Origin of the sequence: Klebsiella sp. D5A (assembly GCF_001620885.1) — a bacterium.
Taxonomy (GTDB): Bacteria; Pseudomonadota; Gammaproteobacteria; order Enterobacterales; family Enterobacteriaceae; genus Klebsiella; species Klebsiella variicola.
On record NZ_LOAR01000007.1, the window covers coordinates 1 to 57,671 of the forward strand.

Annotated in this window: 47 protein-coding genes, 1 tRNA gene, 6 pseudogenes and 1 other annotated feature (1 of these 55 running past the window's edge); of the genes and pseudogenes, 32 read left to right on the forward strand and 22 right to left on the reverse strand. The window is 54.2% G+C overall.

What is annotated here, in order from left to right; translation table 11 throughout:
* Positions 1-48: 48 nt before the first annotated feature.
* Positions 49-303 (reverse strand): annotated as a pseudogene (locus tag AS136_RS11310) (IS110 family transposase); the annotation flags it as partial.
* Positions 304-575: 272 nt separating this feature from the next.
* A pseudogene (locus tag AS136_RS27885) lies at positions 576-1,444 on the reverse strand (IS3 family transposase); the annotation flags it as partial.
* 72 nt (positions 1,445-1,516) lie between these two features.
* Between AS136_RS27885 and AS136_RS11325 the strand changes: the two are divergent.
* Positions 1,517-2,278, forward strand: a pseudogene (locus tag AS136_RS11325) (IS5 family transposase); the annotation flags it as partial.
* A 258-nt stretch (positions 2,279-2,536) separates the two neighbouring features.
* On the opposite strand, the gene AS136_RS11330 reads toward AS136_RS11325, so the two are convergent.
* The 5 genes from AS136_RS11330 to AS136_RS11350 form a co-directional block, all read right to left on the reverse strand.
* Complete coding sequence (locus AS136_RS11330; RefSeq protein WP_049593812.1) at positions 2,537-4,504, reverse strand: alpha-amylase family glycosyl hydrolase; 1,968 nt, start codon at positions 4,502-4,504, stop codon at positions 2,537-2,539.
* Positions 4,505-4,734: 230 nt separating this feature from the next.
* A complete protein-coding gene (locus AS136_RS11335; protein WP_004136079.1) occupies positions 4,735-5,865 on the reverse strand; it encodes an ABC transporter ATP-binding protein in 1,131 nt (376 codons plus the stop codon).
* 107 nt (positions 5,866-5,972) lie between these two features.
* Positions 5,973-6,452, reverse strand: a complete 480-nt coding sequence (locus tag AS136_RS11340) for an early set domain-containing protein (protein ID WP_004136080.1) — start codon at positions 6,450-6,452, stop codon at positions 5,973-5,975.
* A 92-nt stretch (positions 6,453-6,544) separates the two neighbouring features.
* On the reverse strand, positions 6,545-7,552 hold the full coding sequence (locus AS136_RS11345; protein WP_049593811.1) for a UDP-3-O-(3-hydroxymyristoyl)glucosamine N-acyltransferase: 1,008 nt from the start codon (positions 7,550-7,552) through the stop codon (positions 6,545-6,547).
* 20 nt (positions 7,553-7,572) lie between these two features.
* A complete protein-coding gene (locus AS136_RS11350) occupies positions 7,573-8,613 on the reverse strand; it encodes a hypothetical protein (RefSeq protein ID WP_049593810.1) in 1,041 nt (346 codons plus the stop codon).
* Positions 8,614-9,032: 419 nt separating this feature from the next.
* Here AS136_RS11350 and AS136_RS11355 point away from each other — a divergent pair, with 419 nt between their 5' ends.
* The 7 genes and pseudogenes from AS136_RS11355 to AS136_RS11385 all read left to right on the forward strand — a co-directional run.
* Positions 9,033-10,262, forward strand: coding sequence for a sugar ABC transporter substrate-binding protein (locus tag AS136_RS11355; RefSeq protein ID WP_049593809.1), 1,230 nt, complete (start codon positions 9,033-9,035; stop codon positions 10,260-10,262).
* Between the two features lie 2 nt (positions 10,263-10,264).
* On the forward strand, positions 10,265-11,548 hold the full coding sequence (locus AS136_RS11360; RefSeq protein ID WP_004136084.1) for a carbohydrate ABC transporter permease: 1,284 nt from the start codon (positions 10,265-10,267) through the stop codon (positions 11,546-11,548).
* Complete coding sequence (locus AS136_RS11365; protein WP_004136085.1) at positions 11,549-12,382, forward strand: sugar ABC transporter permease; 834 nt, start codon at positions 11,549-11,551, stop codon at positions 12,380-12,382.
* A gap of 14 nt (positions 12,383-12,396) precedes the next feature.
* On the forward strand, positions 12,397-14,193 hold the full coding sequence (locus AS136_RS11370) for a glycoside hydrolase family 13 protein (protein ID WP_026055970.1): 1,797 nt from the start codon (positions 12,397-12,399) through the stop codon (positions 14,191-14,193).
* Entirely contained in the window at positions 14,190-15,095 is a 906-nt protein-coding gene (locus AS136_RS11375; RefSeq protein ID WP_004136089.1) for an ROK family protein, read from the forward strand. Before AS136_RS11370 ends, AS136_RS11375 begins: the two co-directional genes overlap by 4 nt.
* A 48-nt stretch (positions 15,096-15,143) precedes the next feature.
* Positions 15,144-15,950 carry a TrmB family transcriptional regulator gene (locus AS136_RS11380; protein ID WP_049593808.1) on the forward strand — a complete coding sequence of 269 codons (807 nt, stop codon included), beginning with the start codon at positions 15,144-15,146 and terminating at the stop codon, positions 15,948-15,950.
* Positions 15,951-16,359: 409 nt separating this feature from the next.
* A pseudogene (locus tag AS136_RS11385) lies at positions 16,360-16,904 on the forward strand (Tn3 family transposase); the annotation flags it as partial.
* A 79-nt stretch (positions 16,905-16,983) separates the two neighbouring features.
* Here the strand turns inward: AS136_RS11385 and AS136_RS11390 are convergent.
* Positions 16,984-18,084 (reverse strand): protein kinase family protein, encoded by a 1,101-nt coding sequence (locus AS136_RS11390; RefSeq protein ID WP_049593807.1) that lies wholly within the window; start codon positions 18,082-18,084, stop codon positions 16,984-16,986.
* A gap of 258 nt (positions 18,085-18,342) precedes the next feature.
* Positions 18,343-18,498 (reverse strand): annotated as a pseudogene (locus tag AS136_RS26715) (integrase core domain-containing protein); the annotation flags it as partial.
* Positions 18,499-18,561: 63 nt separating this feature from the next.
* On the opposite strand from AS136_RS26715, the pseudogene AS136_RS11400 reads away from it, so the two are divergent.
* Positions 18,562-19,802: pseudogene (locus AS136_RS11400) on the forward strand (IS3 family transposase).
* Positions 18,870-18,986 (forward strand) — a sequence feature (AL1L pseudoknot). It overlaps the preceding pseudogene by 117 nt.
* Before the next feature lie 304 nt (positions 19,803-20,106).
* Here the strand turns inward: AS136_RS11400 and AS136_RS11405 are convergent.
* A tRNA-Leu gene (locus AS136_RS11405) sits at positions 20,107-20,191 on the reverse strand.
* A 595-nt stretch (positions 20,192-20,786) separates the two neighbouring features.
* On the opposite strand from AS136_RS11405, the gene AS136_RS11410 reads away from it, so the two are divergent.
* From AS136_RS11410 to AS136_RS11445, 8 genes are all read left to right on the forward strand, one after another.
* Complete coding sequence (locus AS136_RS11410) at positions 20,787-21,455, forward strand: carbonic anhydrase (protein WP_063266780.1); 669 nt, start codon at positions 20,787-20,789, stop codon at positions 21,453-21,455.
* The gene (locus AS136_RS11415) at positions 21,452-22,921 is read left to right on the forward strand and encodes a SulP family inorganic anion transporter (RefSeq protein ID WP_063266781.1); all 1,470 of its coding nucleotides are present in this window, start codon (positions 21,452-21,454) and stop codon (positions 22,919-22,921) included. The genes AS136_RS11410 and AS136_RS11415 overlap by 4 nt, the downstream gene beginning before the upstream one ends.
* 111 nt (positions 22,922-23,032) lie before the next feature.
* The gene (gene ahr / locus AS136_RS11420) at positions 23,033-24,052 is read left to right on the forward strand and encodes an NADPH-dependent aldehyde reductase Ahr (RefSeq protein ID WP_004178400.1); all 1,020 of its coding nucleotides are present in this window, start codon (positions 23,033-23,035) and stop codon (positions 24,050-24,052) included.
* 130 nt (positions 24,053-24,182) lie between these two features.
* A complete protein-coding gene (locus AS136_RS11425; protein WP_004146807.1) occupies positions 24,183-25,067 on the forward strand; it encodes a carbohydrate ABC transporter permease in 885 nt (294 codons plus the stop codon).
* Positions 25,057-25,944, forward strand: coding sequence for a carbohydrate ABC transporter permease (locus tag AS136_RS11430; protein WP_063266782.1), 888 nt, complete (start codon positions 25,057-25,059; stop codon positions 25,942-25,944). The genes AS136_RS11425 and AS136_RS11430 overlap by 11 nt, the downstream gene beginning before the upstream one ends.
* A gap of 10 nt (positions 25,945-25,954) precedes the next feature.
* Complete coding sequence (locus tag AS136_RS11435; RefSeq protein ID WP_063266783.1) at positions 25,955-26,779, forward strand: phosphodiesterase; 825 nt, start codon at positions 25,955-25,957, stop codon at positions 26,777-26,779.
* Positions 26,780-26,784: 5 nt separating this feature from the next.
* Positions 26,785-27,858: an ABC transporter ATP-binding protein gene (locus tag AS136_RS11440; protein ID WP_063266784.1), complete on the forward strand. Its 1,074-nt coding sequence runs from the start codon at positions 26,785-26,787 to the stop codon at positions 27,856-27,858.
* On the forward strand, positions 27,851-29,161 hold the full coding sequence (locus tag AS136_RS11445) for an ABC transporter substrate-binding protein (RefSeq protein ID WP_063266785.1): 1,311 nt from the start codon (positions 27,851-27,853) through the stop codon (positions 29,159-29,161). Before AS136_RS11440 ends, AS136_RS11445 begins: the two co-directional genes overlap by 8 nt.
* Before the next feature lie 228 nt (positions 29,162-29,389).
* On the opposite strand, the gene iolE is transcribed toward AS136_RS11445, so the two are convergent.
* The 4 genes from iolE to iolD are packed head-to-tail and all read right to left on the reverse strand — an operon-like array spanning position 29,390 to position 34,239.
* Positions 29,390-30,289 carry a myo-inosose-2 dehydratase gene (gene iolE, locus AS136_RS11450; protein WP_002886970.1) on the reverse strand — a complete coding sequence of 300 codons (900 nt, stop codon included), beginning with the start codon at positions 30,287-30,289 and terminating at the stop codon, positions 29,390-29,392.
* 23 nt (positions 30,290-30,312) lie between these two features.
* Positions 30,313-31,197 (reverse strand): sugar phosphate isomerase/epimerase family protein, encoded by an 885-nt coding sequence (locus tag AS136_RS11455; RefSeq protein WP_004152193.1) that lies wholly within the window; start codon positions 31,195-31,197, stop codon positions 30,313-30,315.
* A gap of 41 nt (positions 31,198-31,238) precedes the next feature.
* On the reverse strand, positions 31,239-32,252 hold the full coding sequence (gene iolG, locus AS136_RS11460) for a bifunctional inositol 2-dehydrogenase/D-chiro-inositol 1-dehydrogenase (RefSeq protein WP_004152192.1): 1,014 nt from the start codon (positions 32,250-32,252) through the stop codon (positions 31,239-31,241).
* Between the two features lie 46 nt (positions 32,253-32,298).
* Positions 32,299-34,239: a 3D-(3,5/4)-trihydroxycyclohexane-1,2-dione acylhydrolase (decyclizing) gene (gene iolD / locus AS136_RS11465; protein WP_063266786.1), complete on the reverse strand. Its 1,941-nt coding sequence runs from the start codon at positions 34,237-34,239 to the stop codon at positions 32,299-32,301.
* 505 nt (positions 34,240-34,744) lie between these two features.
* On the opposite strand from iolD, the gene AS136_RS11470 reads away from it, so the two are divergent.
* Both AS136_RS11470 and AS136_RS11475 read left to right on the forward strand, forming a co-directional pair.
* The gene (locus AS136_RS11470; protein WP_055323501.1) at positions 34,745-36,658 is read left to right on the forward strand and encodes a bifunctional 5-dehydro-2-deoxygluconokinase/5-dehydro-2-deoxyphosphogluconate aldolase; all 1,914 of its coding nucleotides are present in this window, start codon (positions 34,745-34,747) and stop codon (positions 36,656-36,658) included.
* A 151-nt stretch (positions 36,659-36,809) separates the two neighbouring features.
* Complete coding sequence (locus tag AS136_RS11475; RefSeq protein WP_004206536.1) at positions 36,810-37,667, forward strand: MurR/RpiR family transcriptional regulator; 858 nt, start codon at positions 36,810-36,812, stop codon at positions 37,665-37,667.
* A 993-nt stretch (positions 37,668-38,660) separates the two neighbouring features.
* Here AS136_RS11475 and iolB read toward each other — a convergent pair.
* Positions 38,661-39,470, reverse strand: coding sequence for a 5-deoxy-glucuronate isomerase (iolB, locus tag AS136_RS11480; RefSeq protein ID WP_022065407.1), 810 nt, complete (start codon positions 39,468-39,470; stop codon positions 38,661-38,663).
* Between the two features lie 18 nt (positions 39,471-39,488).
* Entirely contained in the window at positions 39,489-40,994 is a 1,506-nt protein-coding gene (locus AS136_RS11485) for a CoA-acylating methylmalonate-semialdehyde dehydrogenase (protein ID WP_004146794.1), read from the reverse strand.
* A gap of 352 nt (positions 40,995-41,346) precedes the next feature.
* Between AS136_RS11485 and AS136_RS11490 the strand changes: the two genes are divergently transcribed.
* Together AS136_RS11490 and AS136_RS11495 are read left to right on the forward strand one after the other, a co-directional pair.
* The gene (locus AS136_RS11490) at positions 41,347-42,168 is read left to right on the forward strand and encodes a TIM barrel protein (RefSeq protein WP_063266787.1); all 822 of its coding nucleotides are present in this window, start codon (positions 41,347-41,349) and stop codon (positions 42,166-42,168) included.
* 98 nt (positions 42,169-42,266) lie between these two features.
* A complete protein-coding gene (locus tag AS136_RS11495; protein ID WP_008807119.1) occupies positions 42,267-43,769 on the forward strand; it encodes a helicase HerA-like C-terminal domain-containing protein in 1,503 nt (500 codons plus the stop codon).
* Positions 43,770-43,819: 50 nt separating this feature from the next.
* Here the strand turns inward: AS136_RS11495 and lptG are convergent, their stop codons facing one another.
* Together lptG and lptF are read right to left on the reverse strand one after the other, a co-directional pair.
* A complete protein-coding gene (gene lptG, locus AS136_RS11500; protein ID WP_008807120.1) occupies positions 43,820-44,902 on the reverse strand; it encodes an LPS export ABC transporter permease LptG in 1,083 nt (360 codons plus the stop codon).
* The gene (lptF, locus tag AS136_RS11505; protein WP_012969078.1) at positions 44,902-45,999 is read right to left on the reverse strand and encodes an LPS export ABC transporter permease LptF; all 1,098 of its coding nucleotides are present in this window, start codon (positions 45,997-45,999) and stop codon (positions 44,902-44,904) included. The genes lptG and lptF overlap by 1 nt, the downstream gene beginning before the upstream one ends.
* A 389-nt stretch (positions 46,000-46,388) precedes the next feature.
* Here lptF and pepA point away from each other — a divergent pair, with 389 nt between their 5' ends.
* The 4 genes from pepA (at position 46,389) to AS136_RS11525 (ending at position 51,945) form a co-directional block, all read left to right on the forward strand.
* Positions 46,389-47,900: a leucyl aminopeptidase gene (gene pepA / locus AS136_RS11510; protein ID WP_008807121.1), complete on the forward strand. Its 1,512-nt coding sequence runs from the start codon at positions 46,389-46,391 to the stop codon at positions 47,898-47,900.
* A gap of 121 nt (positions 47,901-48,021) precedes the next feature.
* Positions 48,022-48,465, forward strand: a complete 444-nt coding sequence (holC, locus tag AS136_RS11515) for a DNA polymerase III subunit chi (protein ID WP_008807122.1) — start codon at positions 48,022-48,024, stop codon at positions 48,463-48,465.
* On the forward strand, positions 48,465-51,320 hold the full coding sequence (locus AS136_RS11520; RefSeq protein WP_049139586.1) for a valine--tRNA ligase: 2,856 nt from the start codon (positions 48,465-48,467) through the stop codon (positions 51,318-51,320). Before holC ends, AS136_RS11520 begins: the two co-directional genes overlap by 1 nt.
* 121 nt (positions 51,321-51,441) lie before the next feature.
* Entirely contained in the window at positions 51,442-51,945 is a 504-nt protein-coding gene (locus AS136_RS11525) for a GNAT family N-acetyltransferase (protein WP_008807124.1), read from the forward strand.
* A gap of 283 nt (positions 51,946-52,228) precedes the next feature.
* Here the strand turns inward: AS136_RS11525 and miaE are convergent, their stop codons facing one another.
* Together miaE and rraB are read right to left on the reverse strand one after the other, a co-directional pair.
* Positions 52,229-52,993 carry a tRNA isopentenyl-2-thiomethyl-A-37 hydroxylase MiaE gene (gene miaE / locus AS136_RS11530; protein WP_008807125.1) on the reverse strand — a complete coding sequence of 255 codons (765 nt, stop codon included), beginning with the start codon at positions 52,991-52,993 and terminating at the stop codon, positions 52,229-52,231.
* Positions 52,994-53,042: 49 nt separating this feature from the next.
* Positions 53,043-53,465 carry a ribonuclease E inhibitor RraB gene (gene rraB, locus AS136_RS11535; RefSeq protein WP_008807126.1) on the reverse strand — a complete coding sequence of 141 codons (423 nt, stop codon included), beginning with the start codon at positions 53,463-53,465 and terminating at the stop codon, positions 53,043-53,045.
* Between the two features lie 98 nt (positions 53,466-53,563).
* Here rraB and argL point away from each other — a divergent pair, with 98 nt between their 5' ends.
* Positions 53,564-53,659, forward strand: a complete 96-nt coding sequence (gene argL / locus AS136_RS29340) for a putative translational regulatory protein ArgL (protein WP_370736902.1) — start codon at positions 53,564-53,566, stop codon at positions 53,657-53,659.
* Complete coding sequence (gene argF, locus AS136_RS11540; RefSeq protein WP_016160171.1) at positions 53,629-54,633, forward strand: ornithine carbamoyltransferase; 1,005 nt, start codon at positions 53,629-53,631, stop codon at positions 54,631-54,633. The genes argL and argF overlap by 31 nt, the downstream gene beginning before the upstream one ends.
* Positions 54,634-54,694: 61 nt before the next feature.
* Here the strand turns inward: argF and AS136_RS11545 are convergent, their stop codons facing one another.
* The gene (locus AS136_RS11545; protein WP_008807128.1) at positions 54,695-55,147 is read right to left on the reverse strand and encodes a YhcH/YjgK/YiaL family protein; all 453 of its coding nucleotides are present in this window, start codon (positions 55,145-55,147) and stop codon (positions 54,695-54,697) included.
* A 194-nt stretch (positions 55,148-55,341) separates the two neighbouring features.
* On the opposite strand from AS136_RS11545, the gene AS136_RS26745 reads away from it, so the two are divergent.
* From AS136_RS26745 to ridA, 5 genes are all read left to right on the forward strand, one after another.
* Entirely contained in the window at positions 55,342-55,446 is a 105-nt protein-coding gene (locus AS136_RS26745) for a pyrBI operon leader peptide (protein WP_012969080.1), read from the forward strand.
* Positions 55,421-55,480: a pyrBI operon leader peptide gene (locus AS136_RS29215; protein WP_227650304.1), complete on the forward strand. Its 60-nt coding sequence runs from the start codon at positions 55,421-55,423 to the stop codon at positions 55,478-55,480. The genes AS136_RS26745 and AS136_RS29215 overlap by 26 nt, the downstream gene beginning before the upstream one ends.
* Positions 55,481-55,482: 2 nt before the next feature.
* Positions 55,483-56,418, forward strand: a complete 936-nt coding sequence (gene pyrB, locus AS136_RS11550; RefSeq protein ID WP_004206522.1) for an aspartate carbamoyltransferase — start codon at positions 55,483-55,485, stop codon at positions 56,416-56,418.
* A gap of 13 nt (positions 56,419-56,431) precedes the next feature.
* Entirely contained in the window at positions 56,432-56,893 is a 462-nt protein-coding gene (pyrI, locus tag AS136_RS11555) for an aspartate carbamoyltransferase regulatory subunit (protein ID WP_002886927.1), read from the forward strand.
* Between the two features lie 152 nt (positions 56,894-57,045).
* Positions 57,046-57,432: a 2-iminobutanoate/2-iminopropanoate deaminase gene (gene ridA / locus AS136_RS11560; RefSeq protein ID WP_002886926.1), complete on the forward strand. Its 387-nt coding sequence runs from the start codon at positions 57,046-57,048 to the stop codon at positions 57,430-57,432.
* Positions 57,433-57,504: 72 nt separating this feature from the next.
* Here ridA and mgtA read toward each other — a convergent pair whose 3' ends face one another.
* Positions 57,505-57,671: the 3' end of a magnesium-translocating P-type ATPase gene (gene mgtA, locus AS136_RS11565; RefSeq protein ID WP_008807129.1), read on the reverse strand. It continues 2,542 nt past the right edge of the window; only the last 167 of its 2,709 coding nucleotides appear in the window; its start codon lies off the right edge, out of view; its stop codon occupies positions 57,505-57,507.

The following is a 57,671-nucleotide window of genomic DNA, read 5'->3' on the forward strand; positions in this document are numbered from 1 at the left end:
TTGTCGGATGCTTCAGATTATGACCAGACGGTTCATGCTGTACGCTTACAGAACTTCTAACCCGGCGTTCTGAAAATAACGAAGCAAACCGGAACCATAGGTACCTGTGCACTCAACACCAATTCGCTTTAATGTCCCAAACGAGGTCATCCATGCCAGCATCTGCCGGTAACCTTGTCGTGTTGTGGAGAAATACTGAGTCCCAAGGACTTTATTGTTCTGATCTACGACAGCGGCAACGTGCAAATCTTTATGTGTATCCACGCCACCCACAACGGCAGCTTCGGTAACTTTATCAACCATGACAGAGCTCCTGTGAGGAAACAGAGTTGAATCTCCAGACAGATAACCCGGACAGGACAGTAACGAGACAAGCCGTCAGGCCCTTCTTGAGTCACGCGCATCGGTGAGGAGATGCCTCGCATGAAGGCGCTTCCGGCAACCGACGGGTCCAGGGCAGGACACAAAAGGTCGATCGCTGTGTGAGTCAGGATGCGGGAAGGTCTTCACTGCATCAGTAATCACACCAATCTGGTTAAACGGCAAACTAAGTGGTGGTAAAGACTGACATCGGCATTATTACTATCGCTGTGGAACATCACCCCGACGGGCTTCCCACGGGTTTCCCATGCCATTTCCAGTGCTTTCATGGTGAGCCTGCTGTCCGGCGAGAACGACATGGCCCAGCCCACTGGTTTTCTTGCGAACAGGTCGAGAACAACGGCGAGGTACGCCCAGCGCTTACCCGTCCAGATATAGGTCACATCACCGCACCACACCTGATTTGGTTCCGTTACGGCGAACTGTCGCTCAAGATGATTCGGGATAGCAACGTGCTCATGACCGCCACGCTTATACCGGTGAGTCGGCTGCTGGCAACTGACCAGCCCCAGCTCTTTTATGAGTCTGCCAGCAAGCCAGCGCCCCATCTGGTAACCTCTCTGGGTTGCCATTGTGGCGATGCTTCTTGCTCCGGCAGAGCCGTGGCTGATGCCATGCAGTTCAAGTACCTGACTGCGTAATACAGCCCGTCTGCCGTCTGGCTTTTCAGGACGGTTTTTCCAGTATTTGTAGCTGCTGCGATGAACCCCGAACACATGGCAGAGAGTGGCCACAGGATAACGCGCCCTGAGTTTCCCGATTATCGAGAACTGTTCAGGGAGTCTGACATCAAGAGCGCGGTAGCCTTTTTAAATATTTCATTTTCCATTTCAATACGTTGTAGCTTTTTCCTGAGCTCACGGATTTCAATTTGTTCCGGGGTAATGGGGGAGGCTTTTGGTGTTTTGCCCTGCCGTTCATCACGTAATTGTTTCACCCATCGCGTCATTGTGGAAAGGCCGACATCCATAGCGCTGGCTGCATCTGCCACGGTGTAGTTCTGGTCAACGACCAGTTGAGCGGATTCGCGTTTAAACTCTGCGCTGAAATTTCTTTTTTTCATTATGACACCTGTGTTGTTCTGAGGTGAGCATATCACCTCTGTTCAGGTGGCCAAATTCAGTAAACCACTTCAGCCATCACCACCGTTCTGGTCATTAAACGCGTGTTCAGGTTGACCCTGCGGGCTGCACAGGGTTTTATTGATTCCATTTTTACACTGATGAATGTTCCGTTGCGCTGCCCGGATTACACCAGTGTCAGCAAGCGCGCAAAGTCGGTTAATGTCAGTTTCAAAACGTTCACCCGGGGTGAAATCGCGCATCTGGTGATTGATTCCACCGGGCTGAAGGTCTTCGGTGAAGGCGAGTGGAAAGTCAAAAAACACGGCAAAGAACGCCGTCGTATATGGCGAAAGTTGCATCTGGCAGTTGACAGCAACACACATGAAATCATCTGTGCAGACCTGTCGCTGAACAATGTGACGGACTCAGAAGCCTTCCCGGGTCTTATCCGGCAGACTCACAGAAAAATCAGGGCAGCATCGGCAGACGGCGCTTACGACACCCGGCTCTGTCACGATGAACTGCGGCGTAAGAAAATCAGCGCGCTTATCCCGCCCCGAAAAGGCGCGCGTTACTGGCCCGGTGAATATGCAGACCGTAACCGTGCAGTGGCTAATCAGCGAATGACCGGGAGTAATGCGCGGTGGAAATGGACAACAGATTACAACCGTCGCTCGATAGCGGAAACGGCGATGTACCGGGTAAAACAGCTGTTGGGGGGTTCACTGACGCTGCGTGACTACGATGGTCAGGTTGCGGAGGCTATGGCCCTGGTACGAGCGCTGAACAAAATGACGAAAGCAGGTATGCCTGAAAGCGTGCGTATTGCCTGAAAACACAACCCGCTACGGGGGAGACTTACCCGAAATCTGATTTATTCAACAAAGCCGCAGCTATTTAGTATTTCGTGAGGGTGAAATGGATATACATCTTCACTCTAAATAGACGCAGACGACCAGGTCCGCGTACAGCAAAAATATGTAGTCACATCAGCCTAGGTTGAAAATTTGTAAGAGTATTAGTCAAAAATAATTATGGCCGGAGTACGAATAGTGGACCATCGATTGGAACGCTGGTCCACTAAATTTTAATTAAAACGAGCCATTCGTTGTTTGTGTGTCATTGCTATTGAACTGGTTATTTGCACCAGACTGCCACTCAACATTAGCCGTCGGATTGGTTTCATTACGTTTCACACACTTCCATTCAACATTTAAGTCAGAAGGAAGCTCTAAGCTCGCACTCCATTGTGGATATTGTGTCGGTGATATTTTTACCGCTTTAGTTAAGTCCCAACCACCTAACTGGGGTATATTACCAATAATATAAACACTTTGACCTGAAATCGTATAACCGTTATTACATGTGAAGTTTATGCTTTGTACTGTAGGGTTCTCCGCATCATCTGATTGTGAGCGAATGACAACAGCTTCATTTTGCATAAGTGTTAGTGTTGCCTGTTTATTTGCTACTGAAACACTATTATTCCCAATCAAACTCTGATATACCCCATTAGGAACCGCTATATTTTTAACATTAATTGTGTTAGCCTCACCACGATTAAGTGCAACAATAACAATATCGTTCCCAGAACGCCGCTCAAATACTAATATATCATCATTAACCCATAGTTCAGTATAAGTTCCATTTTGAATTGCCGGGCTACTTTTCCTTAGGTCACCCAGTGTTTTAATAATGGAGAAAGCCTCACTTTCCGTATCAAATCCTGGCATTTTCTCTCGGTTGTAAGGATCACTGCCAACTTGACCAAAACTGTTAGAGGTAAAGTTAGCGGCATAATGTTCAGTACCATAATAAATGGCAGGAATACCACGTACAGTCATTGTCGCAACCAGACCGAGGTCTATACGTTTCTGAGCAAAAGCTTCACTCTGACTTCCACCGGTTTCATTGTTTCCAGGACCAAAAGTAGTGGCGTTTGAACGCAGAGCGGTACCAATGCGTGCCATATCATGGTTATCCATAAAAACAACCTGCCAGTCATCACTGGTAAAGACTGTTTGTCTTTTTATCAGATAACTATTTAACGTTTTCATTGTATTTCCGCTACGTCCTACCAAAACTCTTTCTAAAGTATCGCGGAATCCAAAATCCAGCAACGCTGACCCGGAAGTGTTGGCGTAATCGATAGCATTACCATCAACACCTGTTGTAGTATTCGCACTGGCACCAAACCATTCACCGAAGAAAAAAAATCCTTCCCGGCCGATAGACTTACTGTAATCATAAATATCGCTGGTCCATTTCTGTATAAAAGACTTGTCCATATGCTTGATGGCATCAATCCTGATAGCATCCACACCAGCATCGATCCAAAATTTAGAACCATCCAACAAGTACTGGTAGACATCAGTATTGGATTGATTGAGGTCTGATAGATTGAATAGATTATGATTCTTCACTTGGAAGAAATCATTCCAGTTCGTTACCCCACCATTGTGATGATACCAGCCCGTATTGGCGGCAACATCTGTAGGATAATCAGTAATAAACACACCATCACGATATAGTGCACCAAATTCATTTTCATCATTAGCATTCGAATGATTAGGGGCATAATCAAGAACCAGTTTCATATTATAATCAGGACTATGCATCAAACTAGTCAGTTCTTTGAAATCATCGAGATTGCCAAAATGTTCATCTATACGAAAATAATCTCTTCCCCAATAACCATGATATCCAGTATTGCCAGCAGCATCAGTATTATTCACATTATCGATTGGGGGAGTAATCCAGATTGAAGTAACACCAAGTGATTTTAAATAGGGTAGTTTATTAATCAACCCCCGGAGATCTCCTCCAGTATATTTTTTTAAATTATTAGGATCGTAGGTTGCAGAATTAAACCCTGCATTATTACTTGGATCTCCATCGCTGAAACGATCAAGGAATAGAAAATATATCGTCTCCTTACGAAAATCAAGATAAGTTTCTTCTGGTTCAGCAGCAATCGTCTGCATGCTACAAAAAAAAGTATTTAATGCAATCGAAATGGCAATAGCAGCCGAGGTATTAAAAAAACGGTTTCTTTTCATTATCTAGTCCTAATAAAGTTAGTGAAAATATTAGTTTTACTTTATATTAACTCCACTTAAATTGAAAAATAACTACAACTACAACTACAACTACAACTACAACGCGAGATGAAAATAATCGAAGCGTCAATAAAAGCGATTTCATAAGGATCGTGAATTCAGGAACCACTACACACGTATATTTCGCAGTGCAGTGGTGATATATTGTGATGAGGTGAGCTAAGAAAAAATCACACTCTTACATTTGTCAGATTGTTCTCATTATAGAAATCAAAAACATGACAAAAGGCAGTATTAAGATTAAATCTTAAAGTTTTCCCTATATGAAATGGATTAATATCTTGTGTATCAACTCTGGCAATAAGTTCCTTCCCACCAACGATAAAATATAAAAATTTTTCGCTCCCCATATTTTCAACCACCGTTAAAACTCCCTCAAAGGTATTAAGGTCATCATCATCGCTAGCAAGAGAGATATGCTCTGGTCTAATACCAAAACACACAGGCTTATTAATATAACCTTCAAGCAACACTTGCTTACTATGTGGAATTAATATTTCAACGCCAGGAGCAATTTCAACATACAACCTCTCATTATTCTTACGGATAGCAGTATCTATCAAATTAATTGATGGTGAACCGATAAAACTGGCAACGAACTTATTATTAGGATAATTATAAAGATCAGTAGGTGTATCAACCTGCATGATATTCCCATGGTTAAGAACACAAATGCGATCTCCTAGAGTTAACGCTTCAGTCTGATCGTGAGTAACATAAATCATTGTAGCAGGATGCCCCTCCTCTTTCAGAGAACGATGTAGTTGGGCAATTTTCATCCGCATCGATACCCTGAGCTTGGCATCAAGGTTTGATAAAGGCTCATCGAATAAAAAAACATCAGGTTTACGTACAATCGCCCGGCCAACAGCGACACGCTGGCGCTGTCCGCCCGACATTTCTTTCGGCTTACGATAAAGCAGTTCGGTAATTTCAAGTTTTTCGGCCGCGTCTTCAACCCGGCGTTTAATCTCATCCTTAGGTCGTTTCTGCATTTTGAGACCAAAAGCCATGTTGTCGAAAACGGTTTTATGCGGATAAAGTGCATAGTTTTGGAAAACCATGGCAATACCACGGTCTTTGGGCGGAAGGTCATTAACCTTTCTATTTCCGATATAAATTTCGCCTCCGCTAATATCTTCAAGACCGGCAATCATTCTCAAAGTTGTTGATTTCGCACAACCGGAAGGCCCGACAAAAACCATAAATTCACCGTCATGGATTTCGAGATCGATACCATGGACAGCCTTAAAGCCATTTTCATATCTTTTTTCAATTTTCCGCAAACTAACCGTTGCCATGATTTACCCCATAAGAAGAAAGACATCTGTGGCTAACAAGACTATACTTACCATCGTCCCAATATTAGCCACGACGTATGTTTACTATTCTGCTGGAAGCAGCTTAATTATTTACATTGTGCAACGGCAACCTGAAGTGGCTTTTTATCTTCAGCAATTTTGACCGTCCAGACGTAGCGGCCAGCAACTGGTAACGTTACTGCTGTATTTTTTGCAAAACCTGCTCGTTTCAGATCCTTAACCTGTCCAACTGTTAACTCCAGACCCGCTGCAGTGAATTGCGGATTCCAGCTCATCGTAGCGAACTGAACGCTAAGATTACCGGCTTTTTCATCTATAACTAACTGATATATACCATTGCCTTTATAGAGCATTTTACGGTTTTCTTGCTGAATCCATTGTCCTTCAGGAAAGGTACCAACAACATATAAAGAAGGCCGAATCGGTCCACGCTCGTCAACGGAAGGCAGAGCACAATTATAGAAAGGATTATCAGCGGAACCCTGTGCGTTAACTGAGGTACTAAAAACAGCAGAGGCATAAAGCATAGTGAATACGGCAGCAATAATTAAATTTAAACGTTTCATAACAAATACCATCCTTCAAAAATTTAGTGGACAATGACGAAAAACGTCAGTGACTAAGTACTGGCACGATAAAAATCTATTCTCTTCAAAATTTAGGAGTTTAAAAAATTAAAAAAACGATTCCTCCATGTGTCCGATATAGATCGATTTTTTTTAAATTGATGATTTTTTGTTAAAATGTTAAGAACGGCAATGTTTTTGTAATAAGCACGGGTATCTTTTGCCGGGTAACCAAATATGTCGCTATTCTCAGGGAAGGAGTGACTTACACCTGATTTTGCCTTGATAATAGAATGGCTACCAATCGCTATATGGCCGGAGGTCCCAACCTGTCCCTGTACGATAACATGGTCACCAAGAGTTGTATGACCGGCAAACCCAGCCTGTGATACTATTAAGCAGTTTTCACCAATATGACAGTCATGTCCAATCTGAATCTGATTATCTATTTTAGTTCCCCGACCAATCGTCGTGTTACCTAATGTTCCACGATCTATTGTATTGTTGCTCCCGATCTCTACATCATCGTAAATAATGACTCGCCCCACACTTTCTACTCGTTGATACTTACCATTTCTTGAAGCCATATACTCAAAACTGTAGTTACCAATCGAATTGTTTGAGTCGATAGTTACATTATTTCCGATGATAGTTCCTTCTTTAATAACAGTGTTGCAGTGGATAGCAACATTATCCCCAATAATAACCCCATTCATGATCTTCACACCAGGCATAAAAATGCAGCCATCACCAATTTGGCAATGTTTTCCAATATAAACATCTGAGAGTGCCGACGTATTCCCTTGATCATTGAGATGAAACCTTTTTACTTTATAAGAACGAAGAAAAAGATTAAGGCGCTCAACATCCAAATGTGAGATAACAATATGTGCCTTCGCTGGGCTATCCAGTATTTCATCAGGTCCTATCAGCACGTCAGCATGTGAGCCAGATAAGAATTGCAAGTCTTGTTTGGCGAAAACAATAGCCAGGCCGCCGACATCAGGACTGCGAATTGGCCGTATAAAGTTAACCCGAATTGCTCCATCACCGGTATAGCTCCCGGATAACAGAGTGGCGATTTCCATAACACTGAACATAAACGCCCCTTACGTTAAGACTAAAAGCGATATAGTGCCTGAGCATAGAAGGTATGTTGTGTTAACTCGCTCTTATTTCTAGCTTCCCATCCTGATAATCGACTTTTTTTCTCAACTTCATTAGCATACTCGTACTCAGCTTTGGCTACCCAACTTTCACCTATTGATTGTTCATAACCAACGGTAGCTTTTCTAATGTCTTTGAAGTAGTTAATGCCAGCATTACCGCCACCACTACGATCAGTATTTTTAGTTTCATTTTTCCCGACACGTACCCGCGTGTACAGCGTACCGGCATCATCAAAGCTATATTGAACAATAGGCTCTATATATCTTTCATTAAAATCACTTTTCTCATTAATGGTTCCATCTGGTTGCTTCTCATCATTAGTTTTAATTTGGTAATAGAATTCAACACCGACCTCCCAGTTACCAAAACGCTTGTAGGGTTTAAACAATGCACTATATCCCTGCTCTTGCCTTTTCCCCCATGCATTGCGATCTTCTTTACTCAAAAGGTATTCAAGATTAGAATAGAATCCCATATTATAATCATTATTCCAGTAGGTTAAATATGGTCTAATGCTGTGCTCGGCAAGGTTTTTACGTAGACCACTAACATCCGGAGAATAAACTTTACTTCTTGTATATTCTAGCTCATAAATTAAACCAGTAGCCCAACCGTTACCAAGATCATGACCTTTATTCAATGAAACAAGCTGCTTAATACCATCTTCATTCTCATAATAACCAGGCTCCTTTTGCTCTCTATTTTCTATTTTAAAAGAATAAAAACCCATAAAATTCCATTGTGGATTGTTATAAAAAAAGTTGAAAACCTCATTGGTAATCGTCTTCTCCTTTTTATCCGTGTTATTGAAACCACGAGTTACCTTATCTTCATATTCAACAGAAGTCCCTACATGGCCACCAAACGAAAAAAAACTTTCATCAAAAGCGACGTCTTCAGGTTTGTACCCACGCTGATCGCTGGCTGCAAATGAATGTACGGGCGCTGTGAGAGCAAGAGCAATAGAGGCAGAGAGTAATTTTTTTTTCATAGTGCTTCCTTATTCAGCTATCACAACATCGGAAGAGAATGCTGAGGGATAGCGTTAAATTTTATCATGATTAGTAGTTCCTCATGGACGCCTATTAAATTTCTCTCATTTAATTTTTTTTTCCTCATGGCAATAACGTAAACGAGATTCAAGTCACTAATCTTTCGATAAAATTGTGACCAAAATCACGTTTTATGTTTTTTTTAAATTCAGGATATCATTTTTAGCCTATTTTTTGCTGCCAATAAGGGACTGGATTCATACCTAAAAAATGGAAAACAGAATCACAAAAATTGTTCAAACATCTGATGTTTTTTGACAAACATCACAAATAAACCTATCTGGGTAGACCGCATGTTGACATAAAAAAGGACGCATGCATCATAGTGGTACACTACGTACTACTAAAATGAGTAACTATGAAAATAAAATTGCTAGACGCTGTTCTGCTCTTCGGTCTGACGGCCCTTGTTCCCGCAGCTTGGGGAGAGAGTATTGCACCTGAAAAACAAGCAAATCTTCTAATATGGACGGATATTTCTACGCTAGATTATATGAAATATGCTGCTGAAAAATTTAATAAAACATATAACAGCCAGGTAAGATTTACGTTTAGGGGATTGGCGCCAATAGATGCCGCCTCGCGAATGATACAGGATGGTGGATCCACGCGCGTTGCTGACGTTGCCGAAATCGAGCACGATCTTTTAGGCCGACTGGTTGTTGCCGGTGGCGTAATGGAAAATCTGATCTCGGCAGAACGTATAAATAAAAAATTTATGTCTAATGCAATAAATGCTTCACGCTATGAAGGAAATAATTATGGTTTTCCAGTAAGTTATGCAACCGTCGCATTATTTTATAACAAGGATATCCTTCGGTTGCCGCCAGATAAATTTGAAGAGTTGATCCAGCTAAGTGCTGAATTTAATAATGTTAAGGAAAATAAATATACCTTGTTATGGGATGTACAAAACTATTATGAGTCAAGAATGTTTCTAACCCTGTATGGTGCTTACGAATTTGGTCAGGAAGGGACAAACGTCAAGGACCTAGGAATCAACTCCGAATTAGCCCAAAAAGGGCTTGCAGCGATGAAACGACTTAAAACTGCAAACCCATCTAATCCGGTAGATATGCGTAATCCACAGGTGCGTCGAGGCTTATTTTCTGAAGGCAAAGTAGCTGCCATCATCGACGGTCCATGGGCAATCCAGGGATATAACAACAGTAAAATTAATTTTGGCGTTGTTCCCATACCTACTCTTGAAGGAAAACAGCCACGTTCGTTTTCTACGGTTCGCCTGGCGGTCGTCTCTTCTTATAGTAAATCGCCTAAGGCGGCACAACTTTTCGCTGACTATCTCTCATCTGATGAAATGTTAATGAAACGCTATGAGATGACAGAATCTATACCTCCGGTACCGAATCTGATGAACAAAATCCTACCAACTGCAAATGAAGCGACGAGCGCAATTATTAAACAAGGGCTTCACTCTGATGCCATGCCATCTATTCCGGAAATGGGTTATTTATGGTCCCCACTGGCAAATGCGATTACCGATATGTGGATCAATGACCAAACGCCAAAAGCAGCACTTGACCGTGCTCGTAATATCATTGATGAGCAAATCAAATTTCAGGAGTAACTATGTTATTGTCTGAGGGAAAAAGCATGCGTATATTTCCGGCATCTTTTCTTATTATGGGCGCTACGCAGCTCATTTCTGGTCATTGGATAAAAGGCTCCGTTTTTTTATTATTCCAGATTGTAGTTATTAGCAACATCAATTTATTACTCAATGCAACGCAGGGACTCATCACTTTAGGCACCGTGGCCCAAACACGTAGTGGGTTTGATATTGTAGCTGGTGACAATTCAATTTTTATGTTGGTTGAAGGTGTTGTTGCATTCATTTTTTTATTTTTTTCAATTTTTGTTTATTGGTTAAATATTAAGGATGCGCAGGTATGTGAAAAGTGCCATCAGAGCTTTACGGAACAGTTACGAACGATTTACGATAATCGTTTTGCTACTATCATGTTGGCTCCGGCATTTATTGCCTGCATTGCCTTTATTATTATGCCGATGATCATCACCGTTTTGGTATCACTAACAAACTACTCGGCTCCTCATCATATCCCACCTAAAAATCTTGTTGATTGGGTCGGATTGAAGAATTTCATTACCCTCTTTGAGCTTCGGATCTGGTCTAAAACGTTCGTTGGTATTGGTGTGTGGACTGTGCTATGGGCTTTTTTTGCAACTCTATGCACTTGTAGCTTTGGATTTCTGTTAGCCCTCGCGTTAGAAAACAAAAAAATTATAGCGAAGAAAGCCTGGCGAGTCGTATTCATCTTACCCTATGCGATCCCGGCGTTCGTTACCCTGCTTATTTTCCGTCTGCTTCTGAATGGAATTGGTCCAGTAAATAGTACATTAAATAGCTGGGGTATTGATTCAATTGGTTTTCTTTCCGATCCATTAATAGCTAAAATGACTGTAATTGCGGTAAGTGTATGGGTTGGCGCTCCCTACTTTATGCTGCTAATCACCGGAGCAATGACCAATATTCCCCGTGACCTATACGAAGCAAGTGAGGTGGATGGTGCTAGTAAATTCCAACAGTTCCGTGAAATCACGTTACCGATGGTTCTGCACCAGGTCGCCCCTTCATTGGTTATGACCTTTGCACATAATTTCAATAACTTTGGTGCAATATACCTGCTAACAGAAGGTGGGCCGATAAACCCGGAATATCGCTTTGCCGGACATACTGATATTTTGATTACGTGGATCTATAAATTAACCCTTGATTTTCAGCAATATCAAATTGCTTCTGTCATCTCAATCATTATTTTCCTGTTCTTATCGATATTTGCGATCTGGCAATTTAGGCGAATGAAATCATTCAAAGAAGATGTGGGGATGTAAATGAGAAACATTATTAGCAAGATAATGACGATTTTAGTCTATCTTTTCTTATTATTAAATGCACTTGTTGTCCTTGGGCCAGTAATATGGACAGTTATGTCATCGCTAAAGCCTGGGAACAATCTTTTTAGTTCTGGTTTTACTGAAATATCATTTACATTAGAACATTACCATAATCTACTTACGGGAACGCCTTATTTAAAATGGTACAAAAACACCTTTATACTCGCAACCTGTAACATGCTTATTTCTTTGGTAGTAGTAACAATAACGGCATTTATTTTTTCAAGATATCGTTTCAAAGCCAAAAAAAAAATACTCATGAGCATTTTAGTGTTACAGATGTTCCCGGCATTTCTTTCCATGACCGCAATTTATATCTTATTGTCAAAGATGAATCTAATTGATACATACATTGGTTTGCTATTAGTCTACGTTACTGGTTCCCTACCTTTTATGACATGGCTGGTTAAAGGTTATTTTGATGCAATCCCTACGTCATTGGATGAAGCAGCAAAAATTGATGGTGCAGGGCATCTAACTATATTTTTTGAAATTATATTACCGCTTGCTAAACCTATTCTCGTATTTGTGGCATTGGTTTCATTCACCGGCCCATGGATGGACTTTATTTTACCAACTCTAATTTTACGCAGTGAAGATAAAATGACTCTGGCAATTGGTATCTTTAGCTGGATATCCTCCAACTCAGCTGAAAACTTTACGCTATTTGCTGCTGGTGCATTATTAGTTGCTGTACCAATAACGTTACTTTTCATTGTTACACAGAAACATATTACTACCGGACTGGTTAGCGGTGCGGTAAAAGAATAAGATCAGGATAAGATATGATTACAATTAGTTCATTAAGCCACTCCGCAAAGAGTGCCGATAGCTACGCTTATAATAAAGAAACCCTACATATTAGATTTCGCACAGTCAAAGGCGAGGTCGCGAAAGTCTCTCTGTGGATCGGCGATCCCTATCAATGGGAGGAAGGTGGCCTAGATGGTGGAAACCTTGGCGGCAGCGACGCGCATGGATGGAGCGGCGGCAACGAAGTTCACATGGAAAAAGAGGGACAAAGCGAGAGCTATGACCACTGGTTTGCCGCATTTACTCCGTGCAAACGACGTAGCCGCTATGGTTTTATATTATACGGAAATAACGGGGAAAAATTATTATTTGGTGAACGACGCTGTGTTGATATAAGTAAACCACCTGTAGCAGAGACAGAACTGAGTAACTTGTCCAACTTTTTTTGCTTCCCTTATATCAATCCAGGTGATGTACTTTCTACGCCAGAATGGGTTAAAAAAACAATATGGTATCAGATCTTTCCTGAACGATTTTGCAATGGCGATCCATCGATATCGCCAGAAAACGTACAACCGTGGGGAACGCCTCCAGATTCAAAAAACTTTATGGGCGGTGATTTGCAGGGCATTATTAACAAACTTGATTATTTGCAAGATCTTGGCGTTAACGGTTTATACCTTTGTCCCATATTTACGGCTAACGCTAGCCATAAATATGATACCGTAGATTATTTTAACGTTGATCCCCATTTCGGTGGCAACGATCGGTTTAAAGAATTGGTGCAAAAAGCTCACCAACGAGGAATGAAGGTCATGCTGGATGCAGTGTTTAATCATATTGGTAATCAATCACCATTATGGTTAGATGTTGTAAAAAATGGTGATAAATCACCTTACGCAGACTGGTTCTGGATTAAAAAATTCCCGGTATACCCATCTGGTGATAAAAATGAGTGGGATTTCCGTAATTTCAATTACGAAACCTTTGGTAATGTTATTGAAATGCCTAAACTTAATACTGAAAACCCCGCTTGTCGTGATTATCTGCTGCAGGTGGCGAGATATTGGATTGAAGAATTTGATATTGATGGCTGGCGCCTTGATGTTGCCAATGAAGTCGACCACGAATTTTGGCGAGCTTTCCGTAGAACGGTAAAAAGCATAAAACCTGATTGTTATATTCTCGGTGAAATTTGGCATGAAGGCATGCCATGGCTGCGCGGAGACCAGTTTGACTCCTTGATGAACTATCCTCTAATGCAAGCAACTACTGACTATTTCGCTTTACAAGCATATGACAAAAAAACATTTATAGATATTGTTACCCATGCCTATCTTTGCTATCCACGTAACGTTAATGAAGTTATGTTTAATCTTCTTGAAAGCCATGATACTTCACGTTTATTAAGTCTGTGTGGTAATGATAAACGTAAAGCCCGGTTAGCCTATCTCTTTATGTTTAGTCAGGTGGGTTCTCCTTGTATTTATTACGGTAGCGAAGTTGGTATGAATGGCAGCAGAGCAATGGGATCGGAAGATAATCGTAAATGTATGATATGGGATGAACAAAAGCAGGATTTAGAGTTTAAGTCATTTATTAAAGATCTTATTCTATGGAGGAAAAAACATTCCGAATGGAATGATCCTAAAATACACTGGAATAATGTCGACCATCCGGCAGTTGTCGCTTTTAGCAGAGGAGAAGTACATTTCCTCCTTAATAATAGTGATGAATCTTTAGCTATTAATTATCAGGGCAGAACACTATCTCTGACACCTTTTGGGTTTTATATTATCGGTCTGGACCATAAGGACATCATATCATGAAACTCGGTATCTCACTTGCGATTGACTGGATACGTGGCGTGTTAATAGACGATGGTGAAGTTTGTTATCGTACTCAGGTATTAACACCAATAGACTGCCAGCAAAGTGTAGATACCGTATTACATATGATTTTTAGTATCCAGCGGACCTATGGAAATATTGACTTTGTCGGTATCAGCATTATGCAAAGCAACGTGTCCCGCTGGGGGCCGTTAGATAGAATAACCAATTTTTTCGAAATGGCTATAGATAAGAAGACTGGTATTCATTGCCAGTCTTTCGGCCCAGCACTTGTTGTTTTACAAAACCTAGATACGTCCTTATTATCAGGGCTAAAAGGTAATATTATGAGTATTGTCGTTGATTTTGGCTGTGAACTTTGTGTAGTCGATAAATACAACGATGATAGCGTATTTGACCATGCAATAAATGTTTCCTGGGCTCATCTCCCATTGAAAAATTATCAGCCACTCATTGATGGTATATCTCCGGTTTGCGAATGCTGCGGGATAGGATGCGTTCATCAATTCATTTCGACATCCGGGATCGAAAGACAGTATTTTCAGTTCTCTCTTCAGCGGAAGAGTGCCTTAGAAATAATTCAGGGAGTTGATGGCAGTGATGCATGGGCGCAAAAAGTCTACCGAATGTGGATGGATCAACTAGCCAGAGCCTTACTTGATCCAATAATGGTTTTTAAACCTAGATTGTTAGTGCTCAGTGGATTAGCAACAATACACTCAGACTTTCCGTTAAGTCTAAAAAGTGTATTAAGCCGACACTGTCCAAATAATTATCTACCAGAAATAATTCGCTTAAATTATGAAGAATATCGTTTTGCCTATGATGCGGCGATGGCTAATAAGGAAAAGGCGCAATACACCTCTACCCTTGCGTTGTAAGTAATGATAAACTAACAGACGGGCTATGTTGCATGTGAGGTTATGTTAATGAACGAACTGGTAAAAAAACTTATGGGTTTTGGCTTTACAAAGACAGATGCCAATGTATACATTAACTTGCTAAAAAACGGTCGTTCTAGCGGCTATAAGATAGCAAAAGAAATATCATTATCACGTTCTAGCGTCTACTCATCAATTGATAGTCTATATAAAAATGGCTTCATTTTTATGGCCGATGGCAATACTAAAGAGTATCAAGCAAAATCTCCCGAGCTTATTTTCAGCAACATAGAAAAGCAAACCATTGAAAACATCAATGTATTAAAAAAAGAACTCTCACGTATGATGCTACAGGAAGAGAAAGAGTTCATATATAACGTCTCTGGTTTTGATAATTCACTACAAAAAGCCAGAGAAATGCTCGAACTGGCTCAAATCGAAGTTTACCTGAACACTGACTTCCATCTTGAACTCATTGCTCAAGAACTCATTAATGCCGTTGAGCGCGGGGTTCGGATTATCGTGTTCTCATTTAACCGACTCGCGCTACCACATGAATCTATCGAATTGTACTCTCGATTTGAAATAGATGAAAAGATTTATCCATCACATCGTTTCATGCTAGTGATTGATATGAAAAATGCTCTAATGCTTTCCCATCGGGAAGAAACACATGGCTTATATACCAATAACAAATTACTAGTTAAAATCATGGCTGAACATATTCATAGTGATATTTATCTAACTGAATACGAAAAAATGGCACCGGAAAGAAAATGCCGGATATTAACCGTTCATGAGCTTGAAAATGATATGGTCAATGATGAACTATCGATATCATCAAAAAAAATGTAAGAATATGATGCAGTATATTTATATCCTGCGAGTATTGATTACAACTGTTTTATTGGCTACGTTCTGGTGACAGGCCTGCCAACTAAGTTGATGAACTCCTGCAGTGGACGTTGGCTTTTCCGATAAATAACTAGCAATATGGCACCCACTAAAGGCTTACGATTGCCTTCAAGTTAAGCAATACTGTATAAGCTAGGGGACTATGTAGCTTACTTATCCGGCGAAGATAGGCACTCATGAGATTGAATTATGAATACCGTTGAAGACTTCAACCAGATTTATACTGATGCAGGGTGTAACCTTGAGCAAACATTAGCTGATATTACAAGGCTTCATGTCGAGAATTAAGATAGCAAAAATCAGCTTAATGCGATGGCTGCGCAACTCCAGATTCTGCAGGTGTAGTGGCGAAGACCTTATCACCCGTGAAAAAAGCAATCTCGAGCGTATCGTCGCCACGCTCGAGATGAAGGAAATGACTCAGGGAACGCTGATCCGTAAATTGTGCACATATACAACGGCGTATCCGACAAGACAGGCGGTATTTGAATATGACCGGCTGGTACGCAACACCTATACGCTAAGATATTTGCGCGATCCGCAGCTGGAACGCAACATCCGGCGTTCCTTGAACTGGATTGAATCTTATCACCAGCTACGTGCCGCCATCGCTAAAGTCGGTGGAAAGAAAGAGTTAACAGTGAAAAATGACATTGAAGCAGACATCAGTAATCGGTGCGGGCGGCTGATTTCCAACGAGATCGTTTATTACATCTCAGCGATCCTGTCACGATTGCAGGATGGTCTGGAAGCCGAAAACAGTGACAAGGGTATTGAGGCACTAACCCGGATATTACCGGTGGCTTGGGAGCACATTTTGTTAAACTGACATTATACCTTCAGAGCAGTCGTGAAATTATTGGCTTGGATGCATTGCTCGCCAGTTCAAAATAGCAGTATTCTAAATCGATTTTGACAGGAGCCAGTCTCAAAATGACTAGAGCACGAAGCAGAAGCAGGGGCGCGAGCGTAGCTAACCTGCCGTGGAGGCGTTCAGCAGGTACCGCTGCGCCTGTTGCCGCTTCTGCGCATAGTTGCTGAGCAGCACTTGCTTTGATTTCCCTTCGTTGTCGTAAAACAGGCCGCCTTTATCGGCGATAAAGCGATAATGGTGTTCAATCTGGTTTATAACCCAGTCAATGCGTTGCAAGGTGAGCAAGGTACAAGACTGGCCATGCAGATCATCTTCGATATCCAGTACGTGGGAGCGGAAGGCCTCCAGGAAAAATAACTGGCTCAGCGCGGCAGAGTCCGCCAGCGCTGATTCCCAGCGTGCCGTTATCTGCTGTAAATGAGCCTGCACCTGCGGGGCAGCCCACCGGGCGCGTAGCCAGGCGAGCTTACGCCGGTAGCTTTCAACCGCTAGTCGCTTCAAATCGCGATAGTGCGCCAGCTGCTGCTCCGCGCCGGGGACCTGGGTCATCAGCCAGTTAAAAAAGAAGCGGGTCTCAAAGCGCTCGACAAAGTGAAAAAGGGGATCGGCCAGACCGTTGCTGTTGAATTCCCTGAGCGGATCGAAGGGATACATATAGCCAAAATCGAATAGCCACAGATGCTCCTCCCGGTCCACCAACAGATTTCCATTACAAAGATCCCACTCCATCAACCCCTGTTCTTCGCAAGCTTCCAGGGTAGTAAATAGCTGGGCGATCAGCGACGGGGTCAGTTGGTGAATCAGCTCGCCATCGATCCACGGAGAGAGAAGAATGCCGAGACGATAATCAGCATACAGCGTTGGGACGATGTGGGCGAAGCTCGGGGCGGTGACAGGGTTATCCTTCAGCCGCAGCAATGCCTGCCGGCTCTGCACTTCATTTAAAAACGACAGCTGGCCGTTAAGGTTGGCAACGCCAGCGACAGCGCGTCGTTTTTTTAAATTATACTCCTCGCAGCCGATGCGCAACCGGTAAACCTCACCGGTCAGGCCAGAACCGTATACCTGCACCACATACGGTGAATCGGGGCCCAGCGCGGCGAGGGTCTCCGGTGGCAGCGGGCAGTGGCTGACGTCGCCTACAATAAGGGCTTCTCCGCTGCGGTCAAACGCCTGCTGTTGCTGTTGTCTGAGGTTCATGGTGTCTCCGGGAATCTTTCGGCATCGAGAACGTACCGCGCTATAACACCTGAAAGCGGTAGTAAAAACATCCTACCTCCGACTGCCTTTTCAGGCTGAGCGGTGGCGCACCAGCGGAGGAAGCCAGGGGCATAGGGAAGTGGTCGGGACAGATGTTGTCAGCCTCGGTGGGTTTTAGCAGCCTGTTTATTCGCCTCATAGCGCTTCACTGCTCTTGACCCTTTTTTTACTCTAGCTCGTAATGTAAGCACACCTGTTTTAGTTCCACGCACTTTTTGAGAGTTCCGGTTTTTCAGCCATCAGCCGGTACTCTTCCGGCGTCAGATTATTCAGAGATTCATGAGGTCGCTCGCCGTTATATTCCATCAGCCAGCGCTCGGTAATTTCCCGTGCTTCATTCAGTGTTCTGAACAGGCATGATCTATGAACCGTACCGGGTTTCTTGGAGACTAAACTCTCAGTGAAAGGAGACCCAAAATGAAATCACAATCCGCCAAACGCTATCCCCCTGAACTGCGTGAGCGCGCTGTCAGAATGTTGTTGGAACACCGTGATGAGTATGACTCTGAGCCGGATGCCATTCGTGCCATATCGTCAAAAATCGGGTGCCATTACGACACCCTACGAGCCTGGTTGCGTCAGCATAAAAATGATGTCCGTGGTGGTGTCAGCCCCGTCAGCACTGATGATGGTGGACTGAGCACCAATGAGCGCCAGCGTTTAAAAGAACTGGAGCGTGAAAATCGGGAGCTACGCCGCAGCAATGATATATTGCGCCAGGCCTCAGCTTATTTTGCTCAGGCGGAGCTCGACCGCCACTGGAAAAAATAATGCCACTTATGCAGCGTCTGAGTGGTACACACGGGGTCGGGCCGGTATGTCGCGAACTGGATATTGCCCCGTCGACATATTACTGGCATCAGCAACGCCAGCTACATCCTGAGAAATGTAGCCAACGAGAAAAGTGCGATGCTCAAATCATCCAGGAGATAAAACGCGTTTACGGAGAAAATTACAGTGTCTATGGGGCACGATAAGTCTGGCGTCAGTTGCTCCGCGAGGGCTTTAGCGTCGCCCGGTGTACTGTTGAACGCCTGATGAAAATAATAGGTCTTCGGGGCGTACTCCGTGGCAAAGTCATCAAGACCACGATCGGTCGTAAAACAGCGGCAGCAGCGGATCTGGTAAACCGCCAGTTTGTGGCAGAACGTCCCAATCAGCTTTGGTGTGCAGATTTTACGTACGTTAGCACCTGGCATGGCTTCGCCTATGTGGCGTTCATCATCGATGTGTTCGCAGGCACGATCGTTGGCTGGCGGGTCTCATCGTCGATGGAAGCAAGGTTCGTGCTGGATGCTCTGGAACAAGCTCTGTGGGCACGTCGCCCCTCAGGTACAATCCATCACTCGAACAAGGGCTCCCAATATGTGTCACTGGCGTACACCCAGCGGCTGCAGGAGGCGGAGCTGTTGGCGTCGACAGGCAGTACAGGCGACTCTTACGATAATGCCCTGGCCGAGAGTATCAATGGCCTTTACAAAGCGGAAGTGATCCACCGTAAAAGCTGGAAAAACCACACGGAAGTGGAGCTTGCGACACTGGCGTGGGTGGACTGGTTCAACAATCGAAGGTTACTGGAACGGCTAGGACACATACCGCCGGTAGAAGCCGAAAAAGCTTATTATGCTACCAGTACAAATAATGATCTGGCAGCCTGAGCTTCCGGACTAAACACTCTCCAAAAAAACCGGGGCGGTTCAGTGCGGACTTAACAGCGCCCCTCTTGGCACATCCCTGACGTCCCCACCTTCCAGGCTTTTACCTCTTTCAACCGCTCACATTGCTCAAAACCGTATACCACTTAAAATCGAACTTCCGATATACGGATCGGTATCCTGTATCATGCGATATGCCAACAGATACCATCAGATATTATGAGAACAAGAAACGAACAGAATTTAGAGTATCTAGCTGATTTCAGAAATAAAAAAAGCCGCCCTTAGGCGACTTAATTGCATCGTATGGTGCCGAAGGCCGGACTCGAACCGGCACGTATTTCTACGGTTGATTTTGAATCAACTGCGTCTACCGATTTCGCCACTTCGGCACTGAAGGGGATGCGGAAACGTTCTGGATTATACCTGTCGGCGGCGGTCATGCAAGCGACAGCGTGTCGTCATTGCGCTAAGTGTTGAAAAAAACAGCGCTATCCTGCGCAGCGTCACCTTTTGCTGCCGTTCCACAGCGCGACTGCCACCAGCAACCCTCCTCTCACAACCCCCCACAACCCCAACTCCACCTGCCAGCCACTCCCCTTTCCCCTTGATCCCCCCAAACTCCACTCAAACTTATCTCAAATTTTTCTCACATCAATCTCACCCACATACCTCAACACAACCCAACGCTCCCCCACCTATCCCCAATATCCAAACCTCCAATATTCCCCCCAACCCCGCCCGCCACCATTCCCATATATTCCAGAAAGTTTTAGCCAATGCCTTTTTGTTATTCAACCACCCCGCAGCCAAATATTAATTTCATCAATATTTTTATAACTTTACATTAATGAAAAGTTTTCTTTTTGCCGTTTATTCCAGGATTTTCCTCAGGCGTGAAGGGTTCCGGTAAACACTATTTTTACTAGTCGCTGTACGAGTCTTGATGGACATATTCACTCGATGAATTAACTCAGGAGAATACTTGTGACGACGTTAAAACCTTTGCTGGCCCGCAACCGCAGCTGGGCGCTGCAGAAATGTCAGCATGATCCGGACTATTTCGAAAAATGGATCGACGGGCAGCGGCCCCACTCGCTGTGGATCGGCTGCTCCGACAGCCGCGTGCCCGCCGAGGTGCTCACCGGCAGCCAGCCCGGCGAGCTCTTTGTCCACCGCAATATCGCCAACATGCTCGACTCCGCCGACGACAACGTCATGAGCGTCCTGCAGTATGCCCTCGACTACCTTGAGGTGGAGCGGGTGGTGCTCTGCGGCCACTACGGCTGCGGCGGCGTGCAGGCGGCGCTCTCCCTGCCCACCCTGCCGCTGGCGCAGGAGTCCTCGGCGCTGGCTCGTCGCATCGGCCAGCTGCGCCACACCCTGCATCACGAAATTGCACAGATCGCCGATGGGTGTGGTGTTGCGGCCTCCCCCGGCGCCAGCGCCGACGCGGAGCGTTCTCGCCATGCGCTGGACGCCCTGGTGGAAGCCAACGTTCGCGCCCAGTTCGCCCGTCTGCTGGAGAGTGAACCGGTGCAGGCGGTGCTCGCCAGCGGGCGACCGCTCAGCCTGCACGGCTGCGTCTACGATCTGGCTTCCGGCCATTTAACCACCCTCGTCGAACACCTCTCACCGCAGGAGCACGCCCCATGAATACGTTTCGTCAGGACTCTCTCGCCGGCATCGTCGTCTTCCTTGTCGCCCTGCCGCTGTGCCTCGGCATCGCCCAGGCCAGCGGCTTACCGCCCTTCGTCGGCCTGCTGACCGGCATCATCGGCGGCCTGGTCGTCACCGCCCTCAGCCCCTCCCGTTTCGCCGTCAGCGGCCCCGCCGCCGGACTGGTCACCATCGTCGTCGCCGCCATTGAATCCCTGGGTTCCTTCTCCCTCTTCCTGATGGCGCTGGTGCTGGCCGGCGTGCTACAGCTGCTGTTCGGCATCCTGCGCGCCGGGCGCTTTATCTCGCTGGTTCCCGCCAGCGTCATCAAAGGCATGCTGGCGGCGATCGGCATCCTGCTGATTATGCAGCAGATCCCCGTCGCGCTCGGCACGGCGGAAGAGACCGGACTTGCCGAAGTGGTTCAGGGCAACGCCGCTTTCTCCGTCACTGCGATTGCCGTCGCCGCGGGCGGCCTGCTGGTGCTCTGGCTGTGGGGCTCGCCGCTTATCCGCCGGGTGAAGAGCCTGCGCTGGATCCCCGGGCCGCTGATCGCCGTCCTGCTCGGCTGCGTGACCACCCTGCTGCTGACCCATTTTGCGCCGCAGCAGCTGGCCGCTCTGCCGCGTATTACCCTGCCGGCGTTCGGCAGCCTCGGCGACCTGCTGGGCGAGCTGGAATCTCCCGCATGGAGCGCGTGGCGCAATCCGTCGGTGTGGGTGGTGGCGGTGACCCTGGCGCTGGTCGCCAGCCTCGAAACCTTGCTGAGCCAGGAGGCGCTGAAAAAGCTGCGCCCGCAAAATCCGCCGCCTTCGCCGAACCGCGAAATGGTCGCCCAGGGCGTCGGCAACCTGCTCTCCGGCGTGCTGGGGGCGATGCCGATCACCGCGGTGATCGTCCGCAGCTCGGTGAACGTCAGCAATGGCGCGCAGAGCAAACTGTCGATCTTTATCCACGGCGTGCTGCTGTTGATCTGCGGCCTGTGGTTCAGCGGCCTGCTGACCCTGATCCCGCTCGCCAGCCTCGCCGCCGTGCTGCTGTATACCGGCTATAAGCTGGCGACGCCGCGGCTGTTCATCGAGCAGTTCCGCCAGGGGGCGGCGCAGTACGTTCCGTTCCTCGCCACCATCGGCGGGATTATCGCCTTCGGCATGCTGGCGGGGATTGGGATTGGTCTTGCCACCCAGATGGCGTTCAGCCTCTGGCGCAGCCATCGCCACTCGCTGCAGCTGGCGCGCTACGATGACCACTACGTGCTGCGGATCCAGCAAAATCTGACCTTTATGCACAATCCGCATCTGCTGGCTCTGCTGGCGAAAATTCCGGAAAAGAGCGTGGTGATCGTCGAGCACGACAGCGTCGGCTATCTCGACCCGGACGTGCGGGCGGTGCTGGATGATTTTGCCGAGAGCGCCCCGCAGCGCGGCATCCGCCTTAATCAGTGGCCGCTGGCCAGCCGCTGACCTTAACGGGCGGTTGGTCCGCCCGCTTCGCGACCCCTCCGATTGCCAAGCGCCGGGGAATACCATGCTCTACACTTTCTGGGTTATCACGCCAACCCCAAGGAAATGAACATGAGCATCATTAAAAGCTACGCCGCCAAAGAAGCGGGCGCCGATCTGTCGCTGTGGGAATACGATGCCGGCGAGCTGCAGCCGGAAGATGTCGAAGTTGAAGTGGAATACTGCGGGATCTGCCATTCGGACCTGTCGATGATCGACAACGAATGGGGCATGTCGAGCTACCCGCTGGTGGCCGGTCACGAGGTGATTGGCCGGGTGGCGGCGCTGGGCAGCGCGGCGCAGGATAAAGGGCTGAAGATTGGCCAGAAGGTCGGCATCGGCTGGACGGCGCGCAGCTGCGGCCATTGCGACGCCTGCATCAGCGGCAATCAGATCAACTGTCTGGAAGGCTCGGTGCCGACCATTCTCAACCGCGGCGGCTTCGCCAATAAGCTGCGCGCCGACTGGCAGTGGGTGATCCCCCTGCCGGAGAGCATCGATCTGGCGTCCGCCGGCCCGATGCTGTGCGGCGGCATCACCGTCTTTAAACCGCTGCTGACCCACCACGTCACCGCCACCAGCCGCGTCGGGGTGATCGGCATCGGCGGCCTCGGCCATATCGCCATTAAGCTGCTGCGGGCGATGGGCGCGGAAGTGACCGCCTTCAGCTCTAACCCGGCCAAAGAGCAGGAAGTGCTGGCGATGGGCGCCGATCGCGTGGTCAACAGCCGCGATCCGGAAGCCTTAAAAGCGCTGGCCGGTCAGTTTGATCTGATCATCAACACCGTGGCGGTGGATCTCGACTGGCAGCCGTACTTCGAAGCCCTGGCTTACGGCGGCAACTTCCATACCGTCGGCGCGGTGATGAAGCCGTTCCCGGTGCCGGCCTTTACCCTTATCGGCGGCGACCGCAGCATCTCCGGCTCGGCGACCGGTAATCCGTCCGAACTGCGCACGCTGATGAAATTCGCCGGGCGCAGCAAGGTGGCCCCGACCACCGAGCTGTTCCCGATGTCACAAATTAACGAAGCGCTGAAGCACGTTCGTGAAGGCAAAGCCCGCTACCGCGCGGTGCTGAAAGCCGACTTCTGATGGTTCTCTCCCGCCGGGCGGCCCGCTCGCCCGGCGTTTTCCCCGTCGCTTCATCAAACCGTCATCTCCCCGCCATGCCTCTGTAGTCATTGCTTCCCACAATCCGGGCTTCGATAAATGGCTGAACGAGATGCGCGTCACCATGAGAAAGACCTGGCTTCCCTGGCTGATCCTGTCGCCTTCCCTGCTGTTTTTACTGCTGTTTACCTGGTTCCCGCTGGGGCGTTCGGTGTATGACAGCCTGTTTGATACCCGCATGGCCAGCGACGGCGCGCAGTATGTCGGGCTGGATAACTTCGCCCGCCTGTTTGCCGATAACGTCTTCTGGCAGTCGCTGGGCAATAACCTGCTCTATATCCTGCTGACGGTGGTGCCTGGGGTGACCCTCGCCCTGCTGCTGGCGGTCGCCCTGAGCGAGAACCATCGCGTCAACCGCTGGCTGCGCACCGCCTTTTTCTTCCCGATGATTATCCCGATGGTCAGCGCCGCCGCGCTGTGGCTGTTTATCTTTATGCCCGGCCTCGGCCTGCTCGACCACTATCTGGCGAAGCTGTTCGGGCCGATGAACAACAACTGGCTGGGACGCAGCAACAGCGCGCTGCTGGCCCTGGCGCTGATCGGCGTGTGGAAGTTCGCCGGCTACTACATGCTGTTTTTCCTCGCCGGGCTGCAGAGCATTCCGGCCTCGACGCGGGAAGCGGCGCTGATGGAGGGGGCTACCCGCACGCAGGTCTTTTTTAAGGTCACGCTACCGCTGCTGCGCCCGACGCTGAGCTTTGTGATCACCACCGCGCTGATCTACTCCATCACCCAGATCGACCACGTGGCGGTGATGACCCGCGGCGGGCCGGACAACGCCACCACCGTGCTGCTCTATTACATCCAGAATCTCGCCTGGGATACCCACGACCTCGGCAAAGCCTCCGCCGCCACCTTCCTGACCCTGGCCGGGCTGTTCGCCTTCTCGCTGATTAACCTGAAACTGCTGGAGAAAGGAGCCCACTATGAGCGCTGAAATCTCGCCGCTGCTGGTCCGCACGCCCGCCGCCGCCCGTCCGCTGTGGCTGCGCCTGCGCCGCTCGTCGCCCTTTACGCTGACGGTAGTAATGTGCTGCCTGGCGCTGCTGTGGATCAGCCCGTTTATCTGGATGCTGGCCACCTCGTTCAGCGCTACCACCTTCGGCGACGATATGGCGTCGCTGCTGCCCCGCCTGCCGCTGACCCTCGATAACTTCCGCGACGCCTGGAACAGCGCCGACTGGCTGAGCCTGTACGCCAACACCCTTATCTTCACCTTCGGCACCTTCTTCGTGCAGCTGTTGACCATCACCACCGCCGGGTACGTCTTCGCCTGCCACGAGTTTCGCGGCAAGCAGACGCTGTTTCTCCTGTTCCTGGTGCAGCTGATGATCATGCCGGTAGTGATGATGGTGCCGAACATGCTGACCCTGAAAACCTTCGGCCTGCTCAACACCCTCACCGGGGTGATGATGCCCTACTTCACCTCGGCGTTCGGCGTGTTCCTGATGCGTCAGGCGTTCCTCGCCATCCCGAAAGAGCTGGAGGAGGCGGCGCTGATGGAGGGCTGCCGCTGGTGGCAGGTGCTGTTCCGCGTGCTGCTGCCGATGTCCTGGCCGTCGGTGCTGGCCTTCGCCACCGTCAGCATTACCTACCACTGGAACGAGTACCTGTGGCCGCTGATGATGCTCAACGATCCCGATAAGCAGGTGCTGACCGTCGGGCTGGTCTCCTTCGCCATGGGCGCCGAATCCGGCGGCCAGTGGGGCACCATCGGCGCCGGGACGCTGATGGTCTGCCTGCCGCTGATGCTGGCGTTCATCCTTTTTCAGAAACAGTTCCTGCGGAGCTTCGGCTTCTCCGGGATCAAATAAGGAGTGATTCATGCTGTTAGCGCACATTTCCGATACCCATTTCCGCAGCCGCGGCGAGAAGCTGTATGGCTTTATCGACGTCAATGCCGCCAACGCCGACGTGGTCTCCCAGCTTAACGCGCTGCGCGAGCGTCCGGGCGCGGTGGTGGTGAGCGGGGATATCGTCAACTGCGGCCGCCCGGAGGAGTATCAGGTGGCCCGCCAGATCCTCGGCAGCCTGAACTATCCGCTGTATCTGATCCCCGGCAACCACGACGACAAAGCCCATTTTCTGGAGCATCTTCACCCGCTGTGCCCGCAGCTGGGCAACGATCCGCAAAATATGCGCTATGCGGTGGATGACTTCGCCACCCGCCTGCTGTTTATCGATTCCAGTCATGCCGGCACGTCAAAAGGCTGGCTGACCGACGAGACCATCGGCTGGCTGGAAGCGCAGCTGTTCGAGGGCGGCGACAAACCGGCAACGGTGTTTATGCACCACCCGCCGCTGCCGCTGGGCAATGCGCAGATGGACCCGATCGCCTGCGAAAACGGCCACCGTCTGCTGGCGCTGGTGGAGCGTTTCCCGTCGCTGACGCGCATCTTCTGCGGCCATAACCACAGCCTGACCATGACCCAGTATCGCCAGGCGCTGATCTCCACCATTCCCGGTACCGTCCATCAGGTGCCGTACTGCCACGAAGACACCCGGCCCTATTACGACCTCTCCCCGGCCTCGTGCCTGATGCACCGTCAGGTCGGTGAGCAGTGGGTGAGCTACCAGCACTCGCTGGCCCACTACGCCGGCCCCTGGCTGTACGACGAAAACATCAGTTGCCCAACGGAAGAGCGCTAACCGCCATGCTCAGTCTGCAAAACATCAGTAAACGTTTCGACGGCAAACCGGCGCTCAGCGCCCTGTCGCTGGATATTCACGAAGGCGAATTCGTGGTGCTGGTCGGCCCGTCGGGCTGCGGGAAAAGCACCCTGCTGCGCCTGCTCGCCGGGCTGGAGCCGGTCAGCGAAGGCCAAATCTGGCTGCATGATGAGAACATCACCGCCACCACGCCGCGCGAGCGCAACTTCGCGATGATCTTCCAGAACTATGCCCTGTTTCCGCATCTGTCGGTGCGCGACAACATCACCTTCGGCATGAAGGTGCGCAAGGAAGAGAAAAGCAGCTGGCAGCCGCGAGTGGATAAAGTGGCGCAGATGCTGCAGCTGGAGGCGCTGCTCGACCGCAAACCGGCGAAGCTCTCCGGCGGCCAGCGCCAGCGGGTGGCGATGGCCCGGGCGATCGTGCGCAATCCGCGGCTGTTCCTGATGGACGAGCCGCTCTCCAACCTCGACGCCCGCCTGCGCAGCGAAGTGCGCGACAGCATTATGGCCCTCCACCAGCAGCTGAAAACCAGCACCATCTATGTGACCCACGACCAGACCGAGGCGATGTCGATGGCCGACCGCATCGTGGTGATGAACGGCGGCCACGTACAGCAGGTCGGGCGCCCGGAGTATCTGTATGCCAATCCGGCCAACCTGTTCGTCGCCGGGTTTATCGGTTCGCCGGCGATGAACCTCCTGTCGCTGCCCTGCGCCAACGGTGAAGTACTGTTGGGAGAACAGCGCCATCCGCTGCCGCCGCGCCACCGGGATCAGACCCGCGTCTGGCTGGGCATTCGCCCGGAACATATTACCGACCGCGTGGAGGAGGGCCATCTGCGCCTCCCGGCCACCGTTCTGCAACGAGAACTGATGGGGGCCGACTACCTGCTCCACGTCAGCACCCCGATCGGCACCCTGCGCTTTAGCCGCCGCCACCGCGGCACGGTGCCGGAGAAAGGCGAGTCACTACCGATCGGCTTCTCGCCTGCCGATGTGCATCTTTTTCATGCTGAGACCCAGCATAATTTACTGATGGAGTGTAATCATGTTTAAACCTCTTACGGTAGTCGCGGTTGGCCTCAGTCTTGCCCTGAGCGGCGCGGCGCTGGCAAAAGAGAAAATAGACTTCATGTTCCCGGCGCCGGTGGACGGCAAGCTGACCATGGAGATGACCCGCGTCATTAAGCAATTCAACGACTCGCAGCAGGATGTCGAAGTACGCGGCATCTTCACCGGCAACTACGACACCACCAAGATCAAAGCCGAATCGGCGCAGAAGGCCGGCCAGCCGCCGGCGCTGGTGATCATGTCCGCCAACTTCACCACCGATCTGGCGCTGAAGGATGAGATCCTGCCAATGGACGAGCTGTTTAAATATGGCGATCAAAAGGCTGGCGATTTTCTGCAAAAGGAATTCTGGCCCGCGATGCATAAGAACGCCCAGGTGATGGGCACCACCTATGCGATCCCGTTCCATAACTCGACGCCGATCCTCTACTACAACAAGACGATGTTCGATCAGGCCGGGATCAAACAGCCGCCGCAGACCTGGGCCGAGCTGCTGGCCGATGCCAAAAAGCTGACCGACGAAAGCAAAGGCCAGTGGGGGATCATGCTGCCGTCGACCAACGACGACTACGGCGGCTGGATCTTCTCGGCGCTGGTACGCGCCAACGGCGGGAAATACTTTAACGAAGACTATCCTGGCGAGGTCTATTACAACTCGCCGACCGCCATCGGCGCCCTGCGCTTCTGGCAGGATCTGATCTACAAGGACAAGGTGATGCCGTCCGGGGTGCTGAACTCGAAGCAGATCAGCGCCGCGTTCTTCTCCGGCAAGCTCGGGATGGCGATGCTCAGCACCGGCGCGCTGGGCTTTATGCGCGAGAACAGCAAAGACTTTGAGCTTGGGGTAGCGATGCTGCCGGCCAAAGAGCAGCGCGCGGTGCCGATCGGCGGCGCCAGCCTGGTGAGCTTTAAAGGCATCAACGAGGCGCAGAAGAAAGCGGCGTATCAGTTCCTGACCTATCTGGTGAGCCCCGAGGTGAACGGCGCGTGGAGCCGCTTCACCGGCTACTTCTCGCCGCGCAAGGCGTCATATGATACGCCGGAGATGAAGGCCTATCTGCAGCAGGATCCGCGGGCGGCGATCGCGCTTGAGCAGCTTAAGTACGCCCATCCGTGGTACTCCACCTGGGAGACCGTGGCGGTGCGTAAGGCGATGGAGAACCAGCTGGCGGCGGTGGTCAATGATGCCAAAGTGACGCCGGAAGCGGCGGTTCAGGCGGCGCAGAAGGAAGCCGACGCGCTGATGAAACCTTATGTGGATAAGACCGCGCTGGCGGAAGTGAAGTGACGCGTTACCCGTCATCGTCACCCTCACCCTGGCCCTCTCCCTGAGGGAGAGGGGACGGTACGGCGCCGTGGTTAAGCCCTGAATCCGGGAGAGGGGACTGTCCGGCGCTGTGGTTGAGCCCTGAATCCGGGAGAGGGGACGGTACGGCGCCGTGGTTAAGCCCTGAGTCCGGTTGAGGAAGGAAAAAAAGCAGGCCATACCCGGTATGGCCTGAAAATGTCACAACGATTAGATCCCTGCCGTTTCGCGGATATATTTGCGCGCTTTGACGGCGTATTCGAAAGGATTGGCCAGGGCAGGATCCTGCTCGGCTTCCACCACCATCCAGCCTTTATAGCCAAAGTCGTCCAGCAGCTTGAACACCGGACGGAAATCGATCACCCCGTCGCCCGGGACGGTGAAGGTGCCTTTTTTCACGCCGTCGAGGAACGACAGGCCGTCGCGGCGCACCTGGTCGATCACTGGCGGACGGACGTCTTTCAGGTGAACGTGGTTGATGCGCGGCAGATACTTTTTGAGGATCGCCAGCATCGGCGCTTCGCCGCCTTCGGAATACCAGGCATGGCCGGTATCGAACAGCAGGAAGACGCGCTCGTCCACCAGCGACATAAATTTGTCGATTTCCGCAGTGGTCTGGATGCCGGTGCCCATGTGGTGGTGCAGACAGACCTGCATCCCCTTCTCCGCCGCCAGGCGGCCGAGGGTGTTATAGCCTTCCGCTACCCGCTGCCACTCTTCGTCGCTGAAGCACGGCTTCGCATCGCCGAGGATCGGTTTATCCAGCCCCTGGATGCTGCCGCTCTGCTCGGAGCAGCCAATCACTTTCGCCCCCATCGCATGAAGGAAGTTCATGTGATTGACGAATTCATCAATGGTTTTTTCCCGCTGGCCGTTGGCGAAGAAGGTGCTGAACCAGGCGTTGCAGATCTGAATGCCGCGGATATCCAGCATCGGCTTGAGAACCGCCGGGTCGCGCGGATATTTGCTGCCGACTTCGCTGCCGGTAAAGCCGGCCAGCGCCATTTCGCTGACGATCTGCTGGAAGGTGTTTTCGCTGCCAAGCTCCGGCATATCATCGTTAGTCCAGCCGATCGGGGCGATAGCCAGTTTGACGTTATCTTTGTTCATAGTAGGGCTCCTGCCGCTGCGCCTTAGCGGCGCAGCAATTCACGTTCAATAAGTTCACGGGTTTCCACTGCCTGGTATTTCATTTTTTCCGGGTAGCCAAACAGCGAGGTGGCGACAATCGGCTCCCCGCCGACCTTGAAGGTCTGCTCGGCGAATTTCATTTCGCGCAGGGTGCGGAACAGCGCGTCGAAATCCACATCCCCTTCCCCGACGCCTACGTGCTGGTGCACCACGGCATCCACGCCCGGCGGGTTAACGATATAGCGGCAATGTTTCGTATGGTTGCGGGTATCCGCAATCAGGACATGGGAGAGATCGCTCCCGGCATAGCGCAGCATGCTCGCCACGTCGCCGACGCCTTTGTCGTAGAAAAAGGTGTGCGGCACGCTGTAGACGTACTTCACGTTATCGCTGCGGAACGATTTCACAATATCGACGGTTTCATTGTTCTCTTCGCAGAAATCCCAGGGATGCGCCTGGATCTCCACGCGGATGCCTTCCCGCTCAAAAATCGGCAACAGCTCTTCCATGGAGCGATAGAACATTTCATCGCAGATTTCGGGCTGATTCGGATCGCCGGAGAACTCGGTGTTGATCACCTGAACGCCCATCTCCACCGCAATTTCCACCAGCCGTTTCCAGTTTTTCACCGCCGCCTGACGGCGCAGTTCGTCCGGGCCGGACCAGCGGTAGACGCAGATAAACGACGACAGCTCAAGGCCGGTATCGCGCAGCGCCTGCTTGTACTCCGCCATGATCTCCCGGCTGGCGCGCGGGTGCTTGTAGAACGGGTTAATCTGCGGGTGCGGCGACTGTTCAATGTACTTGTAGCCCCACTCCGCTACCTGATGGACCATGCGGGTGATCCCGAGGTCCTTAATCACATCCACATCAAAGGCAATTTTCATCGTCGTTACCTGTGCAAAGAAGTTCCGTCAGCAAAACGCGCTTAACGTTTGTAGAATGCCGGGCACTCAGGCAGCGTCACCTCAACCGGCTCGCTGGTTCCCTGCGCTTTAATGCAGGCGTCCGCCGCCACCGACGCCGCGTAGCCGTCCCAGGCCGACGGGCCGTGCAGCTGGCCAGCTTTGACGTCGTTGATAAAGGCCTGCAGCTCGACGTCGTAGGCTTTGATAAAGCGGTCTTTCCAGTCGGTCAGAATGGCGGTCGACAGACTGGCGGACTTGCGCATCTGGACGGCAGACGGCTCCGGCAGACGGGCAATCCCGGTTTCGCCGACCACTTCGCACTGGATGTCATACCCGTACTGGCAGTTCACAAACACTTCGACGTCGATCAGGGTGCCTTTTTTGGTTTCAAAGGAGACGATCTGCGGATCTTTCAGGCGCGCATGGGTGTGCGAGGTGGAGCGCGGGAAGCGCACCTGCACGGAACGGTAGTCATCGTTCAGCAGCCAGCGCAGCACGTCCAGCTCGTGGATCAGGGTGTTGGTGATCGCCATATCGGTGGTGTAGTTCTCGCCGACCGACTGGTTGCGGTGGGCGCAGCGCAGCATCAGCGGCGCGCCGATATCGCCATCGTCGATCACTTTTTTCAGCGCCAGATAGCCTTCGTCGTACGGGCGCATAAAGCCAACCTGCACCAGACGACGGCCGGCCTTCATTTCAGCATCAACGATGCGGCGGCAGCCTTCCGCAGACATCGCCAGCGGTTTTTCGCAGAACACCGGCTTACCAGCGGCGATGGCAGCCAGGGTGTACTCTTCGTGGGTCGGGTCCCAGGAGGTGACCAGGATGGCATCGACATCGCTGGCGTTAATCACGTCGTGGCCGTCGGCGTAGACTTCCGCCTGCACGCCCGGCAGCGCGACCGCCGCACGGGCGTTGTCGGCATTGATATCAGACACCGCCACAACGGTGGCGCCCTGCAGAACCTGGGTGCAGCGACGGATGTGTTCTTTACCGATAGCGCCAGCGCCGATGACACCTAATTTGAGCGACATAATGGTTTTCTCCGTAAGTCTGTAGGATTCAGGGTAGAGGTTCGTTTTAGTAATCACGCGCCTGGGCGCGCTTTTCATTAATCATTTGCGCCACCTTGCGGATCCGCTCTGAGAGCGCCGTCTGGGCGACTCCGACGTTCCACCAGCTGCCGTATTTGTGCACCATGGTCTTCGGCAGCACTTTAATATCAATCAGGGTGCTGACCGTTTCGCGACGGGCGGCGTCCAGCGCGTGGCGCAGTTCGTCCAGGGTGGTGACGCGCCAGGTTTTGCAGCCGTAGCCGGCGGCGATGGTGGCGAAGTCCACCGGCACCAGGCCGCCCTGCAGCTGGCCGGTTTCCGGCTGGCGGTAGCGGAACTCGGTGCCGAAGCTGTCCATCCCGTGCTCCATCTGCAGGTTGTTGATGCAGCCGTTGGCCATGTTGTCGAACAGCACGACGTTGATCTTCGCCCGCTCCTGCAGGGAGGTGACCAGCTCAGAGTGCAGCATCATGAAGGAGCCATCGCCGACCAGGGAGTAGACTTCGCTCTGCGGCTGCGCCAGCTTCACGCCCAGCGCCGCGTTGACTTCGTATCCCATGCAGGAGTAGCCGTACTCCACGTGGTAGGTGTTTTCCGCGCGGTTGCGCCAGACGCGCTGCAGATCGCCGGGCAGGCTGCCCGCCGCCGCGACGATCACCGCCTCGGCCGGCAGCGTTTCATTCAGTACCCCAAGGACGCTGCTCTGGGTCAGGGTGGAGTCGGTGATCTGGCGGAACTCGCGATACACCGATTCGCGATCGAGATGATCGTCGATCTCCGGCACAAAGGATTTTTCCTGCCACACCGCCTGGTAGACGCGCTGGGTCTCTTTTAACTGACGGCTCTGCACGCTCTCGATCTGCGCGCCCCAGCCGGCCTGCCAGCCGCTGTCCGCCAGCCCCGCGTCGAGGGCGGTCATCGCTTCCCGGGCGTCCGCCAGCATGGCAATGCCGTCCAGCTTCCAGGCGTCGAAGTTGCTGACGTTAATATTCAGGAAACGCACCTCCGGGTGCTGGAAAATCCATTTCGAGGCGGTGGTAAAATCGCTGAAACGGGTGCCGACGCCGATCACCAGGTCGGCCTCTTTCGCCAGCAGGTTCGCCGCCAGGCAGCCCGTCTCGCCGACGCCGCCGACGTTCAGGGGGTGAGACGAGACCACCGTCCCCTTCCCGGCCTGGGTTTCGGCGAAGGGCACCCCGTAGCGCTCGGCGAAACGGGACAGCGCTTCGCCCGCGCCGGAGTATTTCACCCCACCGCCGCAGACGATCAGCGGTTTACGGCTGGCTTTGATGGCCGCGACGGCGTCCGACAGCTGCGCGGCGCTGGCCGGGCGGCGGTCGAGACGGTGCACGCGGCGCGCAAAGAAGGATTCCGGGTAGTCCCAGGCTTCGCCCTGCACATCCTGCGGCAGGCACAGCGTCACCGCGCCGGTTTCCGCCGGGTCGGTCAGGACGCGCATGGCGTTGATGCAGGCGCTCATCAGCTGTTCCGGGCGGGTAATGCGGTCCCAGTATTTGCTGACTGCGCGGAAAGCGTCATTGGTGCTGATGCTGAGATCGTAGCTCTGTTCAATTTGCTGGAGCACCGGATCCGGCTGGCGGGTGGCGAAGACATCGCCCGGCAGCAGCAGCAGCGGAATGCGGTTGGCGCTGGCGGTGCCGGCGGCGGTGATCATGTTGGCCGCCCCTGGACCGATGGAGGAGGTGCAGGCGATAATCTGCCGGCGCAGGGCCTGGCGGGCAAAACCGGTGGCCGCGTGGGCCATCCCCTGCTCGTTACGCCCCTGATAGACGCGCATATCGCCGCTGTCCTGCTCCAGCGCCTGCCCCAGCCCCAGGACGTTGCCATGGCCGAAAATCGCGAAAATGCCTTTCACGAATTTCAGCTCTACGCCATCCACTTCCAGGTACTGGTTATCGAGGAACTTCACCAGCGCCTGCGCCGTTGTCAGTCTCAGTTTGCCCATGATGCACAATCCTTATTGTTCAGTATTTGTGTGTGGCGTCGCGCCGATGCCGCCGGGGCCGTCGTTCACGTCACTGGAATACCTGTGGATTATAGGCAAACATTTTTTTCATTAAATACAAATACAGAAGAAATATTTCATTTTGCGAGAGGGATCAAACTCTCTACCCATTTCATACGTTTCACTTACATTCCAGACACGTTTTCGGACCCTTTTTTGCCGCGCCACACGACAATATCCCCTTAAAAATCATAGGTAAAGAAACCGCTTCCGGCGTTTCACTTTCCCCTGGGGCGACAGAGGGGCCGATCCACGCTCGCGCGAGGCTCAGTGCGGCAGAGTGGTAGATCCCTCACACTTTTGGTTTTTTAATTTCGAACGAGTTTGCAAATGAAATATTTATTTCTCAAACTAAGGGTAACCAATAACCCTCAGGCTGTTCACGGAGTCGACGTCGGGATCCCGACCCTTCCAGGCAGCAGACACCAAAAAGGAAATCCTAGCTATGAATGCAGCAGTAAAGCGGCTCGACGTCATCTGTATAGGTCGGGTGGCCGTCGACCTCTATGCCCAGCAGATCGGTTCGCGGCTAGAAGACGTTGCCAGTTTCGCGAAATATCTGGGCGGCTCCTCCGGCAACGTGGCCTTTGGCACCGCGATTCAGGGGCTGAAATCGGCCATGCTGGCGCGCGTTGGCGATGAACACAACGGCCGTTTCCTGCGTGAAACGCTCAACCGCGCCGGGGTGGATACCGAGTATCTGATTACCGACAAATCTCGCCTGACCGCGCTGGTGATGCTGGGGATTAAGGATCAGGAGACCTTCCCTCTGATTTTCTACCGTGATAACTGCGCCGATATGGCCTTAACGCCTGACGACATTAGCGAGGAGTATATTGCCTCCTCCCGGGCGCTGGCGGTGACTGGCACCCACCTGTCGCACGCCAATACCCGCGCCGCGGTGCTGAAGGCGCTGGAGTACGCTCGCCGTCACGGCCTGCGTACCGCGCTGGATATCGATTACCGTCCGGTGCTGTGGGGGCTCACCTCGCTCGGCGATGGCGAAACCCGTTTCATTGAGTCCGGACCGGTCACCAGCCAGCTGCAGGAAGTGCTGCATCTGTTCGATTTGGTGGTGGGAACCGAAGAAGAGTTTCATATTGCCGGGGGCAGCACCGATACCCTGACCGCGCTGAAAAATGTGCGCAATGCCACCAAAGCCACCCTCGTCTGCAAGCGCGGGCCGATGGGCTGCGTGGTGCTGGAAGGCGACATCCCGGACAGCTGGGACCAGGTGCCGCTGCAGCAGGGCGTGCGCGTGGAGGTTCTCAATGTGCTGGGCGCCGGGGATGCCTTTATGTCGGGCCTGCTGCGCGGCTGGCTCAACGACGAAGGCTGGGAGCAGGCTTGCCGTTACGCCAACGCCTGCGGGGCGCTGGTGGTCTCCCGCCACGGCTGCGCGCCAGCGATGCCCACCAAAGTCGAACTCGATGACTACCTGCTGCGCGCCGAATCGGTGCCTCGCCCGGACGTCGACGAGCGCCTCAATCACCTGCACCGGGTCACCAGCCGCCGTCAGCAGTGGCCGGAGCTGTGCATTTTCGCCTTCGACCATCGCAAACAGCTGGCCGACCTGGCACGGGAGACCGGGCGCGATGAAGCCTGCATTCCGCAGCTCAAGCTGTTGTTGTTAGCCGCGGCCGAAGCGGCGGCGCAGGAGGCGGGTCTCGATCAGCGCAGCGGCATTCTGGCCGACGGCACCTACGGCCAGCGTGCGCTCAACGCCATTACCGGCAAGGGCTGGTGGATTGGGCGCCCCATCGAGCTGCCCAGCTCGCGACCGCTGCGTCTGGAGCATGGCAACATCGGCTCGCAGCTGATCGACTGGCCGCTGGAGCATGTCGTCAAATGCCTGGTCTTCTATCATCCTGCCGACCCGGCGGCGCTGCGTGCAGAGCAGGACGCCCTGCTGCTGGAGGTGTGGCAGGCCTGTAACAAGTCAGGCCATGAGCTGCTGCTGGAGGTGATCCTGCCGGAAAATGGCCCGGACAAAGACGAGCGCCATTACCACACCATGCTGGAACACTTCTATCAGCTGGGGATCAAGCCGGACTGGTGGAAGCTGCCGCCGCTCTCCAGCGCCTGCTGGCAGCAGATCACCGCGCTTATCGAGCGCGAAGATCCGTGGAGCCGCGGGATCCTGATCCTCGGCCTCGACGCGCCTTCCGACAAACTGCGCGCCGGTTTCGCCGAGGCGGCCGCACATCCGATGATCAAAGGTTTCGCCGTTGGGCGCACCATCTTTGGCCTGCCGTCGCGGCGCTGGATGCAGGGTGAGCTCAGCGATGAGGCCCTGATAGAGGAAGTGAAACGCAACTACCTGACGCTTATTGGCTACTGGCGCGAAGCCCGCCGCTGATCCCCCGACGCCCGTCTCCGTCACCTTGCGGAGCGGGCGTTTTTCTGTTTCTTCGTGAAATGAATCGCGTATTTCGTCGCAATAAATGAAAAATTCGCTTCATTTGGTACACTGGAAGCCATATTCCTTCCATTTTCTCAGAGCGCACTCTATGGCCAATAACCCAACACAGCTGACCATCCTGCAGGATGAAATCAGGCGTCGCTACGATACATTAAGCAAACGCCTGAAACAGGTCGCCCGCTATATCCTTGATAACAGCAATAGCGTGGCTTTCGATACCGTGGCCTCCATTGCGCAACAGGCGGATGTTCCCCCTTCCACGTTGATTCGTTTTGCCAACGCCTTCGGCTTTAGCGGCTTTAACGAAATGAAACAGATGTTCAAGCAACATTTGATGGAAGAGACCGCCAACTATACCGAGCGCGCCCGTCTGTTCCGCCAGACCACCAGCGATGAGTCCAGCCCGCCGGAAACGCCGACGGAAATCCTCAATATGTTCACGATGGTGAACAACCAGGCGCTGCAGCAGCTGGCGATGCAGACCTCCAGCGATGAGCTGGAGCGCGCGGTGGCCCTGCTGGGCGAAGCGGAAAATATCTACGTCATTGGCCTGCGCCGGTCGTTCAGCGTCGCCTCCTATCTGACCTATGCGCTGCGCCACCTCGATCGCAAAGCCTTTCTGATCGACGGCCTCGGCGGCATGTTCACCGAGCAGTTGAGTCTGGTCGGCCCGAAAGACGTGGTGGTGGCGGTGAGCTTCTCGCCGTACGCCCGGGAAGTGGTCGAGCTGGTGGAGCTGGGCGCGCAGCGCAAAGCGCGGCAGATCGCGATCACCGACAGTCAGGTCAGCCCGCTGGCGGCCTTCAGCGACGTCTGCTTTGTGGTGCGTGAAGCGCAGGTGGATGGCTTCCGCTCGCAGGTTGCCTCCCTGTGTCTGGCCCAGACGCTGGCGGTTTCGCTGGCGCTGAACAGCAGCCAGGAGTCCGAGGCCAAGCAGAAGGCGTGAGATAAGCCGCCTGGCGTTTGTGACCCGGCGGAGTCGTATAAGCCTGCGGGAGGATCTCGTAGGCCGGATAAGGCATTTATGCCGCCATCCGGCACAAAGGCGGGTATGGAGCCGGAGGTGTCCTGCCCGGCGGCGCTGCGCTGGCCGGGCCTGGGATATGTGCGCCTGCGGGTCGCCGGAGATAATGTTATTGATATGCAACTTTATTAATCCGGGAAAAGCGTTTGTCGCATGTGATTTCAGCGCACATTGCGCTCCCGGTTAATCGTCTACGTTATGCCTGGCATGGCGCAGGGAGCGCACAGGGGGCGGCCAATCGCCGCCGCCCCCTGCACCCCCGGGCTCCGGCCAGCAAAATCGCCACTGCGTGGTACCTTCGACTTTTCCCTGCAGGCTTCGGGTCGGGCCGAGGCAGCGTCCGTGCAAAACACGGCCCTCAGCCCGCATCCATGCGGGCTGCCCCGGCCTTCCGGGAACGTCTCAGCGATTTTGAGGCCGTCAGCACCGGCAGTTTCAGTCGCACAAGTGGGTCAATCAACAGCAGGTCGCACGACCCCCTGGACGGGCAAGGCGTGAGCCGCCGCCCGGCATAAAAGCGGCTCCGTGCCCGCGGTCATCGCCCGGCGGCGCTGCGCTTGCCGGGCCTACGATATATGAGCTCACGTGAGGATACCGTAGGCCGGATAAGGCATTTATGCCGCCATCCGGCACAAAGGCGGGTATGGCGCCGGAGCTTGCCCTGCCCGGCGGCGTTGCGCTTGCCAGGCCTGAGGTATAGGGGCTCACGGGAGGATGCCGTAGGCCGGATAAGTGTAGCGCCATCCGGCACGAGACGGGTACGGTGCCGGAGGTTCCTGCCCGGCGGCGCTGCGCTTGCCGGGTCGGGGAGTGGGATTCCGCGGAGCGTTTCGCTAACAAACACCCGCCGCCCTCAAACAAGAAGGCCGGTTAGCATCGCTAACCGGCCTTTTGTATCCGCTTCTGCACCGCGCGTCAGTCGTGGCGCGGGTACTCCGGCGTGTTGATCCAGGCGTGGTCATCTTCCCAGGTGAACAACCATTTCCGATCCGGCCCGGCCATCACGTTCAGATAGTAGCTGTCGTAACCGGCAATCGCCGCCACCGGGTGGTAACCGCGCGGCACCATCACCACATCGTGGTTGTAGGGCGCCATACAGGCGTCCAGGCTGCGGTCGTCGGTGTAGACCCGCTGGAAGGCAAAGCCCTGCGGCGGATCGAAGCGGTGATAGTAGGTCTCTTCCAGCTGCGTCTCTTTGCCCGGTAGAGCGGTATCATGCTTATGCGATGGCCACGAACTGGTGGCCCCCTCGTCGGTGTACACTTCCACCACCAGCAGGCAGTCCGCCTCGGCGCTGTCCGGCAGAATATTATGCACCCGGCGCTGGTTGCGCCCTTTCCCTCGGTGCTCTACGCCGACATCTTCCGGCCGAATGAGGCGTGCCGGGAAGCGGCCTTTGCCCGGCGCGCTGCATACCGCCAGCTCCAGATCGGAATCGGCAGTCACCTCGACTTTATCCTGCGGCGGGACGTAGACCGACCACGGCGGGGTGCGTTCAAACGGCGACATCCGTTTACCGAGATTCGGGAAATCGGCATGCTGCGTTTTCACCGACGCCAGCCCGGCGACCAGCACCAGGCACAGCTCGCGATCGCCGCTCTCCAGCGTCACGGTCTGCCCTTTTTTCAACATCCAGACATCAAAGCCGATATAGCGCCAACCGGCGCTTTGCGGCGTAATATGCTGGATCTGTCCCTCTTTTCGCGATTTAGCCAGTAACGACATGGCGCTCTCCTTCGCCGATTAACCTAATGTCGGCATGCTGAATTCAGATACGGTCTGCTGCCCTGCCGGCCAGCGTACGGTGGCGGTCTTCATGCGCGTGTAGAAGCGCACGCCGTCCGGCCCGTGGACGTTCAACGCGCCAAACACCGAGCGCTTCCAGCCGCCGAAGCTGTGGAACGCCATCGGCACCGGGACCGGCACGTTCACCCCAACCATCCCCGCCTGCACGTCGTGGACGAATTCACGCGCGGTGTGGCCGTTGCTGGTGAAAACGGCGCTGCCGTTGCCAAACTCGTGGCTGTTGACCAGCTCAAGGGCGCTGTCATAGTCCGCCGCGCGCACAATTCCCAGCACCGGGCCAAAGATCTCTTCGCGCCAGATGGTCATCTCCGGGGTGACGTGATCGAATAGGGTGCCGCCGACATAATAGCCTGCGTCATAACCCGGCACGCGCAGTTTGCGGCCATCGACCACCAGTTTTGCCCCTTCGCTCTCGCCTTTATCAATATAGCCAAGCACTTTTTTCTGGTGGGTATCAGACACCACCGGCCCCATCTCGTTCTCTTCCTGGCCGCGCATGCAGCCCGGCCCCACTTTCAGCGCTTCCACCAGCGGCTTCAGGCGGGCGATCAGTTTGTCGGCAGTTTCATCTCCCACCGCTACCACCACCGGCAGCGCCATGCAGCGCTCGCCTGCGGAGCCAAAAGCGCCGCCCATAATGGCGTTAACGGTGGCGTCGAGATCGGCATCCGGCATCACAATCGCGTGGTTCTTGGCGGCGCCGAAGGCCTGCACGCGCTTGCCGTGGGCGCTGGCGGTCTTGTAGATATACTCCGCCACGCCGGAGGAGCCGACGAAGCTCACCGCCGCAATACGCGGGTCAGTGTACAGCTGCTCAGCATCTTCATTGCTGCAGTGCACGACGTTAAACACGCCGTCCGGCAGACCGGCCTCTTTCAGCAGCTCTGCCAGCCGCACAGCGGCCGTCGGCGCCAGCGCGGGCGGCTTGAGAACGAAGCTGTTGCCGCAGGCCAGCGCCAGCGGGAACATCCACATCGGCACCATCGCCGGGAAGTTAAACGGGGTGATCCCGGCCACCACGCCCAGGGGCTGCATCAGCGAATAGCTGTCGACGCCGGTGCCGACGTCAGAGGAGTATTCGCCTTTAATCAGGTGCGGGATCCCGCAGGCGAATTCGACCACTTCCATGCCGCGGGTCAGCTCGCCCAGCGCATCGGACCACACTTTACCGTGCTCGCTGACGATGATCCCGGCCAGCTCTTCCACGTGCTGCTCCAGCAACATTTTGAAGTTGAACAGCACGCGGGCGCGGCGCAGCGGCGTGGTACGGGACCAGCTGTCAAACGCATCGCGAGCAACCTGAATCGCCTCGGAGACTTCCTGCGCGGTTGACACCGTGACTTCGCGCACCGCTTTGCCCGTCGCCGGATCGTACACCGGCATCGTTTCGTTGCTGCTGCTGATAACGGTTTTCCCGCCAATAAAGTTTCCTGTGATCGTCATGTTCTCGCCTCATAGTGAAGGGGGCCAGCGCACACCGGCCCGTCGCTGATTCTGCTGTGCTATAACCGTAGTAAAATGAAATTTATATTTCAACATTGTCGTGAAATGAAATTTCATTTTGGTGATAACAGTCGCATTTTGCGCCGACGGATTGCCTGTGCGCTTCCCGCATCCCGCCTCGTCGCCTCAAGACGCCCGGCTTCCCGCCGCTGTCGCCCCCGTCGTCGGGGCCAGTGATATTTTGCGAGACAGCTCAAACATTCATCATTTCCATTCTTGCTAATTTTGGAATAAACGTTTTGACTGTTAGCCAATTGAACGAACCTATCCCCTCTTCCGTCAGGAGTGTCCTATGGCCATCGCAATGCAACGTTTTTGTATTAACCGCAAAATCGCGCCAGCGCTCAGCATTGAAGCGTTTTTCCGTCTGGTGAACCGTCTGGGCCTGAATAAGGTCGAGCTGCGCAACGATTTACCCAGCGGAAAAGTGACCGACGATCTGAGCCATCAGCAGGTGCGCGAGCTGGCGGCGCGCTACCACATCGAGATCCTGACGATTAACGCAGTCTACCCCTTTAACCGTCGTAGCGAAGAGGTGCGGAAGTTGACCGAATCGCTGCTGAAAGAGGCCCAGGCCATCGGCGCCAAATCGCTGGTGCTCTGTCCGCTTAACGACGGCAGCGAAGTGCCGGCCAGCGACACCCTGGGCACCCTGCGCGATCTGTCGCCGCTGTTTGCGTTCTATGGCATCCACGGCCTGGTGGAGCCGCTGGGCTTCCCGCAAAGCTCGCTGCGTTCGGCACACCAGGCGCAGACGCTGATCCACGACGCCCGCGTGCCGTTTAAGCTGCTGATCGACACTTTCCATCACCATCTCTACCCCCAGGCGGCGGACGAGTTCAGCCAGGTGGAGGTGGCGGATATCGGGCTGGTGCACCTTTCAGGAGTGGACGATAGCCGTCCGCGCGAGCAGCTCACCGATGCCGAGCGCATCATGCTGACCCCGCAGGATCGTCTTGGCACCTGCGAGCAGGTTAAAGCGCTGGAAGCCCGCGGCTATCAAGGGGTATACGCTTTTGAACCCTTCGCACCTGAGCTGGCGCAGTGGAGCGAAGCGGATATCGAGCGCGAAATTGAGCAGAGCATCGCGCTTATCCAGCGCCACTGCGCCTGAAGCCTGCTCTGGACAGCGTGCGCGGCGCGTGACGATTTTCCCAACGCCGGACGACGAGGTTGCCTATAATCGTCGCAGGATAAATGGAGGAATCGATCATGAGCTCACCCTTGTTGATTGCGCGCACGCTGGATAACGCGCTGTATTTGCTGCCCGCGATGGCCAACCGCCATGGGCTGATCACCGGTGCAACCGGCACCGGTAAAACCGTCACCCTGCAAAAGCTGGCTGAGTCGTTCTCGGAGATTGGCGTCCCGGTATTTATGGCGGACGTCAAGGGCGACCTGACCGGCATTGCCGCCGCGGGGCAGAGCTCAGAGAAACTGCAGGCGCGGCTGGAGAAGATTGGCGTCAGCGACTGGGAGCCGCACGCCAACCCGGTGGTGCTCTGGGATATCTTTGGCGAGAAGGGTCACCCGGTTCGGGCGACGGTCTCCGATCTTGGCCCTCTGCTGCTGGCGCGCCTGCTCAATCTCAACGAGGTGCAGAGCGGCGTGCTGAACATTATTTTTCGCATCGCGGACGACCGCGGCCTGCTGCTGCTCGACTTCAAAGACCTCCGCGCCATCACCCAGTTTATCGGCGACAACGCCAAAGCGTTCCAGAATCAGTACGGCAATATCAGCAGCGCCTCGATCGGCGCCATCCAGCGCGGGCTGTTAACCCTGGAGCAGCAGGGCGCCGAGCACTTCTTCGGCGAGCCGATGCTGGATATTGCCGACTGGATGCGCGTCGATGCCAGTGGTAAAGGGGTGATCAATATCCTCAGCGCCGAAAAACTCTACCAGATGCCGAAGCTCTATGCCGCCAGCCTGCTGTGGATGCTCTCCGAACTCTACGAGCGTTTGCCGGAGGCGGGCGATCTCGAAAAACCCAAACTGGTGTTTTTCTTCGATGAGGCGCATCTGCTGTTCAACGACGCGCCGCAGGTACTGCTGGATAAAATCGAACAGGTGATCCGCCTCATCCGCTCCAAGGGCGTCGGCGTCTATTTCGTTTCGCAGAACCCGGCGGATATTCCCGACGCCGTGCTCGGCCAGCTGGGCAACCGCGTGCAGCATGCCCTGCGCGCCTTTACGCCGAAGGACCAGAAGGCGGTGAAAACCGCCGCCCAGACCATGCGCGCCAATCCGGCCTTCAGTACCGAGCAGGCGATCCAGGAGCTGGGCACCGGCGAGGCGCTGATCTCCTTCCTCGATGAGAAAGGCAGTCCGTCGGTGGTCGAGCGGGCGATGGTTATCGCCCCCTGCTCGCGAATGGGTCCGGTCAGCGATGACGAGCGCAATGGCCTGCTGAATCACTCGCCGCTGTACGGCAAGTATGAGGAGGAGGTGGACCGCGAGTCGGCCTTTGAGATGCTGCAGCAAGGGGTGCAGGTCGCCACCGGGCAGCAGTCGGCTCCGCCGGCGAAGGGCCAGCAGAGCGGCGATGACGATGGGCTACTCGGCGGCCTGAAAGATATTCTGTTCGGCAGCACCGGCCCGCGCGGCGGCAAACGCGACGGTATCGTGCAGACCGCGGCGAAAAGCGCGGTTCGCCAGGTCACCAATCAGATCGTCCGCGGCATGCTGGGCAGCCTGCTGGGCGGACGCAAGCGCTAAAAAAAAGCCCCCTCATCGTTGAGGGGGCTTATACGTTTCAGGCTTACCCGCTAGGCCTTGCGCATCATCAGCCAGAGGCTTATCAGGAAGAAGCTGGCGCTCGGCAACAGCGCGCCGATGATCGGCGGGATGCCGTAGACCAGGGTCAGCGGGCCGAAAATCTGATCCAGTACGTAGAAGATAAAGCCGAAGCTAATCCCCGTCACCACCCGCACGCCCATCGGCACGCTACGCAGCGGGCCAAAGATAAACGACAGCGCCATCAGCATCATCACCGCCACCGACAGCGGCTGGAAGATTTTGCTCCACATATTGAGCTGGTAGCGTCCCGGATCCTGGCCGCTGGACTTCAGGTATTTCACATAGTTGTGCAGACCGCTGATCGACAGCGCATCCGGATCCAGGGCAACCACGCCGAGCTTATCCGGCGTGAGGTTGGTTTTCCAGGTGCCGCTCACCATCTGCGACCCGGTCACCTGCTTTGGATCGGTCAGGTTGGATTCATCCACCTGCGACAGGCGCCACACTTTATTTTCACTATCGAACTTTGCCGAGGCGGCATAGCGCACCGACTCTAAACGACGCTCCGGATTGAAGGCATAGATGCTGACGCCCCCCAGCTCATCGTTGCCTTTCACGCGTTCGATATAGACAAAGTTGTGGCCATCTTTCGCCCACAGCCCTTGCTGAGTCGACAGCAGCGAACCGCCGTACATCTGCTGGGCGCGGTAGTTGCGCGCCATCTGTTCACCCTGGGGCGCCACCCACTCACCGATCGCCATGGTCAGCAGCACCAGCGGGATCGCAGTTTTCATTACCGCCAGCGCCACCTGCAGCCGGGTGAAACCGGATGCCTGCATCACCACCAGCTCGCTGCGCTGGGCCAGCATCCCCAGCCCCAGCAACGCGCCAAGCAGCGCCGCCATCGGGAAGAAGATCTGGATGTCCTTCGGCACGCTGAGGATGGTGTAGAGACCAGCGCCCAGCGCATCGTAACTACCCTGCCCGGACTTTTTCAGCTGATCGACAAACTTGATAATGCCGGAGAGCGACACCAGCATGAACAGGGTCATCATGATGGTGTTGAAAATCGTCTTACCGATATAACGGTCAAGTACGCCAAACGCCTGCATCAGGCCGCTCCTTTATTAAAACGGGCGCGGAAGCGGCGCATCGGCACCGTGTCCCACAGGTTTAACAGCACCGCCAGCGCAAAATAGAGCAGGTTAATCGCCCACATCCAGATAGCCGGGTCCATTTTGCCTTTGCCGCCGTTCGACTTAATCGACGTTTGCAGCAGGAAGAACACCAGGTAAAGCAGCATCGCCGGCAGCATCGACAGCACGCGCCCCTGACGCGGGTTCACCACGCTGAGCGGCACCACCATCAGCGCCATAATGAAGACGGTCGCCACCAGCGTGAAGCGCCAGTGCAGTTCGGCACGCGCGCGGTCGGTATGGGTCTGCCACAGAGTGCGCATATCCATCTGTTCGGTGTCGTCCGGATCGGAGGTCACTGCCTGGTGGCCGATAATGGCCTGATAGTTATTGAAGTCGGTAATGCGGAAATCGCGCAGCATCGCGGTGCCTTCAAAGCGGGTGCCCTTGTTGAGGGTCACCACCTGCGAGCCGTCTTTCTGCTGCGACAGCTCGCCGGAATCCGCCACCACCACCGAGGGGCGCGCATTGCCTTTCGGACGCAGTTGGGCAAGGAAGACGTCATGGAAGCGGTTGCCGTTGACGCTCTCGATAAACATCACCGCGTTACCATCGCTGGCCTGCTGGAACTGGCCCTGGGCCAGCGCCGCCATGCCGGGGTTGGCTTTGGCTTCGGCCAGCACTTCGTCCTGATGGCGCGACGACCACGGCCCCGCCCACATGACGTTGACCGCCGCCACCGCGCCGGTGAACAGCGCGAGGATCATCGCCGCCTTGATCAGCACGGCTTTGCTCAGACCGCAGGCGTGCATCACCGTAATTTCACTTTCGGTGTAGAGTTTGCCCAGGGTCATTAGCAGGCCAAGGAACAAACTTAACGGCAGGATAAGCTGCGCCATCTCCGGGATGCCGAGCCCCAACAGCGAGAGCACCAGATTGGTTGGGATATCGCCATCCACCGCGGCGCCGAGGATCCTGACTAATTTCTGACAAAAGAAAATCAGTAACAGGATGAATAGGATCGCCAACTGGCTTTTCAGCGTCTCACGAACCAGATATCTTATGATTATCACTATAAATACGCCCGTAAAAACCCGTTTTATTGCAGGAAAATTGCTTGTTTCATGGCTTAAACGTCATTTATTCTCTTTGGTCGTTGAAAACATCGCTAAGATTAAATGACTCATCGGTTCTGCATGTCAGGATCTTTTCTGACGAACCCAGGCCTTAATAACGTTAAGATTAACACGAAGTCACCGCAACAGCGGACATGAGTTACGAAAGCTTGCAATTATATACTCAATGGATTTCGAGTTGTAAGAAGGCAGCAGGGCTGTGACCCCTGGCGCGCGCGTTAGGCCCGCATCAGGTAAGCAGGCGCAGCCGGCGCATCTGCAACTTGAAAGGCGACGAGTATAGCCGTAGCCACCACTGTTGTCTTTAAGATTCAGGAGCATAGTGCATGGAGTTCAGTGTAAAAAGCGGTAGCCCGGAGAAGCAACGGAGCGCCTGTATCGTGGTCGGCGTCTTTGAACCACGTCGCCTCTCCCCCATCGCCGAACAACTCGATAAAATCAGCGACGGCTACATCAGCGCCCTGCTGCGTCGCGGCGAGCTGGAAGGCAAACCTGGCCAGACGTTATTGCTGCACCATGTGCCAAACATTCTGTCTGAGCGCATTCTGCTGATTGGCTGCGGCAAAGAGCGCGAGCTGGATGAACGTCAGTATAAGCAGGTCATCCAGAAAACCATCAATACCCTGAATGATACCGGTTCAATGGAAGCCGTCTGCTTCCTGACCGAGCTGCACGTCAAGGGCCGCAACAACTACTGGAAAGTTCGCCAGGCCGTTGAAACCGCCAAAGAGACGCTGTACAGCTTCGATCAGTTGAAGACCAACAAAAGCGAGCCGCGTCGCCCACTGCGTAAAATGGTCTTTAACGTGCCGACCCGTCGCGAGCTGACCAGCGGCGAACGCGCCATTCAGCATGGCCTGGCGATCGCCGCCGGCATCAAAGCGGCGAAAGATCTTGGCAACATGCCGCCGAACATCTGTAACGCCGCCTATCTGGCTTCCCAGGCGCGTCAGCTGGCCGATACCTACAGCAAGAACGTCATTACCCGCGTGATCGGCGAACAGCAGATGCGCGAGCTGGGGATGAACTCCTATCTCGCCGTCGGCAACGGCTCGCAGAACGAGTCGCTGATGTCGGTCATCGAGTATAAAGGCAACCCGTCTGAGGACGCGCGCCCTATCGTGCTGGTCGGTAAAGGCCTGACCTTCGACTCCGGCGGTATCTCCATCAAACCTGCCGAAGGCATGGACGAGATGAAGTACGACATGTGCGGCGCCGCGGCGGTGTACGGCGTGATGCGGATGGTTGCCGAGCTGCAGCTGCCGCTGAACGTCATCGGCGTGCTGGCGGGCTGTGAAAACATGCCTGGCGGTCGCGCCTATCGTCCGGGCGACGTTCTGACCACCATGTCCGGCCAGACGGTGGAAGTCCTGAACACCGACGCCGAAGGCCGCCTGGTGCTGTGCGACGTCCTGACCTACGTTGAGCGTTTCGAACCGGAAGCGGTTATCGACGTCGCGACGCTGACCGGCGCCTGCGTGATTGCCCTCGGCCATCACATCACCGGCCTGATGTCGAACCATAACCCGCTGGCTCATGAGCTGATCGGCGCCTCCGAACTGGCGGGCGACCGCGCCTGGCGTCTGCCGCTGGCCGACGAGTTCCAGGATCAGCTGGAGTCCAACTTTGCGGATATGGCGAACATCGGCGGCCGTCCTGGCGGCGCGATTACCGCTGGCTGCTTCCTGTCGCGCTTTACCCGTAAGTACAACTGGGCGCACCTCGACATCGCCGGTACCGCCTGGCGTTCCGGTAAGGCCAAAGGCGCCACCGGTCGTCCGGTCGCCCTGCTGTCGCAGTTCCTGCTCAATCGTGCGGGTTTTAACGGCGAAGAGTGATTGCCGTCTGATGCCCGGTGGCGCTACGCTTACCGGGCCTACGGAAAGATGCCGTTTGTAGGCCGGGTAAGCGTAGCGCCACCCGGCTTTGCATTTAAATCCACGACAAGAAGCCCCATATATGAAGAATGCAACGTTCTACCTTCTGGACAACGAAAACACCGTCGAAGGCCTGAGCGCCGTCGAGCAGCTGGTGTGCGACATTGCCGCAGAACGTTGGCGCAACGGCAAGCGCGTCCTGATCGCCTGTGAAGATGAGCAGCAGGCGATTCGTCTCGACGAGGCGCTGTGGTCGCGGCCGCCGGAGAGCTTTGTGCCGCATAATCTGGCGGGCGAAGGCCCGAGAGGCGGCGCGCCGGTGGAGATTGCCTGGCCGCAGAAACGCAACAGCAGCCCGCGGGACATTCTGATCAGTCTGCGGCTTAACTTTGCAGATTTTGCCACCGCTTTCACAGAAGTGATAGACTTTGTCCCTTACGAAGAAAATCTGAAACAACTGGCGCGCGAACGCTATAAAGCGTACCGCATGGCTGGTTTCAACCTGAACACGGCAACCTGGAAATAATGGAAAAGACATACAACCCACAAGATATCGAACAGCCGCTTTACGAGCACTGGGAAAAGCAGGGCTATTTCAAACCGAATGGTGATGAAAGCCAGGAGAGCTTCTGCATCATGATCCCGCCGCCGAACGTCACCGGCAGTTTGCATATGGGTCATGCCTTCCAGCAAACCATCATGGATACCATGATTCGCTACCAGCGCATGCAGGGTAAAAACACCCTGTGGCAGGCCGGTACCGACCACGCGGGTATCGCCACCCAGATGGTGGTTGAGCGTAAGATTGCCGCGGAAGAAGGGAAAACCCGTCACGACTACGGCCGCGATGCCTTCATCGACAAAATCTGGCAGTGGAAAGCGGAATCCGGCGGCACCATTACCCGCCAGATGCGCCGCCTCGGCAACTCCGTGGACTGGGAGCGCGAGCGCTTCACCATGGACGAGGGGCTTTCCAATGCCGTGAAAGAAGTCTTTGTTCGCCTGTACAAAGAAGATCTGATCTACCGCGGTAAACGCCTGGTTAACTGGGACCCGAAACTGCGCACCGCCATTTCCGACCTCGAAGTGGAAAACCGCGAATCGAAAGGTTCCATGTGGCACATCCGCTACCCGCTGGCCGATGGCGCGAAAACCGCTGACGGTAAAGATTACCTGGTGGTCGCCACCACCCGTCCGGAAACCCTGCTGGGCGATACCGGCGTGGCCGTCAACCCGGAAGACCCGCGCTACAAAGACCTGATTGGTAAATTCGTGGTGCTGCCGCTGGTTAACCGCCGCATTCCGATTGTTGGCGACGAACACGCCGATATGGAAAAAGGCACCGGCTGCGTGAAAATCACCCCGGCGCACGACTTTAACGACTACGAAGTTGGCCGCCGTCATCAGCTGCCGATGATTAATATTTTGACCTTTGATGGCGACATCCGCGAAAGCGCGGAAGTCTATGACACCAAAGGCAACGAATCCGACGTTTATTCCAACGAGATCCCGGCGGAGTTCCAGAAACTGGAACGCTTCGCGGCGCGTAAAGCCGTCGTTGCGGCGGTTGACGCCCTCGGCCTGCTGGAAGAGATCAAACCGCACGATCTGACCGTCCCTTACGGCGATCGCGGCGGCGTGGTTATCGAACCGATGCTCACCGACCAGTGGTACGTGCGTGCGGACGTGCTGGCCAAGCCGGCGGTGGAAGCCGTTGAGAATGGCGACATTCAGTTCGTGCCGAAGCAGTACGAAAACATGTACTTCTCCTGGATGCGCGATATTCAGGACTGGTGTATCTCCCGTCAGCTGTGGTGGGGTCACCGCATCCCGGCATGGTATGACAACGACGGCAACGTCTACGTGGGCCGTAGCGAAGACGAAGTGCGTCAGGAAAACAAACTCGGTACGGACGTTGCCCTGCGTCAGGATGAAGACGTTCTCGATACCTGGTTCTCCTCCGCGCTGTGGACCTTCTCCACCCTCGGCTGGCCGGAAAACACCGACGCCCTGCGTCAGTTCCACCCGACCAGCGTGATGGTGTCCGGCTTCGACATCATCTTCTTCTGGATCGCCCGCATGATCATGATGACCATGCACTTCATCAAAGATGAAAACGGCAAGCCGCAGGTACCGTTTAAGACCGTCTACATGACCGGTCTGATCCGCGATGACGAAGGCCAGAAGATGTCCAAATCCAAGGGTAACGTTATCGACCCGCTGGATATGGTTGACGGCATTACCCTGCCGGAGCTGCTGGAGAAACGTACCGGCAACATGATGCAGCCGCAGCTGGCGGAAAAAATCCGTAAGCGCACCGAGAAACAGTTCCCGAACGGCATCGAGCCGCACGGCACCGACGCCCTGCGCTTCACCCTGGCAGCGCTGGCCTCTACCGGCCGCGACATCAACTGGGATATGAAGCGTCTGGAAGGTTACCGTAACTTCTGTAACAAGCTGTGGAACGCCAGCCGCTTCGTACTGATGAATACCGAAGATCAGGATTGTGGCTTCAACGGCGGCGAAATGGTGCTCTCCCTGGCCGACCGCTGGATCCTCGCGGAATTCAACCACACCGTGAAAGCGTATCGCGAAGCGCTGGATAACTTCCGCTTCGATATCGCCGCCGGCATCCTGTACGAGTTCACCTGGAACCAGTTCTGCGACTGGTACCTGGAGCTGACCAAGCCGGTGATGAACGGTGGCAGCGAAGCGGAGCTGCGCGGGACTCGCCATACGCTGGTGACCGTGCTGGAAGGTCTGCTGCGCCTGGCGCATCCGATCATTCCGTTCATCACCGAGACCATCTGGCAGCGCGTGAAAGCGATCTGCGGTATCACCGCCGACACCATCATGCTGCAGCCGTTCCCGCAGTACGATGCTTCTCAGGTCGATGAAGCGGCGCTGGCCGATACCGAATGGCTGAAGCAGGCGATCGTCGCCGTGCGTAACATCCGTGCGGAAATGAACATCGCTCCGGGCAAACCGCTGGAACTGCTGCTGCGCGGCTGCAGCAAAGAGGCCGAGCGTCGTGTGAACGACAACCGCAGCTTCCTGCTGAACCTGGCGCGTCTGGAAAGCATTACCGTGCTGCCTGCCGATGATAAAGGTCCGGTCTCCGTGACCAAGATTATCGACGGTGCCGAGCTGCTGATCCCGATGGCGGGCCTCATCAATAAAGAAGATGAGCTGGCGCGTCTGGCGAAAGAAGTGGCCAAAATCGAAGGTGAAATTGGCCGCATCGAGAGCAAGCTGTCCAACGAAGGCTTTGTCGCCCGCGCACCGGAAGCGGTGATCGCTAAAGAGCGCGAGAAGCTGGAAGGCTACGCGGAAGCGAAAGCGAAGCTGATTGAGCAGCAGGCGGTGATCGCCGCGCTGTGATCCTCCCGCCCCTTGCCACCCGGCAAGGGGCGTTTTTTTATGAAACATCCTCGCTTGCGCTCTCCCCTGTCGCGATGTTATTAACATCATCATTCGTCTTTTTTGGGTAATGAGTCATTGTATGAATACGAGCGTCCCCGCGGCGACGTTGCTGCGTCGCATTACGGCGGCAGACAATGCCGCCATCGCCAGGGTCATCCGCCAGGTCTCGGCTGAATATGGCCTGACCGCCGATAAAGGCTATACGGTCGCCGACCCGAATCTCGATGAACTGTATGAGCTGTACAGCCAGCCAGGCTCTGCCTATTGGGTGGTGGAGAAAGAGGGCGAAGTGGTTGGCGGCGGTGGCGTCGCGCCGCTCGCCTGCAGCGAGCCGGATATCTGCGAGTTACAGAAAATGTATTTTATGACCAGCGCGCGCGGTCAAGGGCTGGCGAAGAAGCTGGCGCTGCTGGCGCTGGACTACGCCCGCGAGCAGGGCTTTAAACGCTGCTATCTGGAAACTACCGCCTTCCTGACGGAGGCGATCGGCTTATATGAACATCTCGGCTTTGAGCACATTGACGGGCCGCTGGGTTGCACCGGCCACGTTGACTGTGAAGTGCGGATGCTGAAAACGCTGTAGCGCCTCGATATCGCAGGCGTCCCCGGTAGCGCTACGCTTACCGGGGCTACAGTTCGGTAGCCCGGCTAAGCGTAGCGCAAGCCGGGGTATGTCCCGGATGGAACCCCTTGCACCTTACCCGTGCTCGCGGTGCCGTTTTTTTGTTGGGTGGCGGCTAACGCCTTACCCGACCTACGGCTCGTACCATTGCGGGCTGAAGCTCTCAACGCTATCTCTTTCCCCAGGGCTACTGAAACTGCCAGTGTTAGTGGCTACCGGGGCTGCAGGGCCCGAATACCGAGGGTTACGCCGCCACCGGCACACCGCTGTGAAAGCGGAACTCGGCCTCCGGCCTGAGGATCAGCGCCGCTTCCGCCTCGCCGAGCTGGCGCACCCGCTCGCTAATATCGTCTCCGGCAATCTTCTGCGCCAGATCCAGATAGTCCTGATAGTGACGCGCTTCAGAGCGCAGCAGCGACAGATAAAACTTCTGCAGATCGTCGTCCAGCCACGGCGCCAGCGCCGCAAAGCGTTCACAGGAGCGGGCCTCGATATAGGCGCCGCAGATCAACTTATCGATCAGCATCACCGGCTCGTGCGAACGCACCTCCCGCCGCATGCCGCGGGCATAGTTGCTGGCGGTGATTTTGACGTAGGGGATATCGCGCGCCAGCATCATCTCCCGCACCTGCCAGAAGTGATGTAGCTCCTCTTTAATCAGCAAAATCATGCTGTCCAGCAACTGGCGGCCCCACGGGTCGTCGGTCTGCGGCATGGCGCTTTTGTTGATCCGCTTATGCAGGGCGACGAAATCCGGCTCCGGCCCCCAGCGGTAGGTGAAGTCTTCATACGGCTTCAGGCAGGCCAGCAGCTCGTCGGCGTCGGCTTTATCCGCGACGTAGCGACGCACCAGCAGCATGGCGTTCTGCGCCGCTTTCAGTTCGCACACCATATGGTCGGTCAGCAGCAGCGGCAGGTTTTCCGGCTTGCGGGCTTCATCAATCCACGCCTGCGGTGTCGGGCAGTGCAGGAAGTTGATAATCGGGGAGAGTATCTGCGGGTAATCCATGGAAGTTCCTTGCTATACGGCGGCAGGCGCCGCCGTATCCATCTGCAGCTTAGTGGCGAACACCATCGTCGTCTTCATCGACAAAATCTTCGTCATCGTCGCCGTCTTCTTCACCGTTCGGGTCCTCATAATAGGTACCCCAACCGTCATACTCGACGTCATATTTTTCTGCCAGCGTCATCAGCTGTTCCACCTGGGCATCGATCAGGTCTGCGTTCAGCGCGCATTCGCTGAGAATATCGCAGCAGATGACCATGTCACCCTCTTCCACTTCCAGCTCTTCGGGCTCGGTCACTTCATAGCCCAGCTTGAACGCTTCCACCGCCACTTTCTCCAGCGTTTCGAAATCGTCTGCAGAGAGGTGATGCTCAATCGTGTACAGTGCGTCCGGATCGCTGCCATCCTCCAGCAGCTCTTCGATAATCAGACGCGTCTCTTCACGCTGTTCTTCCAGGTGTTCCGGGTTTGCCATGGCTCGTTCCTCATAATGTGCGGCAGTTGTCCCTATTGTCACATACCGCCGTCATTGCCTCCACTTCTCAGTGAAAGATTTCGATCACAGACTTGCAAATGAATATTCATACATATAAATTGAATTTTAATTCAATTAGTGGCCTATGCCAGGTGAGGGAACCATGTCTGCGTTTTACCAGAAGCATTTTTTAAAGTTACTCGATTTTACGCCTGCAGAAATCACCGCCCTGCTCGAGCTGGCGGCAAAGCTCAAAGCCGATAAGAAAAACGGTATCGAAGTCCAGAAACTGGCAGGGAAAAACATCGCGCTCATCTTCGAAAAAGACTCAACCCGTACACGATGCTCTTTCGAAGTTGCCGCATACGATCAGGGCGCCCGCGTGACCTATCTGGGGCCAAGCGGCAGCCAGATTGGCCATAAAGAGTCGATCAAAGACACCGCCCGCGTGCTCGGGCGGATGTACGATGGCATTCAGTATCGCGGCCACGGCCAGGAGGTGGTGGAGACCCTGGCGCAATACGCCGGCGTGCCGGTGTGGAACGGCCTCACCAACGAGTTCCACCCCACCCAGTTGCTGGCGGACCTGCTGACCATGAAAGAGCACCTGCCGGGCAAAGCCTTTAACCAGATGACGCTGGTCTACGCCGGCGACGCGCGCAACAACATGGGCAATTCGATGCTGGAAGCCGCAGCGCTGACCGGTCTGGATCTGCGCCTGGTAGCGCCATCGGCCTGCTGGCCGGAGTCTCAGCTGGTGGAGACCTGTACGGCACTGGCCAAACAGCAGGGTGGCAACATCACCCTGACGGAAGATATCGCCGCGGGGGTGAAAGGCGCCGATTTTATCTATACCGACGTCTGGGTATCGATGGGCGAGGCGAAGGAAAAATGGGCCGAACGTATCGCCCTGCTCCGCGATTATCAGGTTAACAGCGCGATGCTGGCGCTGACCGGCAATCCGCAGGTCAAGTTCCTCCACTGCCTGCCGGCATTCCATGACGACCAGACCACGCTGGGCAAACAGATGGCCGCCGATTACGGCCTGCACGGCGGCATGGAAGTGACTGACGAAGTGTTTGAGTCGGCGGCGAGCGTGGTTTTCGATCAGGCGGAAAACCGGATGCACACCATCAAAGCGGTGATGGTGGCGACGCTGGGCAAGTAGCCCCTCGCTGGCGGTCAAATCCCGGATAGCACGGCGCTTATCCGGGATATGGCTCGCCATTTTACGCCATCAGCATCTTCACTACCGCTTTGCGCACCTTCGCCGGGGCGCCTACGGCGCACAGCGGTTTATGCACTTCGCCGGGATAAAACACCACAAAATCCCCTTCGTTGAGGATCACCGTTTTCTCCTGCTGGCCTTCGGCAAGAAAAGCGATGTCTTTCTCCGCCAGCCAGTCGGTCTGCGGCTCTCCAGCCGGCAAGGTACTGAAGGTCATCCCCTCGATGCCGCGGAGCACAATCTGAATATCGAGATAGCGGGCATGGTATTCCGCGCGGCGCGCGGCCTGCGGCTCGGTGGTGTCTTCGGAAATCAGATAAAACAGGTTATTGCCGTCGATATCGTGTTTACCCAGCGGCGTCGCCTCGCTGACATGGGCGATGACGTGCTCAATGGCCTCGCGCAGCGCAGCAGGCAGCCATGGCTGCAGATGGTGGATATTGCCAATAATCATCACTTACCTCGAATATAAAACAGCATTTCATTTTATGACTTTATACCCCCATCGCCACTGCCATACCAGTACAGTTTCACCGTTCTTTGCGCTGGCGCACTTTTCTGCAGGCAAACGATTACCTGTTTGTGAATGAATCGCTTGATCGTCATAACGGTCTGCGTATAATGCCAGTCGTTTTGCCGGGAGGAAGCATGGCCAATTGCGTACGACATTCTGTCTTAGCGCGTCTGAACGCAGACGCTGGCCTGGCGTTTTTCTTTCCGTTGCTCATTGGATTCCCGAAGCCCCTTATTTAAGGGGCTTTTTTTTTGCCCAGGCGTCAGGAGATAAGCATGGCTAACCCGCTATATCAAAAACATATCATTTCCATAAACGATCTCAGCCGCGAAGACCTCGAACTGGTGCTGGCGACGGCGGCAAAGCTGAAAGCCAATCCGCAACCCGAGCTGCTGAAGCATAAGGTTATCGCCAGCTGTTTCTTTGAAGCCTCCACCCGTACCCGTCTCTCTTTTGAAACCTCGATGCACCGCCTGGGCGCCAGCGTGGTCGGCTTTTCTGACAGCGCCAATACCTCGCTGGGCAAAAAAGGGGAAACCCTGGCGGATACTATCTCCGTTATCAGCACCTACGTTGACGCCATCGTGATGCGTCATCCGCAGGAGGGCGCCGCGCGCCTGGCGACCGAATTCTCCGGCGGCGTGCCGGTGTTGAACGCTGGCGACGGCGCTAACCAGCACCCGACCCAAACCCTGCTCGACCTGTTCACCATTCAGGAGACCCAGGGCCGCCTCGAAAACCTCAACGTGGCGATGGTCGGCGATCTGAAGTATGGCCGTACCGTCCACTCCCTGACCCAGGCGCTGGCCAAATTCAGCGGCAACCGCTTCTACTTTATCGCCCCGGACGCGCTGGCCATGCCGCAGTACATCCTCGATATGCTGGATGAAAAAGGTATCGCCTGGAGCCTGCATAGCGCCATCGACGACGTGATGGCGGAAGTGGATATTCTGTACATGACCCGCGTGCAGAAAGAGCGTCTGGATCCGTCGGAATACGCCAACGTGAAAGCGCAGTTCGTCCTGCGCGCCGCCGACCTCGAAGGGGCGCGCGCCAACATGAAGGTGCTGCACCCGCTGCCGCGCATTGACGAAATCACCACCGATGTCGATAAAACACCGCACGCCTGGTACTTCCAGCAGGCCGGTAACGGCATCTTCGCCCGCCAGGCGTTACTGGCACTGGTACTGAATAGCGAGCTGGCACTGTAAGGGGGAATGAGAGATGACACACGACAATAAACTGCAAGTAGAAGCCATTAAACGCGGCACCGTGATCGACCATATCCCGGCGCAGGTCGGCTTTAAGCTGCTCACCCTGTTCAAACTGACCGAAACCGACCAGCGTATCACCATCGGCCTGAACCTGCCCTCCGGCGAGATGGGCCGCAAGGATTTGATTAAAATCGAGAACACCTTCCTGACCGACGAGCAGGTTAACCAGCTGTCGCTGTACGCCCCGCAGGCGACGGTAAACCGCATTGATGATTACGAAGTGGTGGGCAAATCCCGCCCGAGCCTGCCGGATCGCATTGACAGCGTGCTGGTCTGCCCGAACAGCAACTGTATCAGCCACGCCGAACCGGTTTCTTCCAGTTTTGCAGTGAAAAAACGCGCCGATGACATCGCACTCAAATGCAAATACTGTGAAAAAGAGTTTTCTCATTATGTGGTGCTGGCCAACTAAATGCGGTTGGTATTGGTGGTAGGCCTCCCTATAATGGCTACCACCCTACGCTTCGTCCTTCAGGCGGCGTCTGCGCCGGCGGCACAGCGCTTACCCTCTGGCGGCAACCTGAATGATTTTGCGTAACATTACTCAGTTCATCTGGAGATAACATGAGCAAAACTATTGCGACGGAAAATGCACCAGCAGCGATTGGCCCATACGTTCAGGGCGTTGATCTGGGCAGCATGATCATCACCTCTGGCCAGATCCCGGTCGACCCGAAAACCGGCAGCGTCCCGGAAGACGTGTCCGCGCAGGCGCGTCAGTCGCTGAACAACGTGAAAGCGATCGTTGAAGCCGCTGGCCTCACCGTCGGCGACATCGTCAAGACCACCGTATTCGTCAAAGATCTCAACGATTTCGCTACCGTTAACGCCACCTACGAAGCGTTCTTCACCGAGCACAATGCCACCTTCCCGGCGCGCTCCTGTGTGGAAGTCGCTCGTCTGCCGAAAGACGTGAAGATCGAGATCGAAGCCATCGCCGTGCGTCGCTGATCGCTTTGGTTGGCAGAAAAAAAGGCAGCCAGTGGCTGCCTTTTTTACGTGGCTCATCCGAAAATGCGCCCTTCACTGCCAGCCGTAGCGACGGCTGTAGAAACCTTTAACGGTCTGGGTCAGCACCATATAGCCCGCCAGGATCACCACCAGCCACGGGAAGTAGCTGAGCGGCAGCGCCTGCAGCTGCAGGTAGCCCGCCAGCGGCGAGAACGGCAGGGCAATGCCCACGGCCATCA

What these genes read in the sequence shown, in the direction of transcription:
- AS136_RS11345 (WP_049593811.1), bottom strand. Translation starts at nt 7,552, where the DNA reads ATGTTCAGTGTTATGGAAATCGCCACTCTGTTATCCGGGAGCTATACC.
- AS136_RS11370 (WP_026055970.1), top strand. Translation starts at nt 12,397, where the DNA reads ATGATTACAATTAGTTCATTAAGCCACTCCGCAAAGAGTGCCGATAGC.
- AS136_RS11415 (WP_063266781.1), top strand. Translation starts at nt 21,452, where the DNA reads ATGAATACGTTTCGTCAGGACTCTCTCGCCGGCATCGTCGTCTTCCTT.
- AS136_RS11330 (WP_049593812.1), bottom strand. Translation starts at nt 4,504, where the DNA reads ATGAAAAGAAACCGTTTTTTTAATACCTCGGCTGCTATTGCCATTTCG.
- AS136_RS11520 (WP_049139586.1), top strand. Translation starts at nt 48,465, where the DNA reads ATGGAAAAGACATACAACCCACAAGATATCGAACAGCCGCTTTACGAG.
- AS136_RS11375 (WP_004136089.1), top strand. Translation starts at nt 14,190, where the DNA reads ATGAAACTCGGTATCTCACTTGCGATTGACTGGATACGTGGCGTGTTA.
- argF (WP_016160171.1), top strand. Translation starts at nt 53,629, where the DNA reads ATGTCTGCGTTTTACCAGAAGCATTTTTTAAAGTTACTCGATTTTACG.
- rraB (WP_008807126.1), bottom strand. Translation starts at nt 53,465, where the DNA reads ATGGCAAACCCGGAACACCTGGAAGAACAGCGTGAAGAGACGCGTCTG.
- AS136_RS11430 (WP_063266782.1), top strand. Translation starts at nt 25,057, where the DNA reads ATGAGCGCTGAAATCTCGCCGCTGCTGGTCCGCACGCCCGCCGCCGCC.
- AS136_RS11475 (WP_004206536.1), top strand. Translation starts at nt 36,810, where the DNA reads ATGGCCAATAACCCAACACAGCTGACCATCCTGCAGGATGAAATCAGG.
- AS136_RS11470 (WP_055323501.1), top strand. Translation starts at nt 34,745, where the DNA reads ATGAATGCAGCAGTAAAGCGGCTCGACGTCATCTGTATAGGTCGGGTG.
- AS136_RS26745 (WP_012969080.1), top strand. Translation starts at nt 55,342, where the DNA reads ATGGCCAATTGCGTACGACATTCTGTCTTAGCGCGTCTGAACGCAGAC.
- AS136_RS11350 (WP_049593810.1), bottom strand. Translation starts at nt 8,613, where the DNA reads ATGAAAAAAAAATTACTCTCTGCCTCTATTGCTCTTGCTCTCACAGCG.
- iolE (WP_002886970.1), bottom strand. Translation starts at nt 30,289, where the DNA reads ATGAACAAAGATAACGTCAAACTGGCTATCGCCCCGATCGGCTGGACT.
- AS136_RS11360 (WP_004136084.1), top strand. Translation starts at nt 10,265, where the DNA reads ATGTTATTGTCTGAGGGAAAAAGCATGCGTATATTTCCGGCATCTTTT.
- iolG (WP_004152192.1), bottom strand. Translation starts at nt 32,252, where the DNA reads ATGTCGCTCAAATTAGGTGTCATCGGCGCTGGCGCTATCGGTAAAGAA.
- pepA (WP_008807121.1), top strand. Translation starts at nt 46,389, where the DNA reads ATGGAGTTCAGTGTAAAAAGCGGTAGCCCGGAGAAGCAACGGAGCGCC.
- AS136_RS11445 (WP_063266785.1), top strand. Translation starts at nt 27,851, where the DNA reads ATGTTTAAACCTCTTACGGTAGTCGCGGTTGGCCTCAGTCTTGCCCTG.
- AS136_RS11485 (WP_004146794.1), bottom strand. Translation starts at nt 40,994, where the DNA reads ATGACGATCACAGGAAACTTTATTGGCGGGAAAACCGTTATCAGCAGC.
- holC (WP_008807122.1), top strand. Translation starts at nt 48,022, where the DNA reads ATGAAGAATGCAACGTTCTACCTTCTGGACAACGAAAACACCGTCGAA.
- AS136_RS11490 (WP_063266787.1), top strand. Translation starts at nt 41,347, where the DNA reads ATGGCCATCGCAATGCAACGTTTTTGTATTAACCGCAAAATCGCGCCA.
- AS136_RS11340 (WP_004136080.1), bottom strand. Translation starts at nt 6,452, where the DNA reads ATGAAACGTTTAAATTTAATTATTGCTGCCGTATTCACTATGCTTTAT.
- lptG (WP_008807120.1), bottom strand. Translation starts at nt 44,902, where the DNA reads ATGCAGGCGTTTGGCGTACTTGACCGTTATATCGGTAAGACGATTTTC.
- AS136_RS11440 (WP_063266784.1), top strand. Translation starts at nt 26,785, where the DNA reads ATGCTCAGTCTGCAAAACATCAGTAAACGTTTCGACGGCAAACCGGCG.
- pyrI (WP_002886927.1), top strand. Translation starts at nt 56,432, where the DNA reads ATGACACACGACAATAAACTGCAAGTAGAAGCCATTAAACGCGGCACC.
- AS136_RS11425 (WP_004146807.1), top strand. Translation starts at nt 24,183, where the DNA reads ATGCGCGTCACCATGAGAAAGACCTGGCTTCCCTGGCTGATCCTGTCG.
- argL (WP_370736902.1), top strand. Translation starts at nt 53,564, where the DNA reads ATGAATATTCATACATATAAATTGAATTTTAATTCAATTAGTGGCCTA.
- AS136_RS11355 (WP_049593809.1), top strand. Translation starts at nt 9,033, where the DNA reads ATGAAAATAAAATTGCTAGACGCTGTTCTGCTCTTCGGTCTGACGGCC.
- AS136_RS11335 (WP_004136079.1), bottom strand. Translation starts at nt 5,865, where the DNA reads ATGGCAACGGTTAGTTTGCGGAAAATTGAAAAAAGATATGAAAATGGC.
- AS136_RS11435 (WP_063266783.1), top strand. Translation starts at nt 25,955, where the DNA reads ATGCTGTTAGCGCACATTTCCGATACCCATTTCCGCAGCCGCGGCGAG.
- ridA (WP_002886926.1), top strand. Translation starts at nt 57,046, where the DNA reads ATGAGCAAAACTATTGCGACGGAAAATGCACCAGCAGCGATTGGCCCA.
- miaE (WP_008807125.1), bottom strand. Translation starts at nt 52,993, where the DNA reads ATGGATTACCCGCAGATACTCTCCCCGATTATCAACTTCCTGCACTGC.
- AS136_RS11495 (WP_008807119.1), top strand. Translation starts at nt 42,267, where the DNA reads ATGAGCTCACCCTTGTTGATTGCGCGCACGCTGGATAACGCGCTGTAT.
- AS136_RS11390 (WP_049593807.1), bottom strand. Translation starts at nt 18,084, where the DNA reads ATGAACCTCAGACAACAGCAACAGCAGGCGTTTGACCGCAGCGGAGAA.
- AS136_RS11365 (WP_004136085.1), top strand. Translation starts at nt 11,549, where the DNA reads ATGAGAAACATTATTAGCAAGATAATGACGATTTTAGTCTATCTTTTC.
- AS136_RS11525 (WP_008807124.1), top strand. Translation starts at nt 51,442, where the DNA reads ATGAATACGAGCGTCCCCGCGGCGACGTTGCTGCGTCGCATTACGGCG.
- iolD (WP_063266786.1), bottom strand. Translation starts at nt 34,239, where the DNA reads ATGGGCAAACTGAGACTGACAACGGCGCAGGCGCTGGTGAAGTTCCTC.
- AS136_RS11545 (WP_008807128.1), bottom strand. Translation starts at nt 55,147, where the DNA reads ATGATTATTGGCAATATCCACCATCTGCAGCCATGGCTGCCTGCTGCG.
- AS136_RS11455 (WP_004152193.1), bottom strand. Translation starts at nt 31,197, where the DNA reads ATGAAAATTGCCTTTGATGTGGATGTGATTAAGGACCTCGGGATCACC.
- pyrB (WP_004206522.1), top strand. Translation starts at nt 55,483, where the DNA reads ATGGCTAACCCGCTATATCAAAAACATATCATTTCCATAAACGATCTC.
- ahr (WP_004178400.1), top strand. Translation starts at nt 23,033, where the DNA reads ATGAGCATCATTAAAAGCTACGCCGCCAAAGAAGCGGGCGCCGATCTG.
- iolB (WP_022065407.1), bottom strand. Translation starts at nt 39,470, where the DNA reads ATGTCGTTACTGGCTAAATCGCGAAAAGAGGGACAGATCCAGCATATT.
- AS136_RS11380 (WP_049593808.1), top strand. Translation starts at nt 15,144, where the DNA reads ATGAACGAACTGGTAAAAAAACTTATGGGTTTTGGCTTTACAAAGACA.